Raw genomic sequence first — 57,243 nt, 5'->3', positions numbered from 1 at the left:
GACCCGTGGATCGGCGCGGCCGCGGTGTCGAAGTACGGCCACCCCGAGCGGGACCGCGCGCTGCTGGAGGAGATCTCCCCGCTGCGGGCCGCCGACGCCGTCGACGTCCCGCTGCTGGTCGTCCACGGCGAGCACGACACCAACGTGCCGATCGGCGAGGCGCACCAGATCGTCCTGGCGCTGCGCGAGCAGGACCGGACGGTGCAGTACCTGGAGCTCGAGGGCGAGGGCCACGACTTCCGGCGGGCGGACGCGCGCAAACGGCTGCTGGGGACGATGGTGCGCTTCCTGGCCCGGGCGCTGTCCCGGGCGCGCGAGGCCGACCGGGTGGGCGGCCGGGCCGAGTGATCGGGGACGTCGATCTCGAGCGGTTCGTCCGGGCGCAGGACGGCGGGGTGTACGACGGGGCGCTGCGCGAGCTGCGGGCCGGGGCCAAGCGCGGCCACTGGATGTGGTTCGTCTTCCCGCAGGTCGCAGGTCTGGGGCGCAGCTCGACCGCGCAGCACTACGCGCTCCCCGGGCTGGCGGAGGCGCGGGCGTACCTCGCGCACCCGGTGCTGGGGCCGCGGCTGGTCGAGTGCGCACAGGCGCTGCTGGAGCTGTCCGGCCGCGATCCGGTGCGGGTGCTCGGTTCCGTGGACGCGCTCAAGCTGCGCTCGTCGATGACGCTGTTCGAGGCGGCCGCGCCCGACGAGCGGGTGTTCGGCGAGGCGCTGGAGCGCTACTACGACGGCGAACGGGACGAGGCGACCCTCGCGCGGGTCTGACGAGCGGCCCGGCGCCGGGTCGACCAGGCTGGACGCCGTGAGCGAAGACAACAGCGGCTCCGGTTACGTCACCTCCGGGGAGTTCCGCCGGGACACCAACTACATCCCCGACCGGATCACCGCCGACGGGTCGGGCGGGTGGCCGGCGGAGGCCGGGCGTTACCGGCTGGTCATCGCGCGGGCGTGCCCGTGGGCCAACCGGGCGGCGATCGTGCGCCGGCTGCTCGGCCTGGAGGAGGCGATCTCCATGGGCATGTGCGGGCCGACCCACGACGAGCGGTCCTGGACGTTCGACCTGGACCCCGGCGGCCGCGACCCGGTGCTGGGCTACGAGCGGCTGCAGGAGGCCTTCCTCGCCCGCTTCCCCGACTACGACCGCGGCATCACGGTGCCGGCGATGGTGGACGTGCCCACCGGTCAGGTCGTCACCAACGACTTCCTGCAGATGACGCTCGACCTCTCCACCGAGTGGACGCAGTTCCACCGCGACGGCGCGCCCGACCTCTACCCCGAGGAGCTGCGGGACGAGATGGACGAGGTGATGCAGCGCGTCTACACCGAGGTCAACAACGGCGTGTACCGCTGCGGCTTCGCGGGTGACCAAAAGTCGTACGACGAGGCCTACGAGCGGCTGTGGACGGCGCTGGACTGGCTGGAGGAGCGGCTGTCCGGGCAGCGCTACCTGATGGGCGCCACGATCACCGAGGCCGACGTCCGGCTGTTCACCACGCTGGCCCGGTTCGACCCCGTCTACCACGGCCACTTCAAGGCCAACCGGCAGAAGCTGACCGGGCTGCCGGCGCTGTGGGCCTACGCGCGCGACCTGTTCCAGACCCCCGGGTTCGGCGACACGATCGACTTCCCGCAGATCAAGGAGCACTACTACGTCGTCCACGCCGACATCAACCCGACGCAGGTCGTCCCGCAGGGCCCGGACACGTCGAACTGGCTGACCCCGCACGGCCGCGAGGAGCTCGGCGGTTCGCCGTTCGGCGACGGCACGCCGCCCCCGCCTCCGCCCGCCGACGAGCGGGTGCCGGCCGACCACGGCCCCGGCGGGCTCGGCCACCGGTGACGGTCTCCCGCCGCGACGTGGAGGCGGCGGCCCGGCGGATCGCCCCGTTCGTCCGTCGCACCCCCGTCGTCGTCCTGGAGGGCGATCGCGGAGGCCTCCCGCGCGACGTGGTCCTCAAGCTCGAGGGGATGCAGCACTCCGGGTCCTTCAAGGTGCGGGGGGCGTTCAACGCCCTGCTGTCGTCGGCCGTCCCCGCCGCCGGGGTGATCGCCGCCTCCGGCGGCAACCACGGCGCGGCGGTGGCCCGCGCCGCGTCGGCGCTGGGGACGAGGGCCGAGGTGTTCGTGCCCGCGACCGCACCCGCGGCCAAGCAGGAGCGCATCCGTCGCTACGGCGCCACGGTCACGGCCGTGGGTGCCACCTACGCGGAGGCCCTGGCGGCCAGCGTGGAGCGGGGGGACCGCACCGGTGCGCTGCGGGTGCACGCCTACGACCAGCCGGAGGTCGTCGCCGGCCAGGGGACGGTCGCCGTCGAGCTCGCCCAGCAGTGTCCCGACCTGGACACCGTGCTGGTCGCCGTCGGCGGCGGAGGGCTCGTCGCGGGGTGTGCCGCCTGGTACACCGACAGCCTCGCGGTGGTGGGGGTGGAACCGGAGGCGGCACCGACCCTGCACGCGGCCCGTGCGGCCGGCGAGCCGGTCGACGTGGAGGTGGGCGGCATCGCCGCGGACGCGCTCGGCGCCCGGCGGCTCGGCACCATCGCCCACGAGGTGACGAGCCGGTACCTGGCCGGGTCCGTCCTGGTGCCCGACGACGCCATCCGGCAGGCCCAGCGGGTGCTGTGGGAGGAGCTCCGGGTGCTCGCCGAACCCGGTGGGGCGACGGCGCTCGCGGCACTGCTGTGCGGCGCGTACGTCCCCGGTCCCGGGTCCAGGGTGGGGGTCCTGGTGTGCGGGGCCAACCTCGACCCGGCGTCCTGGACCGTCCTGCCCGAGACGGGAGTGTGACCGCGTGACCGACGGCATCCACGTCGACGAGCAGCTGCTGGGTACCTACGTCACCGAGCTCGGCGCCATCGGGGAGACCCCCGACGGCATGTACCGGTTCGTGTACGACGACGCCTGGCAGCGGGCCCGGGACACCCTGCTGAGGTGGATCGACGAGGCGGGTCTGGAGGGTCGGGTCGACGCCGTCGGCAACGTGTTCGGCCGGCTGCCCGGCTCCGGGGACGGCGTCGTGCTCACCGGCTCGCACGTCGACACCGTGCCCTCGGGTGGGAAGTACGACGGCGCGCTCGGGGTCGTCGGGGGGCTGGCCGCGCTGGCGGCGCTGCGGGCGCACGGCACCCCCACCCGCACGCTCGAGGTGGTCGCCCTGTGCGAGGAGGAGAGCAGCCGCTTCCCGGCCGACTTCCTCGGCACCCGGGCGATGCTCGGGCTGGTCGCCGCGGACGAGCCCGATCGGCTGCGGGACCGCGACGGCACGACGCTGGCCGAGGCCATGCGCCGGGCCGGCCTGGACCCCGCCGCCGTGGCCACCGCCGAGCGGCACGACCTGCGGGCGTTCCTCGAGCTGCACATCGAGCAGGGCCGGGTGCTCGCCGACGAGGGCGTGGACGTGGGCCTGGTGGAGGTGATCCCCGGCATCGCCTGGGAGACGATCACCGTGCGCGGCCGGCAGGACCACGCCGGCGCCACCCCGATGGACCTGCGCGCCGACGCCCTGCAGGCCGCCGCGCAGATGGCCCGGGAGATCACCCTGGCGGTGGAGCGGGCGGGCCGGCCCGCGGTGGCCACCACCGGCCGCTGGACCGTCGAGCCCGGGCAGCCCAGCGTCGTCCCCGGCCTGGCGCGGTTCTCCCTGGACCTGCGCCATCCCGACCTCGCCGTCCGGGACCGGCTGCTGGACCAGGTGCACCGCATCTGCGCCGACGTCGCGCGGCGGCACGGGGTCGAGGTCGACGTCGTCCGGGACAAGGACGAGGAGCCGGCGACGATGGACAGCGGCCTGCTCGAGGTCTGCCGGGACGCCGCGGAGCGCTGCGGCGCGAGCTGGCGGCGGATGCCCAGCGGGGCCGGGCACGACAGCCAGCTGATGGCCTCCCGGGTGCCGACGGCGATGGTGTTCGTGCCCAGCGTGGACGGGCGCTCGCACACCCCGGCCGAGTACACCTCCCCGGCGGACTGCGCCCGCGGCGCCTCGGTCCTGGCCACCGCGCTGCACCGGCTCGCCTGGTGAAGAAGGACCCTCCTGCCCCCCACCGCTCGCAGGCTCGCGGCGGGCCCCTGCAGGAGGGCCGCCGGCTTCTCCAGGCGGCCGGGCGGGTCCTCCCTCAGCCCGCGGTGGGCACCGCCGGCCCGGTGCCGGACAGCTCGTCGCGGTGGACGACGCCGTCCTTGACCACGAGGGCGACCCGGCCCGTGGCGGTGACGTCCTCGACCGGGTCGCCGTCCACCAGCACCAGGTCGGCGAGCTTCCCGACCTCCAGCGTGCCGATGTCGTGCGCCAGGCCGAGGTTCTCGGCGGCCCCCCGGGTGGCCGCCACGAGCGCCTGCATCGCGGTCAGGCCGTGCCGCACCATCAGGGCGAGCTCGGCCGCCAGGTCGTCGTGCGGGTTGAAGGGGGTCCCGGCGTCGGTGCCCGCGGCGATCCGCATGCCCGACGACACCGCCTCGGCGAAGCTCTTCCGCTGCTGCTGGGCCTCGGCCTCGGCCTTGTCCACGACCCAGTCCGGGATGCCCCGCGCCCGGCCGTTCCGGATGATCCCGTCGACGGCGAGCATGGTGGGGACGAGGAAGGTGCCCCGGGCGACCGCCAGGTCGAGCAGCTCGTCGTCGAGGTAGAAGCCGTGCTCGATGGAGTCGATCCCGGCCAGCAGGGCGTTGTGGATCCCGGCTCGCCCGATGGCGTGCGTGGTCACCCGCCGACCGGAGTTGTGCGCCTCCTGCGCGACGACGGCGAGCTCCTCGGGCAGCAGCGCGGTCTGGGTGGGCGTGACGCCGGGGGTCAGCACCCCGCCGGTGGCCATGACCTTGATCACCGCGGCGCCGGCCTTGATCTCCGCGCGGGTGGCCTTGCGGACCTCGTCGGGACCGTCCGCCTCGCGGCCGATGAAGTGGCCGTGTCCTCCGGTCATGGTGATCACCCGGCCGGCGGCCTGCACCCTCGGCCCGGGCACCATCCCCTGCTCGATGGCCTTGGCCAGCTCCACCACGACGTCGTCGGCCGCGCCGCAGTCGCGCACGGTGGTCACCCCTGACCTCAGCGCGGTCAGCGCACTCTGCGCGGCCCGCAGCGTGGCCCGCGGCACCGTGTCCCCGGCGACCTGGGCGAACAGGTCCGGCGCGCCGTCGGCCGTCAGGTGCACGTGGCAGTTGATCAGGCCCGGCAGCACCGTGCGGCCGCCCCCGTCCACCACGGACTCCGGCGCGGTGGACGGGGCGGAGCCCTCCGGCCCGATCCAGCTGATCCGGCGGCCCTCCACCACCACCGCCTGTCCCGGGACCGGCGCCGAACCGGTGCCGTCGACGACGGTGACGTTGCGGAGCAGGAAACTGGTGGTCATGGAACCTCTCGTTCGTGGGAGGGGAGACGCCCGAACAGCGCCAGGTCGACGTTGCCGCCACTGGCGACGGAGACGACGCGGGTGCCCGGAGGCAGGTCCAGCACGCCGGTCATCAGCGCGGCCAGGGGTGCGGCGGCCGACGGCTCCAGGACGAGCTTGGTCCGCGTCACCGCCAGCGCCAGCGCGCGCAGGATGTCCTCGTCGCCGACCCGGACGACCCGCTCGACGTGGGCCAGCACGTGGTCGACGGTGACCTGGCCGCTCATCGGGGCGGCCAGCCCGTCGGCGACGCTGCGCGCCTCCGGCATGCGGATCGGCCCGCCGGCCCGCAGGCTGCGCGACATCACGTCGGCGGTCTCCGGCTCGACGCCGATCACCCGGGTCGCCGGGGACAGGGCCGCCAGGGCGGCCGCGACGCCGGAGACCAGTCCCCCGCCGCCGACCGGGACGAGGACGACCTCGGCGTCGGGGACGTCCTCGGCGATCTCGAGCCCGACGGTGCCCGTGCCGGCCACCACCGCCGGGTCGTCGAAGGGGTGCACCGGGACCCGGCCGGTACGGGCCACGGTGTCCAGGTAGGTGTCGACCAGGTCGCCGTCGGTGAGCACGACGTCGGCCCCGTACGCCCGGCAGGCGGCGACCTTGGCCGGCACCGCCGTCGTCGGCATGACCACCGTCCCGGGCACGCCGACGCTGGCCGCCGCGTACGCCACCGCGGCACCGGCGTTGCCGGCCGACAGGGTGATCACGCCCCGGGCGCGGTCGGCGCCGGGCAGGGTGAGCACCTTGTTGAGCGCGCCGCGCGGCTTGAAGCTGCCGGTCCGCTGGAACACCTCCGCCTTGAGGTCCAGCCGCACCCCCCAGGCCTCCCCGAGGCTGCGCGACCGCAGCACCGGCGTGCGGTGCACGCGGCCGGCGAGCCGGCGGGCCGCCGCCCGGACGTCGTCGAGGGTGACCAGTCCGGGGGCGACCGGGCCGGCCCCGACGGTCACCCGGCCGGCCCGTCGACGGTCCGCATCCGGGGGTCGAGCGCGTCCCGCAGGCCGTCGCCCAGCAGGTTGAAGGCGAGGATCGCCAGGAAGATCGCGACCCCGGGGAACGTGGTGAGGTGCGGGGCGCTGAAGATGAACTGCCGCCCCTCCCCCAGCATGGTGCCCCACTCGGCGGTGGGTGACTGGACGCCCAGCCCGAGGAAGCCGAGCCCGGCCGCGAGCAGGATGCTCACCCCGATGCTCAGCGTGCCGTGCACCAGCACGGGGGTCAGCGAGTTGCGGAACACGTGGCGCGTGATGATCCGGAAGTCGCCGGCGCCGAGCGCCCGCGCGGCCTCCACGTAGGGCTCCTCGCGCAGGCTCAGCACCGACGAGCGCACCAGCCGGATGATCACCGGGATCACGCTGATCCCGACGGCGATGATGACGTTCTGCAGGCTCACCCCGAGGACGGCGACGAGGGTGAGGGCCAGCAGGATGCTGGTGAAGGCGAACATCATGTCCGCGAACCGGGAGATGGCCAGATCGGCCCACCCGCCGTAGTACCCGGCGACGATCCCCAGCGGCACACCGACGACCAGTCCGATGAGCACCGCCAGCACGCCGATGAGCAGCGAGATCCGGGCGCCGTACATCAGCCGGGTGGCGATGTCCCGGCCCAGCTGGTCGGTGCCCAGCCAGTGCTCGGCCGAGGGCCCCTGGATGGCCGAGGCCAGGTCCTGGGCGTTCGGGTCGTAGGGGGACAGCACCGGGGCGAGGGCGGCCAGCGCGACGAACGTGACGATGATGCCGAGGCCGATCAGCCCCGGGGGGTGGGAACGGAAGCGTCGCCATGCCCTCATCGGGTGCCTGCTCTCATCGGGTTGTCTCCACGATCAGTAGCGGATCCGGGGGTCGACCACGACGTACAGCACGTCGACGATCACGTTGAGCAGGATGAACGCGGCGGCGTAGACGAGCACGATCCCCTGGACGACGGCGAAGTCGCGGGCGGCGATCGAGTCGACGAGCAGCCGCCCGATGCCGGGCCAGCCGAAGACGGTCTCGGTGAGCACCGCGCCGCCGAGCAGGGCACCGAACTGCAGGCTGATCACGGTGAGCACGGGGATGAAGGCGTTGCGCAGGCCGTGCTTGATGATCACCGTCCGCGGTGGCGCTCCCTTGGCCTCCGCCGTCCGGATGTAGTCCTGCCCCAGCACCTCCAGCATGCTGGCGCGGGTCATCCGGGAGATCAGGGCGGTGGAGAACGCCGCGAGGGTCGTCGCCGGCAGCACGATGCTGAGCGGCTCCGCGCTGCCCGCGGCCGGCAGCCACCCCAGCGTGACGGCGAACAGCAGGATGAGCAGCAGGCCCAGCCAGTAGACCGGCATGGACACGCCCATCATCGCCACGCTGGAGATGGCGTGGTCGACGAAGGAGTTGCGGCGCACGGCGGCGATGACCCCGGCCGCCACCCCGACCACCGAGCCGATGACCGTGGCGACGACCGCCAGGATCAGCGTCGCCGGGATCCGCACGGCGATCTCGGCCGTGACCGGCCGGGACGTGCGTGCCGACTCGCCGAGGTCGCCCTGCAGCACCCCGGTGATGAACCCCCAGTACTGCGTGAGCAGGGACTCGTCCAGACCGAGCTGCTCGCGGAGCCGGCTGACCTGTTCCTCGCTGGCGTTGAGCCCGGCCAGGACCCGGGCCGGGTCACCGGGCAGGACGCGCAGCATCAGGAAGATCAGGATCGACACCCCGAAGAGGGTGATCAGCGACAACAGCAGCGTCCGCACGATGTGCGCGGCGGTGCCCCTCACCTCTGACCTCTCATCGCAGGCCTCCCTCGTCCGGCGGGCGGAGTGCCGCTCCGCCCGCCGGCCCCGGTCGCCCCTGCGCGGTAGGGGCGACCCCGTGGTCGATGGTCAGTTCGCCGGCCGCGCGTAGATCGCGGAGAACTTCTCGGTCGGCGTGGCGCTGATGCCGGTGACGTCGTCCGACCACACGACGGGGAAGGACTGGGTCCACAGGAAGATCCAGGGCGCGTCGTCCCAGATGATCTGCGAGGCGTCGCAGTACAGCTGCTCACGCCGGCTCTCGTCGGTCTCCACGTCGGCCTGGGTCAGCAGCTCCTCGACCTGCGGGTTGGTGTAGAACGACGTCGCCAGGCCCGCCGGCGGGTGGGTCGCCTGCCGGAACATCTGCATCTGGAAGTCGGCGTCCAGGTACGGCGGCGCCCAGCCCAGCAGGTGCATGTCCACGGTGTTCTCCGACGGCGCCGCGTTCACCCGGGCCAGGAACGACGGGAAGTCGCTCGTCGAGACGCTGACGTCCAGACCGACCTCGCGCAGGTAACCGGCGATGGCCTCGGCGGACTGCTGGTCCTGGACGTACCGGCCGCTGGGGGTGAGCAGCTCCAGGCTGGCGTCCGCCGCCCCGGCGTCGGCGAGCATCTGCCGCGCGCGCTCGGGGTCGAAGTCGTAGGAGCCGGTCTGGCAGTAGCCGGCGAGGCTGGGCGCCATCGGGGCGTCCATGACCTCACCGGCGCCGAAGAGCACGTTGTCCACGATGGCCTGCTTGTCGACCGCGTAGTTGAGCGCCTGCCGCACCATGGGGTCGGACAGCAGCGGGTCGTTGGTGTCCAGGGCGATGAAGATCGTGCGGTCGCTCTCGGCGAGCAGGACCTCCACGTCCTCGTTGGCCTGCAGCGCCTGGATGTCGGAGACCGGCGGGAGGATCATCATGTCCACCTGGCCGGACAGCAGCAGGCTCTCGCGGGTGGCCGCTTCCGGAACGATCCGGAACACCACGGTGTCGTAGTGGGGCTCCTCGCCCCAGTAGTCGGCGAACTTCTCCACGGTGACGCTCTCGCCCGCGGTGTAGTCCCCGAAGGTGTAGGGACCGGTGCCGACCGGCCGCTGGTAGTTCTCGTTCGTGTTCCCGTCGGCGGTGACCGACTGCGGCGCGATCATGCCCGCTGTCGTCACCGACAGGGCGCTGACGAAGCCGGGCGACGGCCGGCTGAGCGCGACCTCGGCCGTGGTGTCGTCGACCGCGGTGACGGACTCGATGACCTCGAACGGGGAGCCCAGGGGCACGGTGAGGGCCGGGTCGATGATCCGCTCGAGGTTGAACTTCACGGCCTCGGCGTCGAACGGGGTCCCGTCGTGGAAGACCACGCCGTCGCGGAGCCCGAGGGTGACCGTCCGTCCGTCCTCGGACGTCTCGAAGGTCTCGGCGAGGTTGCCGACGAGCTCGCCCTCCTCGTCGAACACGACCAGGGTCTCGACGACGTAGTCGACCATGTTCTGCACGGTGGTCGTGGTCTGCCCCGCGGGGTCGAAGGTGTCCGGGTCGATGCCCACGGCGATGGAGAAGGTCCCGCCCCCGCCCTCGCCCCCGGTCGCCGGCGCCTCGGGGTCCTCGACGCTGCAGGCACTGAGCAGCAGGCCCAGCGCGGCAGCGGCGGCCAGCGACCTGGCCCGGGACGGACGGCGTCGTGCTGGTGTCGTGTTCATGGTCTCCCGCTCTGACGAGGTGGCACGGACTGGACCGGATCGGGCAGCTGGGACGCGGTGGTCGGTCGGCGGTGGGCGGTCACGGGATCACCGGCCGGACCTCGGCGAAGTGACAGGCACTGGGGTGGCCGTGGCCGAAGCGGTCGACGAGCGCCGGCTCCTCCTCGGCGCAGATCTGCTGGGCCTTGGGGCAGCGGGTGCGGAAGTTGCACCCCGAGGGCGGGTTGGCCGGGCTGGGCACGTCGCCGGTGAGGATGATCCGCTCCCGGGCGCCCCGCTTGGTGGGGTCGGGGATGGGCACCGCCGACAGCAGGGCCTGCGTGTAGGGGTGGGTGGGGTTGCGGTAGATGTCCGCCCGGTTCCCGATCTCCACGATCTTGCCGAGGTACATGACGGCGACGCGGGCCGAGATGTGCCGGACGACCGAGAGGTCGTGGGCGATGAACACGAACGCCAGACCCAGTCGCGCCTGCAGTTCCTGGAGCAGGTTGACGACCTGGGCCTGGATCGACACGTCCAGCGCGGAGACCGGCTCGTCGAGCACGAGGACCTGCGGGTCCAGGGCCAGTGCCCGGGCGATGCCGATGCGCTGACGCTGCCCACCCGAGAACTCGTGCGGGTAGCGGTCGGCCTGCTCGGTGCTGAGCCCGACGGCCGCCAGCAGGTCGTCGACCCGGGACTGCAGCTCACGGCCGGAGGCCAGGCCGTGGATCCGCAGCGGCTCGCCGACTATCGCGCGCACGGTCATCCGCGGGTTGAGGGAGGTGTAGGGGTCCTGGAAGACGAACTGCATGTCCCGGCGGACGGCCTTCATCTGCGACCGGCTCAACCCGGTGATGTCCCTGCCCTTGAACACGACCTTCCCGGCGGTGGGCTCGAGCAGCTTCACCAGGGTGCGGCCGGTGGTGGTCTTGCCGCAGCCGGACTCCCCCACCAGGCCGAGCGTCTCGCCGGCGGTCAGCGTGAAGCTCACGCCGTCCACCGCGTAGACGGTGCCGACCTCCCGCCTGGTCACCCCGCCGCGGATCGGGAAGTGGGTCTTCAGGTCCTCGACCCGCAGGATCTCCTCGCCACCGCCCTCCTCGTGCGGACCCGACGTCGGCGCGGTCGGCGCGGAGCCGTCCCGGGCACTCACGGCGCACCGTTCCCCGCGTCGGTGCCCATGGCCCGCGCCGCCACGGCCATCTCGGCGGGGACCTCCTCGGAGAAGTGGCAGGCAGCCCGCTGCCCGCCGCCGACCTCGTACAGCGGCGGCACCTGCGTGCGGCAGACGTCGCGGCCCTTCGACACCCGGCACCGGGGGTGGAAGGAGCACCCCGTCGGCAGGTCGATGAGGCTGGGCGGCGACCCGGGGATGGGATCGAGCCGCTCCAGCTCGACGTCCAGCCGGGGCAGGCTGGTCATCAGCCCGAGCGTGTAGGGGTGCCGGGGCGCAGCGAAGACCGACAGGACGTCGGCCACCTCCACGACCTTGCCGCCGTACATGACGATCACCCGGTCCGCGTGCTCGGCGATCAGGCCGAGGTCGTGGGTGATCAGGATGGTCGCCGCGTCGGTCCGCTCCTGCGCGGTCCGCAGCACGTCGAGCACCTGGGCCTGGATCGTCACGTCCAACGCGGTGGTCGGCTCGTCGGCGATGAGGACCTTCGGGTCGTTGGCGATGGCCATCGCGATCATCGCCCGCTGGCGCATGCCCCCCGAGTGCTCGTGCGGGTACTGGTCGTAGCGGCCTTCGGGGTTCGGGACGCCGACCATGGTGAGCAGCTCGATGCTGCGGGCCCGCGCCTGCTCCCGGCTCAGCCCGCGGTCGTGCAGCTGCAGCGCCTCGGCGATCTGCTGTCCGACGGTGAGCACGGGGTTCAGGCTGGTCATCGGGTCCTGGAAGATCATCCCGATCTGGCTGCCGCGCAGCTGCCGCAGGACCCGGGCCGACATGGTGAGCAGGTCCCGGCCGTCGAAGAGGATCTCCCCCGCCACGATCCGCCCGGGCGGGCTCTGGACCAGCCCCAGGATCGACATCGCGGTGACGCTCTTCCCCGACCCCGACTCGCCGACCACTCCCAGCGTCTCACCGGGGTAGAGGTCCCAGCTGACGTCGTTGACGGCCTTCACCACTCCGGCCGGGGTGACGAATTCCGTCGTCAGGCCCCGGATGGAGAGAACGGGACTGCTCACAAACAGCGCCTCCTCGACCGATCCGTGGCTGAAAGCTAGGCCACGGGGACGCCTTCTGGGAGACATCCGGACATCGGCGGCGGGTTGTCGCATCCTGTGGTCGGGATCACACCGATCGTGGATGGACGGCGCCGACCTCGGACGTCGCCGGTCAGGTCGCGGGCGGCACGGGCTCCCGCCAGACGTCCATCGGCACGGTCGCCACCGCCCGCCCCGCCAGGTCGAGCAGGCGCCCCATCCGCTTGACGGAGCGCAGCACGACCAACCGGTCGACCACGTCGACCTCCGGCACCTGGTGCAGCAGGTCCTGCTCGAAGCGGTGCACCTCCTCGAGCGAGGACAGCCACGCGGTGACCAGCATGCTCGGCGTACCGGCGAGAGTGGCGGACAGCCGCACCTGCCGCAGCCGACCCAGCCGCGCGGCGACGTCGTCCAGGCGGCTGGCCGGCGCGTCGGCCGACAGGACCACCATGACCGGGAGTCCAGCCAGCGGCGCGGCCACGTCGGTGCGGAGCAGGACCGCACCGGAGCTGATCAGGCGGTCGACCCGGCGCCGCGCGGTCGGCTGGCTGATGCCGGTCAGCTGGGCGAGCGTGGCGAAGGAGGCCCGGCCGTCCTCGCCGAGTGCCGACATCAGGTCCCGGTCCACCTCGTCCAGGACGGCCGGACGGATCGCCGGCATCGCGCCGTTGTGCCCGGTCGAGGGGAGGACCCCGAGCCGCCAGGTGCTGCCCTCGGCGTGGAGCCGGGTCGCGATCCGGGCCCGGGTCCCGGTCACACCGGGCACCCGGTCCAGCCGCTCGAGCAGGTAGCGCCCCAGGGTGGGCAGGTCGACGGCCGCCACGGTCAGCAGCAGGTCCCGCCCGCCCGCGGTGATGTCCACCGACAGGGCGTGTGCGTCGCCGGCCAGTTCCTGCGCGACCCGGGTCTTCTCGCTGGGCAGGCACGTCACGTCGACGTAGGCCAGCACCTGGGCGTGGTAGGACCCCGGTCCGGGGGTGCCGGTGATCCAGGCCGCGCCCGTGGACCGCAGCCGCTCCCAGCGCCGCGACGCGGTGACGGCATTGGTGCCGACCACGTCGGCCACCGAGGTCCACGGCGCCCGGGGATCGCGCTGCAGCGCCTCGACGAGGGCCAGGTCGTCCTCGCCCAGGTCAACCGATTCCAGCATCCGACGACCCTCCCATGACGGATGGTTGCAATTGGCCGACGAGATCGTGGCGGAGTTCTACCGTCCCGGAGAGGCGAGCTGGAGGAGGGTGCGTGACCCGGTCAGAGGCACTGCGCGAGGACGCCCGCGCCATGCAGGGCGATCTGGTGGAACTGCGGCACCAGTTGCACCGTCGTCCCGAGGTGGGGTTGCACCTGCCCCGGACACAGGAGGCCGTGCTCACCGCACTGGACGGCCTGGACCTGGAGGTGTCGACCGGCACGTCCACGACGTCGGTGACCGCGGTGCTGCGCGGCGGGCGGCCGGGACCGGCGGTCCTGCTGCGCGGGGACATGGACGCCCTCCCCGTCCAGGAGGAGACCGGGCTGGACTTCAGCAGCGAGATCGACGGGGTGATGCACGCGTGCGGGCACGACCTGCACACCGCGATGCTGGTGGGCGCGGCGCGACTGCTGCACGCGCACCGCGCCGGGCTGGCCGGGGACGTGGTGTTCATGTTCCAGCCCGGCGAGGAGGGATGGGACGGCGCCGGCCACATGCTCGCCGAGGGCGTCCTGGACGCGGCCGGGTCGCGGGTGTCGTCGGCCTACGGCATGCACGTGATGTCGGCGATGAACCCCCTGGGGCAGTTCACCACCCGGCCGGGCACGCTGATGGCCGCCAGCGACGAGCTCCGGGTGACCGTGCGGGGGGCGGGCGGCCACGGCTCCGCGCCACACCTGGCGAAGGACCCGATCACGGTGGCCGCGCAGCTGGTCGGCGACCTGCAGACGATGGTGACCCGCACGTTCGACGTCTTCGACCCGGTGATCCTGACCGTGGGCGTGTTCCAGGCCGGGACCAAGCGCAACATCATCCCGGACGAGGCGACCTTCCAGGCGACGGTCCGCACCTTCTCCCCCCAGGCCAGGGACAGGATGCGCGAGGCGTCGGTGCAGCTGTGCGAGTCGGTGGCCGCCGGCTACGGCGTGGAGGCCGACGTGCAGTACCTCGCCGAGTACCCGCTGACCGTCAACGACCCCGTCCACACCGCGTTCGCCGCGGAGGTGGCGGCCGAGGTCTTCGGCGAGGACCGGTACGCCCCGAAGGTCTACCCGCAGTCGGGCTCCGAGGACTTCTCCCGGGTGCTGGAGGAGGTGCCCGGCTGCTACCTGTTCCTCGGCGCCGCGGTGGGCGAGGACTTCGCGAGCGCACCCAACAACCACAGCCCGCGGGCGCAGTTCAGCGACGACGTGCTGTCCGACGGAGTGCTCCTGCACGCGGAGCTGGCCGCACGCGCCCTGGATCGGGACGCCGCCGCGGCGGGCTGAGCCGGGATCTCCCGGCCCCGGTGCACCACCGGGGCCGGGACGAGCCTGACTACTCGCAGCCGACACCGTCGCCGTCGCGGTCCAGGTGGCGACCGTAGCCGGGGTCGCCCGAGCGGACCGGGGCCGCGCCGGCGGCACGTGCCGCGGAGCAGTTGGCGTAGGAGACGCTGCTCGACACCTGCGGCTCGCGCTCGACCAGCGGCGCGCTGCCGGTGCCGGACGAGGCGGAGCCGGACGACGAGGACGACGAGCCGCCGGAGCTGGTGCGGCTGGTGGCCGCCTGCTCGGCCGCGCGCAGCGCGCTCTCGCGGGCGATGAGGCCCTGCTCCCGCTGGTCGAGCGCCGTGGCGCGCTGGCTGATCGCCGCGGTCTGCTCCTCGATCCGGGCCTGCGCCGCCGCGGCCGCAGCCCGGACCTGCTCCTCGGCCGCGGCCACCTCGTCGCCCAGCGCGCCGGCCTCGGTCTGGGCGGTGTCGAGTTCTGCCCGCAGGGACTGGTACTGCGGGGTGGTGGTCGGGTCGGCCTGGCCACCGGCCCCGCCGACGCCGATGCCGAGCAGGAAGGCCAGCAGCGGGACGGCCCACCGCAGCCACCTGCGAGGCTTCCGCGCGCGCCCGTCGCCGGGCGGCTGCGCGGGCAGCTGCATCGTCCGGGTCGTCGGCACGGGCCTCGGGCCCCGGGTGCCCGGGTCGGTCGGCATCATCGGTGGTCCCCCGTTCTGAGAAGTGCAACGGCACGGTACGTGCGCGTCGGCTCCCCGGTGTGCCGGCCGACCGGAGCCGCGACGGCTGGGTCGGGTGGTGCGGCTGAGCCGGTAGCAGAACCGGGCGGACGGCGGCGTCGGCCGTGTGGACGGGCGCCCTCCTGTGGACGGCGGCTCCTCCCGACGGAGGCCGCGGCCAGGGTCCCGGGCATGACGACTCCCCCGCTCGCCCAGGTCCCCGTCCGCTCGGCCGCCGAGCTGACCCGGCGCTGGGCCGACCTGCTCGACCCGCCGGTCTTCGCCGCCCGCAGCCTCTGGCTGTCGTGGCTGCACGAGGACGGCACCGCGCTGCCGGTGGTCATGCCGGTGGACGACGTGCCACGGGTGCCGGACCTGCCCACCCTGCGCGGGCTGGCGCACCTGCACGAGGCCGTGGCCGAGCACTCCCCCGACCTCACCCACCTCGCGATGGCGCTCTGCCGCCCCGGGCGCGCCGTGGTCACCGCCGCGGACGACGAGTGGGCCGAGGGGCTGCACACCGTCCTCGACGACGCCATCGGGAGCAGCTGGAGCCTGCACCTGGCCGCGGGCGGCCAGGTGGTCCCGGTCGTCGAGCCCCCGACGTGGCGGCCGCCGGCCGGGTGAGCCGGAGGTCGAGGACTGCCGGCGCACGGTGGACCCGGCCGCCGCGTCGTCCACCCGACCGCGCAGCACGCCACGCCGGCGCAGGGCCCTCGACGGCGCGGCTCGGGCCGGCGTCGAGCAGGCTGGGGAGGTGGCTGCCGGTCCGCCCCTGTCCCTGCCCAGCGCCGGACCGGACCCGGTGCCCTGGGACACCGCGCTCGCAGCGGTGCTCGGGTACGCGCGGGGACGGCGGGCGCTGTGGTTCCGCTCTCCGGGCCACCCGGAGGGTCGGTGGGTGCGGGTCCCGGCCTTCGGCTACGAGCGCTTCGACTGCCGCCCGCCGGTCGCCGGACCGCTGGGCGACGACGACGTCCTCGTCGCCGAGGGGCTGCACGGCCGCCTCGACCCGGCGGGCTGGGCCGCGGTCCGCTCCGCGCTCGACGAGGTCGGCTCGCTGGCCGACGCCGTGGCCGTGCGGGCGGACGGGCGGACGTTCTGGGAGCTCCCGACCGGGGAGCTGTCGGTGCTGGAGGAGCCGGGCACGGTCGGCGCCGGTCTGCGGGCGGTCGGCCGGCACGGTCCCGGGCAGCACCGGGCCCACCTCCTCGCGGCGCTGCACCACCGGCGCCCGGACCTCGTGCCGCTGAGCGGCAGCGCCACCCGCCGCCAGTTGCTGCCCCACGTCGAGGAGGGCGACAGCGGGGTCGAGGCGGTCGTGCACCGGGAACTGCTGGTCAACGCCGAGGCCTTCGGCGCGCTCGAGGCCGCGGCGTCCGGAGCGCTGACCGCGACCGGGGGCGTCCGGCTCACCCGGCTGCGGCTGCACGACGTCCTGGTCTGGCTCAGCGGCAGCCTCCGGCTGGCGCACGCCGTCGCCCTCGGCAGGCAGACCCCGGAGTGGGCGGCGCGCCGGGCCTGACCGCTCAGACGACGCGGATGCGCAGCCGGCGGAACCCGCGGCCCTTGTTCTCCATCTTGGTCACCTCGATCCGGCCGACCATCGCCGTCGAGGCGACGTGCGTGCCGCCGTCGGCCTGCAGGTCCAGGCCGACGATGTCGACGATCCGGACCTCCTCGATGTCGGGCGGCAACAGGTCGGTCGCCGTCCGGATCAGGTCGGGGATGGCGTAGGCCTCCGCACGCGGCAGCGTCCGCACCTCGATGCGCCGGTCCGCGGCGATCTCGGCGTTGACCGCCTCGGCCACGCGGTCCTTGAAGTCGGCCGGCACCTCGGCCAGGTCGAAGTCCATGCGCGCGGTCAGCGGCTCCATGTTGCCGCCGGTGACCTTCGCGCCGAAGTCGCGCAGGACGACGCCGGTGAGCACGTGCAGGCCCGAGTGCGTCCGCATCAGCGCCGTCCGCCGCTCGTCGTCGAGCGCCCCGCGGACGGCGGTGCCCGGCGGCGGCACCGGATCGCCCTCCACCGGGATCAGGTACAGCTCGTCGCCCTTGCGGGTGCCGGCGATGCGCGTGCGGACACCGCCCCACAGCAGCACCCCCTCGTCGGGCGGCTGCCCGCCGCCGCCCGGGTAGAAGGCGCTGCGGTCCAGGACGATGCCCTGCTCGGGATCGGCCGCGACGACCGTCGCGTCCCACTCCCGGACGCTGGCGTCGGTCAGGTCGAGGCGATGGGTGTGCCCGTGGGAGTCGCCGGCGGTGGTCATCCCGGCATGCTGCCGGGTCCGGGCGGGCGGCGGCCACCGTCGGGCCGCCCTCGGTACCGGACGGGACGACGAGGGACCTGCGCCCTCCCCGGGGGGAGCGGCTCGAGCCCGGGCGGCGGCCGGGGGGCGAGCGGCCGTCGGGAGGACCGTGCAGGTGCACGCGGAGACCGTGGTGTTGCCGGTCCTGGGTGCGGTCGCGGTGATCGTCGGGGTGCCCAGCAGCACGACGACGTGGACGGCCAGGTGATCGCGAGCCTCCGTGCGCGGCTGACCACCCGGCTCGACCGCTACCGACGGCGGCTGGACCTCCTGCAGAGCGCCGAGGGCGGGGAGATCCCCATGTCCCCGCAGTACGAGGAGATCGTCGTCCCGGCGCGGGCGCACCGGGACATTGCCTGCCGGCCCGGGCGCGAGGACGCTGGGGGCCGCGGCGATGCTGCCGGAACACCGTTGTCCGGGACCCCATCGCCCTGGAGGAATCGCCCTGGAGAGGAGCGGGAACGTGTACGCACGCTCGACCACCATCCGCGGCAACCCGCGATCCGTCGACCGTGGGATCGACTACGTCCGCGACGAGGTGATGCCCGCCGTCCGGGGCATGGACGGCTGCGTCGGCCTGTCCATGCTCGCCGACCACGAGTCCGGGATGTGCATCGTGACGACGTCCTGGCGGGACCGGGAGGCGATGCAGGCCAGTGCCGAGGGGGTCCGGCCGCTGCGCGACCGGGCGAGGGAGGTCTTCGGCGGCGAGGTCGAGGCGCACGAGTGGGAGGTGTCGGCCATGCACCGCCGGCACGAGGCCCACCACGGCGCCTGCACACGGGTGACCTGGCTGCGCGGCGACCCCGACGACATGGACGGCAGCATCGACGCCTTCCGCATGAGCCTCATGCCGCGGCTGGACGACCTCGCCGGCTTCTGCAGCGTCAGCCTCATGACCTCCGCCGCGGAGGGCATGGCCGTCTCCGCGGTCACCTACGACAGCCTGGAGGACATGGTCGAGACCCGGGAGAACGCCCGCGCGCTGCGCGACGAGTTCGCGCCGGCGCTCGGCCTGGCCGTCGAGGACGTCCGGGAGTTCGACCTCGTCCTCGCCCACCTACGGGTCCCCGAGACCGCGTGAGCGCCGCAGAACGGGCCGGGGTCGCCCCCGCCGGCCCCCGCGCGGAGAGGAGGCAGCCCGTGCACGCCCGCACCGTCACCGTCCGCGGCGACCCGAAGGCGGTCGAGGACGGCGTCGCCTTCCTGCGGGACAGGGTCATGCCGGCCGTCGAGGGCCTCCCCGGCTACGTGGGGCTGTCGATGCTCGCCGACCGCGACTCGGGCCGCTGCATCGCCACCACGTCGTGGGCCGACGAGGCCGCGATGTCCGCGACCGGCGAGCAGCTGCGGCCGCTGCGGGCCCGGTTCGCCCAGATCCTGGGCGGGCCACCGGAGCTGCAGTCGTGGGAGATCGCCGTCCTGCACCGGGTGCACGAGGCGCCGGACGGTGCCTGCACCCGGGTCACCTGGCTGCGCACCGACCCCGACCGGGTGGAGCAGGTCCTCGACGCCTACCGGCTGAGCCTGCTGCCCCGGCTGGAGGAGATGGACGGCTTCTGCAGCGCCAGCCTGCTCGTCGACCGATGGGAGGGGCGGGGCGCCGGATCGGTCACCTACGCCGACCGGGAGAGCCTGGAGCGCTCCCGCACCGACGCCACCGCCGTCCGGGAGGAGTTCGCCGCCGCGATGGGCAGCCGGATCCTCGAGGTCGCCGAGTTCGACCTGGTGCTCGCCCACCTGCGGGTGCCCGAGACCGCGTGACCGCCAGGGGCCGGCCGGGTCGCCCCGGCCGGCCCCTGGCGGCCTCCTGCAGGGGGCCCGCCGCCGGCCCCGTCCAGGGCACCGCCCCGAGCGCGCCAAGAGCGGGGAGGACGGGGTCCTGCGGCGGTGGGGGCAGGGAGGTCCTTCTTCAGACCACCCGGGTCAGGGCCGGCCAGAGGTCGTCGCCGCCTCGGGCGAGCAGCCCCACGCCGAGCACCTGCGACCAGGTCAGCTCCGACCCGGCCTCGTCGCGCCAGGACCACAGCCGCCGCGTCAGGTGGTGCAGCTTGTGCTCGTGGGTGAACCCGATCGCGCCGTGCACCTGGTGCGCCAGCCGGGCCACCACCTCGACCGCCGCCCCGGCACGCACCTTCGCCGCCGCCGCGGCCAGGACGACGTCGTCCCCCCGGTCGAGGGCCTGCACGGCGGCGTCGGTCAGCGCGGTCACCGCGGTGACCTCGCCGGCCATCTCCGCCAGCTCCATCTGCACCGCCTGGAACCTGCCCAGCGGCCGGCCGAACTGGTGCCGCTCCCCGGCGTACTGCACGGTCCAGGCCAGCACCCGCTCCAGCGCCGCGGCCAGCTGCACCGCCCGCGTCAGCGCGAACCGAGCCCGCACCTCCCCGGTCCTCGCCGGGGTCAGCAGCGCTCCGGCCGCCGGCGCACCGCCGAGCACCAGCGAGCCGCGCGGCTCCCCCGCCAGGTTGCGCGCGTCGCTGGTCGCCAGCCCCTCGGCGTCGACCAGCGCCAGCACCGCGCCCTCGATGCCCTCGGGCGCCGCCGCGAGGACCGCGACGTGCCGCGCCACCCCGGCCCAGGCGACGTCGGTCGCGGTGCCGGTGAGCTGCCAGCGCCCCGGCCCGTCGCCGTCGTCCACCGGCTCGGCGGTGACCGCGCCGGCGACCGCGAGGGTCAGCGGCTCGGCCGGGTCGGGCAGGTCCAGGCCGGCGGCCAGCAGCGCCGGCCCGGCGGCCAGCAGCTGCTCGGCCACCGGCACCGCCCCGGCACCGGCGGCCAGCGTACGGACGACAGCCACCGCGTCGGCCAGCTCGCCACCCGACCCGCCGGCCTCCTCGGGCAGCCCGACGCCGGTCAGCCCGGCCTCGGCCAGGTCGGCCCACAGCCCGGCGTCCCACGCGGTGTCCGCGGTGAGCGCGAACGGCTCGTGCGCCGACAGGATGTCGCGGACGGTCTCGACCACCAGGTCCTGGTCCGATGCCATCAGCGCAGCACCCCCCGCTCCACTCCGGCCCCGTTCCGCTTCTCGGTCCATGCCCCGGTCGCCCCGGCGGTCGCTCCGCTCCTCGACGGGCTCCGGGTATCTCCCCGCGATGCTCGCTCGGCTGTCGTCATCGCAGCCCCAGCCCGCGCGCCACGATCCCCCGCAGGATCTCGTTGGTCCCGCCCCGCAGCGTGTAGCCCGGCGCGTGCAGCTGCGCCTCGGCGAGCGCCCGCCCCAGTGGATCGGGCGAGTCGAGGGACGGCGTCACCTCGACCACCCGGCGGATCTCGTCGACGACGTCGGCCTCGAACGTCGTCCCCACGTCCTTGACCAGCGCCGCGGGGATGTCGGGCAGCTCGCCGCGGTCCAGCGCCGCGGCGATCCGCAGCGAGAGCTGGCGCAGCGCCAGCAGCCGCGCCGAGAGCCGGCCGAGGGCGCCCAGCTGCGCCGCGTCCCCGGTGTCACAGGCGCGCCGGGCGAACTCGGCGAGCAGCGGGTAGGTCGACAGGAACCGCTCCGGGCCGGACCGCTCGAACGCCAGCTCCGCGGTGACCTGGTGCCAGCCGGCGCCCTCCTCCCCGAGCAGCATGTCGCCGGGGACGACGACGTCCTCGAAGACCACCTCGTTGAAGTGGTGGCCGCCGTCGAGGATGCGGATCGGGTTGATGGTGATGCCGGGCAGCGACAGGTCCACCAGCAGCTGGGACAGCCCCGCGTGCCGGTTCGCCGGATCGGCCGGTGAGGTGCGCACCAGGACGATCCCGTAGTGCGAGAAGTGGGCGTTCGACGTCCACACCTTGGCGCCGTTGACCACCCAGTCGCCGTCACCGTTGCGCGCGGCGCGGGTGCGGATGGAGGCCAGGTCCGAGCCGGAGTCCGGCTCGCTCATGCCGATGACGAAGTAGCACTCCCCCGCGGCGATCCTCGGCAGGATCTCCTGCCGCTGCTCCTCGGTGCCGTAGCGCAGCAGGTTCGGGCCGGACTGCCGGTCGGCGATCCAGTGCGCCGCCACCGGGGCGCCGGCGGCCAGCAGCTCCTCGGTCACCGCGTAGCGCTCCATCGCCGAGCGCTCGTGCCCGCCGTACTGCTTCGGCCAGGTCATCCCCAGCCAGCCGCGCCGGCCCAGCTTCCGCGAGAACTCCGGGTCGACGCCGGACAGCCAGGTGTCGACGTGGGTGGTGAAGGTGCCGGCGGCCAGCTCCTCGGCCAGGAACTCCCGCACCTGGGTGCGGACCTCCTCGGCGGCCTGGGACGGCGGCGCGGGCGCCAGGGTCAGCGGGCTGCTCATGCGGTGCGACTCCCCACGTCGGTGTGGCTGTGCCCTCTGGTTGTACAGGGCGACGCCGTGGGCAGCACGGCAGACTCCGGTCGGGATCACGGGGGCGTTGCCGGGACCGGCGGGGCGTCGTCGCGGATCGCGGCAACGACCCCGTGATCAACTCGGGGACGGCGGCGGCGGCGACGGCGGGGATGACGACGGCGGGTCGGGCGGCGCCTGCTCCTCGTCGTCGTCGGCCGTGTCGTCGTCGGCCGTGTCGTCGTCCTCGGTACCGCGGGTGAGCTGGCGCAGCTCGGCGACGACGTCCCCGGCCACCGTCGCCAGCGAGGTGACCGCGCCGGTGACCAGCCGGCGCACCCCGAGGGCGTCCAGGCCGAGCAGCGCGCCGAACCCGGCGGCGACGTCCACCCCGGGGAGAGCGCCGGGCGAGCCGACCGCCCGCGCCTGTCCGTCGGCCAGCTCCGGTGACCACCGCATCGCGTCGCCGGACATCGTGATGTCGCCGGTGGCCCCGTCGATCGACTCGGTCACCGGGTTGGGTGGACGCTCCATGGCCGCCTCCCGCGCCGCACGTGCCCCTGCGCCGATGGTGGCCCTCGCAGGCCCGGGGGTCTAGGGGGACCGGGTGATCGCCAGCAGGGCCACGTCGTCGGCGCGCAGCCCGCTCGCCAGCTCGGCCAGCAGCCGGTCGCACAGCTCGTCGGGGTCGTTCGTGCCGGCCCGCACCGCGGCGTCCATCAGCGTCGCCAGGCCCCGGTCGAGGTCGGCGTCCCGGCTCTCCACCAGCCCGTCGGTGTAGAGCAGCAGCGTCGCACCGGGGGCGAGCACCCCGGCCCACTCCACCGCGGGACCCGGCGCCGGCGGTGCGCCCAGCATCCGGCTGGGCCGCACGTCGAGCAGCTCCGCCTTCCCACCGGCGACCAGCAGCGGTGCCAGGTGCCCTGCGGAGGCAATCCGCAGCCGGCCGGTCTCCGGGTCGAGCACCGCGAACAGGGCGGTGGCCATCAGCTGCAGACCCAGCAGCGACCACCCCGCCTGCAGCCGGTCGATGACCGCGCTCGGCGGCGGCCGGTCGGCCAGCAGCGCCCGGTAGACGCTGCGCAGCTGGCCCATCACCGCCGCGGCGCGGATGTCGTGCCCGACGACGTCCCCGACCGCCAGCGCCACCTGCCCGCCCGGCAGCGGGACGACGTCGTAGAAGTCGCCGCCCACGTCCGCGCCGCGGCTGGCCGGCAGGTACCGGACGGCGACCGCCAGCCCGGGCACCGGTGGTGGGGCCGGGGGCAGCAGGTTGGCCTGCAGCGTGTGCGACGTCCGGGTCTCCAGCTCCAGGCGCTGCGCCTTGTCCACCACCTGCGACACCTGCAGCGCCAACTGCTCGGCCACCTCCACGTCGGCCGGCGTGAACGCCCCGCGCCGCCGGTCGCTGCCCAGGCTGAGGACGCCGAGGACGCGCCCGTCGGCCACCAACGGCACGCAGACGAGGTTGACCAGCTCGAGGGCGCGGGCGACCGCCAGGTGGTCCTCGTCCACGGTGATCTGCGCGAGCCAGCGGTCGGTCACCTCGCGGATCCACACCGTCCGGCCCAGGTCCAGGGCCTGCACGGCCGGGTGCGGCGACTCGCGACTCGGCAGCTGCCGCTCCCGCAGCGCGGCGGCCAGGTCCTGCCGCGACGGGTCGCCGTGCCGGGCGGCCGCCCGCACCAGGCCGTGCTCGCCGGCCAGGTCGATGACGCAGACGTCGGCCAGCCGCGGCACCGCCAGCTCGGCCAGCCGCTCCGCGGTCTCGGTGACGTCCCCGGCCGAGGCCATGAGGCGGGCCGCGTCGAGCAGGAACGCCGAGCGCTCCGCCTGCCGCGCGGTCTCCTCGTACAGCCGCACCCGCTCGACGGCCTGTCCCGCCTGGCGGCCGACGGTGGCCAGCAGGTCGGCGTCGGCCTGCACCAGCTGCCCCCGCTCGCCCGGCGGGGTGAGGTCGATCAGGCCGGTGTCCCCGGTCACCCCGAGCATCAGCACGAGCGCGCCCAGGTGGCGGGAGTCGGCGTCCACCGGGACGACGACCAGTGCCTCCTGCCCGTGCTCCTCCATCGTGGCGGCCAGTCCCGGCCACACCGACCGCAGCCCCGCCCCTCGTGGCACGGTGTGCACGCCGCCGTCGCGTACCAGCTCCGCGCCGCCGAACGCCGCGGCCTCCATCGCCTCCAGCAGCTCGGGGGCGATCCCGTCGGCGGCGGCGAGCTCCAGCGGCGGCATCGACGGCTCGGCCCGCCGGTCGGCCCGCCGCTCGGTGGCCAGCCACAGTGCCGCGCCGCTGGCCCCGACCGCCTCCCGGCTGCGCCGCACGATCACCTCGGCCACGTCGCGCGCCGAGGACGCCGCCGACAGCTCCGAGACGACCTGCTGCAGCGTGTGCGCCCGGCGCTCGGACTCCGCCGCCGCGCGCTGTGCCGCCAGCAGCGCCCGCTCGTACCGGCGCCGGGACGTCGCCTCGAACACCGTCGCCCGCACCAGCAGCGGCGCGCCGCTGTCGTCGCGCACCTCGACCGCGTTGAGCAGACACGGCAGCAGCGAGCCGTCGGCGCGGACGACGTCGAGCGCGACCTCCCGCACCATGCCCTGCATCCGCAGCAGCGGCGCCAGGTGGGTCTCGTAGAACACCCGGCCGCCGATGCTGAGCAACTCCTGGAAGCGCAGTCCGACCAGGTCGCCGACCGGCCGCCCGGTCCACTCGCAGAAGGTGCGGTTGGCCTTGACGAGCTGCCCGTCGGGGAGCGCGGAGAAGTAGCCGCAGGGGGCGTTCTCGTACAGGTCGGCCGGGTCGTCCTCCAGCAGCCGGCGCAGCCCGGCAGGACCCTCGCGGGGGTCCGGTCGCCGCGGCTCGTCCATGACCGCGCTATCCCAGGAAGGCGCGGATCGCGGCGGTCGTCTCCTCCGGCGCCGACAGGTGCGGGCAGTGCCCGGTGGCCGCCAGCCGGGTGAGGACGCTGTCCGGGACCTGCTCGTGCACGTACCGGCCGACCACCTCGGGGGCGATGGCATCGTCGCTGCACTGCAGCACCAGCGTCGGCACCCGGACGCCGGGCAGGTCGGCGCGGTTGTCGGAGAGGAAGGTGACGCGGGCGAACTGCCGCGCGATCTCGGGGTCGGTGCGGCAGAAGCTGTTGGTCAGCTCGGCGGTGAGCTCGGGCCGGTCGGGGTTGCCCATGATCACCGGCGCCATCTCGGCCGACCAGCCCAGGTGGTTGCTGTCGAGGGACTCCAGCAGCGCGGCGATGTCCTCCCGCGAGAAACCGCCGGTGTAGTCCCCGTCGTCGACGTAGCGCGGGTTGGGCCCCACCATGACCAGCGCACCGAACAGGTTCGGGGCGCGGGCCGCGGCCAGGACGCCCATCATCGCGCTCACCGAGTGCCCGACGAAGACCACGTCGTCCAGCCCCAGCTCGCGGCAGATCTCCACGACGTCGGCGGCGTACCCGTCGAGCGACGCATACTTGACCGGGTCGTAGGCCGACAGGTCCGACCGGCCCGACCCGACGTGGTCGAAGAGGACGACGCGGTGGTCGACCGCGAAGTGCGGGGCGACGAGCCGCCACATCTCCTGATCGCACCCGAGACCGTGCGCGAAGACCATCGGCCGCCCGTCGTCCACCCCGCTCACGCGGACCCGGTTCCGGGCGATCACGCTCACCGCCGCAAGGTAGCCGCCCCGGAGCCCTCCTGTCCCTCCCCGCACCGCGCGGCGTGGCCGGCGGCGTCCCGCTGCCCGACAGGGACCGAGAGCCCTGTCGCGCACGGGGACGCCGTCCCTACGCTCGGCACTCGTCCGGATCCGCCGACCGCACCGAGGTGCTCCATGCCCGCCGCCGCGGCGCTCCGCCGTCCCCCCGCCCTGCGGACACCCGCTGACGACCCCCCGGCCGACGTGCCGGCCCCCCGCGCGGTCGCCTCCGAGCTGCTGCTGCACCGGCTCGTGCGCCGCGAGTTGCGGCTGCTGGCCGAGCTGTCCGCGTGGGCCTCCGCCGACGACGCCGAGCGCACCCGGGAACTGACCCGGCACGCCGACCTGCTCGGCCGGCTGCTGCTGCACCACCACGCCACCGAGCGCGAGCTGGTCTGGCCGGCGCTGCTGCGTGCGGCGCCGTCCGCCCGGCCGCTGCTGGCGCGGTGGACCGTCCGCGTCGCCGGCCTCGACGACCGGCTGCGCGCCCTCTCCACCGCCGCACGACAGTGGGCGGTCGCCTGCTCGGACAGGGCGCGCGACGCCTTCACGCTGGCCTGCCTCGACCTGGTGGACGCCGTGGACGAGCAGACCGCCGAGGAGGAGCGCGACCTGCTGCCGCTGCTGGCCGCGCACCTCTCCCCCGCGGCGTGGGCGGAGATCACCCGGGCGGCGCGCTGCCCGCTGTCACGGCGCGAGCGCTCGCTGGTGCTCGGCCTGGCCCTCGAGGACGCGAGCGCCGGCGACCGGGCCCGGCTGCTGGCCGGGCTGCCGGTGACCACCCGGCTGGCCTGGCGGCTGGCCGGACGGCGCCGGTACCGCACCGCCGTCGTGCGGCTGCGCGGCGCACCGCCCGCCCAGTGAGGACCCCCTCCCCCCGCCCCTCGCGAGCTCGCGGCGAGACCCTGCAGGGAGGCCGTCCTCAGTAGCGGGAGGTGCCGCAGTCCGCGCAGCGCTTGCGCGGCGGCAGGGTCTCCCGCTGGCAGTTGGCACAGGTCCAGGCGCCGCGGTCCGGACGCGGCCGGGTGCGCGTGCGCGCACTGCGCCGGAGCCGGGGGTCGGTCCGGGTCTCGTCGGTGGTCGGGCTCATGGGACACCTCCTGGGTCGCCCGCCCGACGCTAGACGGCCGACGTGTCGAGGAGGTGACCTCCGGGTTGCCGTCGCCGTCGGTCCGCGTGCCGCCCTCCTGCGTGTCGCAGGAGCGCCGCACCGGGCGGTGAGCCGGCGATGAGTTCCGCCTCGACCACCGGTCAGCACGACGTGCGCGCGACGTTCCTCCTCGTCCCGGGAGCCGGTGGCCGGGCCTGGTACTGGCACCGGCTGGTCCCCGAACTGCGGGCACGCGGCTCCGGGGCGATCGCCGTCGACCTGCCCGCCGGGGACGACGACGCCGGCCTGGAGCAGTACACGCAGACGGTGCTGGACGCGGCCGCGAGCTGCTCCGGCGGACCGCTCGTGGTCGTCGGCCAGTCGATGGGCGGGCTCACCGCGCCGCTGGTCTGCACCCGGGTGCAGGTCGACCTGCTCGTCCTGCTGAACGCGATGGTGCCGCGGCCGGGCGAGACCGGCGGCGAGTGGTGGACCGCCACCGGACACGAGCAGGCGCGGACGGAGGCGGCGCGCGCGCACGGCTGGCCGCTGGACGACGACGACGCGTTCCTGCACGACGTGCCACCCGAGGTGGTGGCCACCGCACCGGTGCCGTTCGCCCAGTCGGGGACGCCGTTCGCCGAACCGTGGCCACTGCGCGCCTGGCCGGGCACGCCGACACGCGTGCTCGCCGGCCGGGACGACCGCTTCTTCCCCGTGGCCTTCCAGCGGCGGGTGGTCGGCGAGCGGCTCGGCCTGCCGGTCGAGGAGCTGCCCGGCGGCCACCTGGTGGCGCTGAGCCGCCCCGCCGAGCTCGCCGACCGGCTCGTCGGTTCGCTGTCCGCGCTGTCCGTCGCCGATCGGTGACGCCGCGTCCGTGGCCGACCGCACGGCGGCGCCTCACCCCCGCCCGGGGAATGCGTGGGCACCATGGACGTTCGTCTGTTGCCGCAGACGAGTACCGACGGAGAGACGCGCAGTGCCGACGACGCAGCCCGAGGTCGTACCCCACCCCGAGATCGACGCCGAACAGCAGTACGTCAAGGAGCTCTACGCCCGCCTCGACGCCGCCCGCGACCTGGCCGAGCGACGGCTGAAGCAGACCATCTCCTGGCCCGCGGTCGACCCGCAGGCGCTGCAGGAGCGCGACGCCACCGTCCGCTTCCAGACCGAGCGGGTCACCGCCCTCGACGCCGCCGAGGCCGGCCTGTGCGTCGGCCGGATCGACCGCACCGACGACGGCCCGCTCTACATCGGCCGCATCGGGCTGCCCGCCGACGACGCCGGCGGCGACCCCGCGCTGGTCGACTGGCGGGCGCCGGCCGCGCGGCCGTTCTACACCGCCACCCCGGTGCACCCGCTGGGTGTCGCGCGCCGCCGGCACATCCGCACCCGCGGGCGCACCGTCGTCCGGCTGGACGACGAGGTGCTGACCGAGGGCGTGGCGGGGTCGGGGCTGACCGGTGAGGCCGCGCTGATGGCCGCGCTCGACACCGCCCGCACCGGCCGGATGACCGACATCGTGCGCACCATCCAGGCCGAGCAGGACCGGATCATCCGCGCCGACGACCGCGGCGTCCTCGTCGTGCAGGGCGGGCCGGGCACCGGCAAGACCGCCGTCGCGCTGCACCGCGCGGCGTACCTGCTCTACACGTACCGCGAGCGGCTGGCCCGCCGCGGCCTGCTCGTCGTCGGCCCCACGCCGACGTTCCTGCGCTACATCGCCGACGTGCTGCCCTCCCTCGGCGAGACCGGCGTGCTGCTGGCCGGCCTCGGCCAGCTGCGCCCCGGCCTGGACGCACGCGGCACCGAGTCGCCGCAGACCGCCGCGGTCAAGGGCCGGCTGGAGATGGTGCAGGTGCTCGAGCGCGCCGTCGCCGACCGGCAGGTCGTGCCCGACGCACCGCGCGAGGTGACGGTCGACGGCTTCGTGCTGCGGCTGCGGCCGATCGACGTCCGGCGCGCGCAGAACGCCGCGCGCAGGGCCGAGCGGCTGCACAACCTGGCCCGGCCGGTCTTCGCCCGCCGCATCGTCGACCTGCTCACCCGGCGCTACGCCGAGCGGATCGGCCTGGGCATCGACGGCGGGGCCGACCTGCTCGACCGCGAGGACACCGCCGCGCTGCGCCGCGAGGTCGCCGAGGAGCCGGCCGTCCGGCTGCTGGTCGACGACCTGTGGCCGGTGCTCACCCCCGAGCGGCTGCTCGGCGACCTGTTCGCCGACCCGGCCCGCGTCGCCGCCGCCACCCCGGGGTGGGACGACGCGACCCGCGCGCTGCTGCACCGCCCTCGCGGGTCGGCCACGTCGTCCCGGCAGTGGACGCCGGCGGACGTCCCGCTGCTGGAGGAGGCCGAGGAGCTGCTCGGCTTCGACGACAGCGCGCAGCGGGCCCGCGCCGAGCGGGACCGCCGCCGCCGGCTGGCCGAGGCGCAGGAGACCCTGGATGTGCTGCACGGCTCGCGCTCCATCGACCTGGAGGACGAGCACCTGGAGGCCGAGGTGCTCAGCGCCGGCGACCTGATCGGCGCCGAGGAGCTGGCCGAGCGGCAGCGGGCGCTCGACACCCGCACCACCGCCGAGCGGGCCGCCGCCGACCGCACCTGGACCTTCGGGCACGTCGTCGTCGACGAGGCCCAGGAGCTCTCCCCCATGGCCTGGCGGCTGCTGGTGCGCCGCTGCCCGACCCGGTCGATGACCGCCGTCGGCGACCTCGCCCAGACCGGCACGCTGGCCGGCGCGGCCGCCTGGGACGAGACGCTGCGCCCGCACGTCGGCGACACCTGGCGGCTGGAGGAGCTGACGGTCAACTACCGGACCCCGGCCGAGATCATGGCCGTCGCCGCCGACGTCCTCGCCGCGGGCGGCACCGGCGCGAGGGCACCGCGCTCGGTCCGGCCGGGTACCGCGCCGCCGTGGGCGGAGGTCACCGGGGAGGACGGGCTGGCCGCCCGCGCCGCGGAGGTGGTCGCCGAGTGGGCCGGCCACGAGGGCACGACGGCCGTCGTCGCGCCGGCCGGCCGCGTCGCCGAGCTCACCGCCGCGGTCGCGGCCCGGGTGGACGGCGTCTCGGCCGGCCCGGACGCCGACTCGTCGCAGGGGCCGGTGGTGCTCACGCCGACCGAGGCCAAGGGCCTGGAGTTCGACGCGGTGCTCGTCGTCGACCCGCAGCGGGTGCTCGACGAGGGGGTGCGCGGGCACAACGACCTCTACGTGGCGCTCACCCGGGCCACGCAGCGGCTCGGCGTGCTCTCCCCCGGCGACCTGCCCGCCGAACTCGCCCGCCTGTAGAAGGACCCTCCTGCCCCACCGTGGAAGGACCCCGTCCTACCCACCCCTCGCTCCGCTCGGGGCGGTGCCCTGGACGGGGCCGGCGGCGGGACCCTGCAGAAGGGCCGCCAGGAGGGTCCTCTCTCAGCGGGGCACCGGGTTCCGGTGGCGGGTCAGCCCCTCCACGACGGCGGCCAGCACGGTGGCGGTCAGCACGAGGACGGCGCCGGCACCGGCCAGCGGCACGCCGGCCATGGTGCTCATGTCGAGCTCGGCCCAGACCACGCCGACGACGAGCGCCAGCAGACCGACCACGCCCAGCAGCGGCGCGAACCACCTGCCCATGTCCCGTCCTCCTCGTCCGCACGGCCCTGCGATGACACCACGCGGTACCGACACCCGGCGCCACCCCCCGCGCGTTCGCGACGGAGCGCGACGGGGCCGGTTCAGCCGGTGCCGCGGACCCGCAGCACCACGCCGCTGGCGGGCTTGGCCGGGATCCGGCGCAGCGAGATCGACAGGTCCTGCCCCGGGACGTCGGCCTGCAGCCGGGCGAGCCGGACGGCGAGCGCGGCCAGGACGGCGACGGTGAGCTGCTCACCCGGGCAGCGGTGGCCGGTGCGCGGGTCCCCGGCCCCCTGGGGCACCAGCTCGAAGGCGCCGATCTCGCGGTCGAGGAAGCGCTCGGGCCGGAACGCGTACGGGTCGCCCCACAGCTCGGGGTCGTGGTTCTGGCCGTAGAGGTCGAGCAGGACCATCGAGTGCTCGGGCACCCGCTCGCCGTCCCACTCCACCTCGCGCGGCGCGCGGCCGCCGATGAAGGGCGCGAACGGGTAGAAGCGCCGCACCTCGTGCGCCCAGGCCGCCGCGAACGCGGGCTCGCCCGCGGCCAGCCGCTCGCGGTACTGCGGCCAGCGGGCCAGGGCGTGCCCGGAGAAGGCGAGGAACCAGCTGATGGCCACGGTCGGCCGGATCACGTTGAGCACCTCGACCGCGGCGGTGTGCGGGTCCAGTCGCTCGCCGTCGGCGTCGCGGTGCCGGGCGACGACGTCGACGACCGAGCCGTCGGGGACCGTTCCCGCACCGTTGCGCACGTCCTCCACCAGCCGGGACAGCTGCGCCTCCCGGCGGCCTCGGGCCCGGCGGGCGCGCCAGTGCCGGGGTCCTCCGGTGGCGAAGCCGTCGACCATCGCGGTGAGGTCCCGGGCGACGGAGGGGGTCTCGCCGTCGGTCAGGGGGACGCCGGCCCACTCGCAGACCGCGCGGGTGAGCACCTGGGCCGCCTCGTCGAAGAGCACGACCTCACCGCGGCGCACCCAGCCGGGGACCGCGGCGTCCCAGGAGGCGGTCGCGGAGGCGACGAGCGGGGCGATCCGGTCGCCGTCCATGAGCAGCGACACGAACATCGCCTTGCGGGTGCGGTGCTGCCGGCCGTCGAGGGTGTGCACCGCGCCCTTGCCGAACAGCGTGCCCTGCACCGGCTCGGGGATGGCGTGCGACCGGTGCACGTGCTCCTCGTCGTACAGGAAGCGGGCGGCGTCCGGGCCCTGGATCCCCAGCGCCGGCAGGCCACCGAGCCGGACGGCGACGGTCCGGCGACCGCGTGCCCGCCGGGCGTCGGGCAGCCAGCCGTAGCCCTTGGCGAACAGGAGAGCACTGTTCTCGAGTCTGGATCGGCGCACCCGGGTCCCGGTGCCCAGCCCCGTTCCGGCTCACACGGCGGCCCCTCTGGTGCGGTGCTGAAACGGCCACCCTTCAGCGAAAGGACCCCGTCCTCCTCACCCCTCGCAGGCTCGGGGTGAGCCTCGGGACGGGGCCGCGGCGGTGCCCGGGAGGGGCCAAGAGGCGGGGAAGGGTGGTCCTCCACTTCAGCCGGGGCGCTGCTCCTGCAGGCGGTCGTCGCGCGGGGCGCTGGCCTCGTCCGGCGGCGGTCCAGCGGGCGTGCACACCCGCGAGCCCAGCCGGCGCAGCAACGCGGTGACCTCGCCCACCGCCGAGGACGACGCCCCCTCGGGCACCGTGCGCTCCACCTGCCGCAGCGCTTCGGCCAGGGCCCGTTCCTCGGCGGAGAGCATCCCCCGGTAGGCCGGGTCGAGCAGGTAGCCGGTCGGCGGGGTGGACAGGCAGCCGATGCAGTCCAGCAGCACCTCCAGCAGGCGGGCGGCCTCGGCCGGTGGGGTGTCGGCCGGCGCGATCGCCACCGTCTGCACGTCCTGTTCCCACAGCCGGGCGCGGGCCGGGTCGTCCAGCAGCGCCAGCACCGTGCCGCTGCGCTGCCGCGGTGCCGCGCCGGGAGCCCGGGTGGCGCTGCGCACCTGGTGGGCGATGCGGATCAGGTCGTCGTCCTGCATCGAGGTGCCGACGAAGAGGACGTGCCGGGTGAGCAGCAGGGAGTGCAGCACCCCGGCGAGGGCCGCGCGGGTGTCGCCGAACTGCAGGTACTCCTCGCGGGTGAGCACGACGCTCTCCGGGTGCGCGGCGTCCCCGTGCAGCTTGAGCAGCCACGGCCGTCCGGGGACGGCGTCGTCGAAGGGCAGCACCGAGAGGTCGCGGCCGATGTCGGCGGCGGCGAGCTCGACCAGCGGGTCGTAGTTGGTGGTGACGAACTCCTGCACCGGCAGGTCGGCGAGCAGCGCGTGCGCCAGCGCGTAGTGCCCGGGCCCGAACCGCTCCTTGACGAAGCCCTCCAGCTGCTCGCGGCCGAGCTCCCGGGCCAGCAGCGCGGCGGCGTCCTGGGCCGGCAGCCCGGACAGCCCGGCGCGCAGTGCGTCGTCCAGCCCGGACCGCTCGGCCAGCTCGTCGAGCAGCTGCTCCCAGGTGGGCAGCCCGGCCGCGGCGCTCACCCCCGCGCCGACGAAGGCGGCCAGCTGCCCGCGGCGGGCCCGCTCGCCGAGGTCCTCGGCCAGCTCCCGCAGGTGCGCGGGCAGGTCCCAGCAGCTGCCCGCCTCGGCCCGGCGGACCCGTTGCGCCGCGGCCAGGTCGCTGGGCCCGCGCAGCACCAGCGCGACGTCGAAGCCGTGCTCGGCGGCGCCTTCCCGCAGCACGGGCAGCAGCCGCTGCAGCAGGGTGCCCCGCTGTCCGGCAGCCCCGCCCCAGCCGGTGCCGAGGGCCGGCAACGCGACCAGCCGGCGGGCCCGCCCCTGCACCGGGTCGGGCACCTCCCGCCGGGCGACGGCGGCCAGGGCCTCCCGCGCGCCGTCGACCAGCCAGCGCAGCGCGTCGTCGGGGTCGCGCTCGTCCTCGTGGACGGTGTCGACCAGCCACAGCGACCGCCCCGGGTCCCCGGCCCGCCGACCGGGCAGCTCCAGCACCCGCTCGTACCCGCGCCAGCGCAGGTCGAGGCAGACGCCGCCGTGGTCCTCGCTGGTCACGACGTCGTCGGGCAGCAGACCACGCCACGAGGGGGTGACCCGCAGCGACCGGTCGGTGGGCACCAGGACGTCGTCGCACACCAGCCGGCGGAGGTCCGCCCCGACGACGAAGACGTGTCCGGTCACGGCCGGAGGGGTGCCCCGCCGGGCGGACGGTGAACCGGCACGCACCCCGCGTTGCCCGGCCGGGTCGGGTGGGTCGGAGCGGTCAGCGCGGGATGCCGCAGCCGCCGGCGCCGCACGCACACCCGGCGCAGGCCGCGGGCCGGGCCGGCGCCGGCTGTGCGGCGATGGTCCGCAGGCTCGAGGCGCCGACCAGCAGGACGACGCCCAGCAGGCCCAGACCCAGCGCCCCGATGAGGGTGGCGCCGTCGGCGGCGCGCTCCCAGTCGGCCAGCACCCCGGTGACGACCAGCAGGCCGGTGACCAGCGCCCACCAGACGAGGGCGGCCTGACCGCTGCGGCGCACCGCACCGCCACGGCCGAGCAGCGTCAGCGCCCCGACGAGCAGCCCGGCCGGAACGGCCACCAGGAGCACCCAGCCCGCGACGCCCGCAGGGCCGAACGCGAGCGTCAGGGCGACCACGCCGGCCGCGGCCACCGCCCAGCCCGCCGGCCGGCCCCGGCCGGCGGGCTGGGCAGCCAGTTGCCCGCCGCGCCCGGCCAGCAGCGCGCCGCCCACCCCCAGGAGCAACCGCGCGCCGCCGTCGGCCCAGGAGACCGCGACCGCGGCGACCACCAGCAGCGCGATCCCGCCGGCCAGCCACCGGGGCCACGCCCGCCGGGCCTGCTCCGGACCCGTCCGGTCCCCCGCCGTTCCCACTGCACCGCTCGCCACGACACAGAGTGTCCCTCACCGGCCGACGTGGCCCGCCGCAGCCGGGTCCACCGTCGCGGAGCGGGCCGTGCAGCGCGGCCGGCGGAGCGGGGTGGCCGCCGAGCCGCACGGCGGCTGGGTGCGGACCGTGGTCGCGGTCCGGACCGGCCGCGTCCACGGTGCACTGCCCGGCCCGCGCGCGTCTCCCGTGGGGTGAGACAGGGCGGCCGGCTCCGCGCTGTGCCACGCTCATCAATCCGCGGCACAGGGTGCGGCGGTCTGGGAGGAGTCGGCCATGGGCGGGATGTCAGGGCGGGCCGCGGGCGCCGCGGACCGCGCGGGGAACAGCGACGCCCTCGAGCACCTGGCGCGCATCGGCCTGATCGCCTACGGCGTGGTCCACCTGCTGATCGCCTGGCTGGCGGTCCAGCTGGCCTGGGGCGTCGGCGGTGGTGCTGCTCAGGCCGACCAGGGCGGCGCGCTGACGACCCTGGCCCAGCAGCCGTTCGGCGAGGTGCTGCTGTGGGTGGTCGCGGTCGGCATGGTGGCGCTCGCCGTGTGGCAGGCGGCCGAGGCGCTGCGCTGGCGCGGCAACCTGTCGGGGTCGGGGGACGCCCGCAAGAAGGCGGCCGTCAAGGTCGTCAAGTCGGTGGCCAAGGCCGTCGTCTACGCCGTGCTGGCGGTGCTGGCCATCCGGTACGCCACCGGTGGCGGGCAGTCCGGCGGTCAGGAGCAGCAGGCCGCCGCCGGCATCTTCGGCTGGCCCGCCGGGCGCTGGCTGGTGGCGCTGATCGGCCTGGTCGTCGTCGGCATCGGGGTGTACCTCGTCCACAAGGGCGTCTCGAAGCGCTTCCTCCAGGAGATCGACCTCAGCGAGGCCCCGGCACAGGCCAACCGCCTGGTCACCCGTCTCGGCCAGGCCGGCTACCCCGCCAAGGGCGTGTCCTTCGGCCTGGTGGGCGCGCTGCTGGTCTGGGCCGCGATCACGTTCGACCCGGCCAGGGCGAGCGGCCTGGACGGCGCGCTGCGGAGCATCCTGGCCGTGCCGCTCGGCCAGGTGCTGCTGACGCTGGTCGCCGTCGGCATCGCCGCTTTCGGAGCGTTCTGCTTCGTCCGGGCCCGCTACCCCGAGCGCACCTAGGCCGGGTCGCGCACGATCGTCCGCGTGCCTTCCGCCCGCCTCCTCCTGGACCGCGTCCACCGGCTGGTCGAGTCCGCCCGTGAGGTCACCGACCACCCGGTGCTCGAGGCGGTCGCCCGGGTCGGCCTGGTCGCCTACGGCGTCCTGCACCTGCTCATCGGCTGGCTGGCGGTGCAGCTGGCCCGCGGCAGCGCCCGGACCGACGCCGACCAGACCGGCGCCCTGCAGGCGGTCGCGGTCACCCCCGGGGGCACGGTGCTGCTCTGGCTGATCGGCCTGGGCATGCTGTCCCTGGCGCTGTGGCAGGCCGGCGAGGTGCTGCTGTGGTGGCACGGCCTGCTCGACCCGGAGCACCGCTGGCGGACGGCGTTCGTCTGCGCGAGGTGCCTGGCCAAGGCCGCCGTCTACGCCGTCCTCGGGCTCACCGCCCTGCTGTTCGCCCTCGGCCTGGAGTACCAGGCCGACGAGCGGCTGCGCGAGCTCACCGGCGAGACGCTGGAGGTGCCGGGTGGGGTCGCGCTGGTCCTCGTCGCCGCGGCCGGCGTGGTCGCCGTCGGGCTGTACACGCTGGTGCGCGGGCTGACCGGCGGGTTCATGAAGGACATCGACCTGCCCACCGCCCCCGACCGCTGGGAGCCGGTGATCGAGGCGATCGGGCGGGTCGGCTACGTCGCCAAGGGCGTCGCGTTCGGTCTGGTGGGAGTGCTGCTGTGGCAGGCGGCCGCCACCGCCGACGTCTCCACCGCCACCGGCCTGGCCGGCGCGATGACCGCGATCGCCTCGGTCGACGCCGGCCCCTGGCTGCTGGGGGCGGTCGCCGCCGGTTTCATCGCGTTCGGCGGGTACGCGCTGGCCCGCGCCCGCTATCCCGACCGGGACCCGTCGTCGTGAGGACTGCCCGGTGACGTCATCGGCCCAGTTGCGGGGCGGCCGGCTGCAGGCGGTGTGGAACAGCGCCACCGGCGCGCTCTGGCCGTTGCCCGCGGTGGCGATCGTCCTCGCGGTCGGACTGGGCATCGGGCTCACCGAACTCGACCGGGCGCTCGCCTTCGGCGACAACCCGATCCGGTGGGTGTTCACCGGTGGCCCATCGGCTGCCCGCACGATCCTGTCGGCGATCGCCTCGTCGTTGATCTCGGTGACCACGCTGCTGTTCTCGCTGACGATCGTGACCCTGCAACTGGCCAGCAGCCAGTACTCCCCCCGGCTGCTGCAGACGTTCGTCCGCGACCGGGTGGTCCAGACCTGTCTCGGCGTGCTGCTCGGGACGTTCGTCTACGCCCTCGTCGTGCTGCGCAGCGTGCGCTCGGCCGACGAGGCCGAGGGCAGCTCGTTCGTGCCGCGGATCTCGGTGACCGTCGCGTTCCTGCTCCTGCTGGGCTCGGTCGCGGCGCTGGTGACGTTCCTCAGTCACCAGACCCGGCAGCTACGGGTGGAGACGATGATGCGCGACGTCCACGCCGAGTCCTCGCGCACCTGGGCACGGATCAGCCGCCAGCAGGAGGAGGACGAGCAGGTCGACCGCCCGCTCCCCGCGGTGCCGGCCACGGCTCGGCCACTGTGCGCCCGCGACAGCGGCTTCCTCGTCCAGGTGTCGGAGAAGCCGCTGCTGGAGGCCGTCAGCCGCTGTGGTGCCATCGTGCGGCTGGAGCGGCGGCCCGGTGACCAGGTCATCGCCGGCGCACCGTTGGCGTGGGGCTGGGGTCTCCGGCCCGGCGACGACCTCCGGGCCGGCGACCTCGAGAAGGCGCTGCACGGATCGGTCGACCTCGGGTACGAGCGCGCCGACGTCATCGACCCCAGCTACGGCCTGCGCAAGCTGGTCGACATCGCCGCCCGGGCCCTCTCCCCCGGGATCAACGACCCGACGACTGCCACCCATGCGTTGGCACACGTCTCGGCCCTGCTCGGACGGGCGGCCGAGCGCGACGCCTGGCACCGCCGGCTGGCCGACGAGAGCGGCGTCGAACGGGTCCTGCTCCGGTCGTGGACGTTCGCCGAGCTGCTCGACCTCGCCGTCACCCAGGTCCGCAACTACGGCCGGGAGGACCCCCTGGTCGTCGACCGGCTCCTCACCATGCTGGCCGAGGTGGCCTGGCGGGCCCGCACACCCACCCAGCAGGAGGCCGTCCGGCAGCAGCGCGACGCCCTGGTGGAGATGAGCCTGGCCTCCCCGCCGGCGGGCCTGGCGCCCGAGGACATCCGGCGTCGGGCCGACGCCGTGGACGACGCCCTCGCGCGCCGCTGGACACGTCCGTCGTCCTGATGCCTCGTGCCGGCTCCCCGGGGGTCCTCAGGTACGAGGACCGCCGGCGACGTAGACGACCTGCCCGGAGACGAAGCCGGCGCCCTCGCTGACGAAGAACGAGACGGTGTGCGCGATGTCCGCGGGCACGCCGCCGCGCTGCACCGGGATGGCGGCGGCCCGCTCGGCCACGTACTCCTCCCAGTTGCGGCCGATGCGCTCGGCGGTCGCCCTGGTCATCTCGGTCTGGATGAACCCGGGCGCGATCGCGTTGGCGGTGATGCCGAACCTGCCCAGCTCGATCGCCAGCGTCTTGGTGAACCCCTGCAGCCCGGCCTTGGCGGTGGCGTAGTTGGCCTGGCCCCGGTTGCCCAGCGCCGAGGTGCTCGACAGGTTGACCACCCGGCCCCAGCCGGCCTGGACCATGTGCTGCTGCACGGCTCGGGTCATGAGGAACGAGCCGCGCAGGTGCACGTGCATGACCAGGTCCCAGTCGGCGTCGGTCATCTTGAACAGCAGGTTGTCGCGCGTGACGCCGGCGTTGTTCACCAGCACCAGCGGCGGGCCGAGCTCCGTGGCGACCCGGTCGACGGCGGCCTGCACCTGGTCGGCGTCCCCGACGTCGGCGCCCACCCCGAGGGCGCGGCCGCCGGCGGCCTCGATCGCCTGGACCGTGGCGGCCGTGGAGGACTCGTCGAGGTCGACCACCGCCACCGCGAAGCCGTCCTCGGCCAGCCGCTGCGCGGTGGCGGCGCCGATGCCGCGGGCCGCGCCGGTGACGATCGCGACGCGCTGCTGGTCGGTGGGGTCGGACATGCGGCAACTCCCATACTCGAAGGGGACGGCGGCCCCCTGCCGGGTCCCGCCGCGAGCTCGCGAGCGGCGGGGCAGGGGTCCTCGTTCAGACCCGCTCGAACAGCGCGGCGAGGCCCTGGCCGCCGCCGATGCACATCGTCTCCAGCCCGTAGCGGGCGTCGCGACGGGCCATCTCCCGGGTCAGGGTGGCGAGGATGCGGCCGCCGGTGGCACCGACCGGGTGCCCCAGCGAGATGCCCGAGCCGTTGACGTTGGTCCGCTCGAAGTCGGCGTCGGTGAAGCCCCACTCGCGGGTCACCGCCAGCACCTGGCTGGCGAAGGCCTCGTTGAGCTCGATGAGGTCGACCTCGGCGAGCTTGACGTCGGCCAGCGCGAGCGCCTTGGCGGTGGCCGGCACCGGCCCGATGCCCATGGTCTTCGGCGGGACGCCGGCCACCGCCCAGGACACCAGCCGCGCCAGCGGCCGCAGGCCCAGCTCGGCGGCCTTCTCCGGGGTGGTGACCACGCAGACCGCGGCGCCGTCGTTCTGCCCGCTGGCGTTGCCCGCGGTGACGGTGGCCTCCGGGTCGTCGCGGCCCATGATCGGGCGCAGCTTGGCGAGCGTCTCGACGTTGGAGTCGGGGCGGATGTGCTCGTCGCGGTCGACGACGACCTCGCTCTTCCGCTGCTTGACCGTCACCGGCACGATCTCCTCGGCGAACCGGCCCGCCTCGGCGGCCGCAGCGGCCCGCTGGTGGCTGCGGACGGCGTACTCGTCCTGCTCCTCGCGGCTGATCCGGTACTCCCGGCGCAGGTTCTCCGCGGTCTCCAGCATCCCGCCGGGCACCGGGTGGTTGTGGCCACCGGCGGTCACCCGGCCGCGGGCCAGGCCGTCCTGCAGCAGCACGCCCGGCCCGGCCTTGACGCCCCAGCGCATGGCGATGGAGTAGAATGGCGCGTTGCTCATCGACTCCGCGCCACCGGCCAGGACGACGTCCGAGCTGCCGGACTGCACCTGCATCGCTCCGTACAGCACCGCCTGCAGGCCCGAGCCGCAGCGGCGGTCCAGCTGGATGCCCGCGGCGGTCACCGGCAGCCCGGCGTCCAGCGCGGCGACCCGGCCGATCGCCGGGGCCTCCATCGTGGGATAGCAGTGCCCGAGCAGGACGTCGTCCACCGACTCCGGTGGCAGCCCGGTGCGCTCCATCACCGCACGGATCACCGTGGCCGCGAGATCCTGCACCGGCACGTCACGCAGGGAGCCGCCGAAGCCACCCACCGGGGTCCGCAGGGGCTCGCAGATGACCGCATCGCGCACGGGGTCCTCCTCTGGTCGTCACCGTCGGGCACCCGTGAGTCTGCCCCTGTTCGACCGGTCGTGTCGCAGCGACCTCTCCGCACGTCGCGCGCGGAGTCGGCGCCGCCTCCGTAGGGTGCCGCGGTGGCCTGGAGGCGAGCGGTGTTCACGTTGTTCGCGGTGGCGGCCGGCACGAACGTCCCCACGCCGCTGCTGCTGGTCTACCAGGAGCGGCTCGGCCTCTCCGCCGAGGTGCTGACCGCGCTGTTCGGCTGCTACGCCGCCGGCCTGGTCCCCGCGCTGTTCCTGGCCGGCCCGCTGTCGGACCGGCTGGGCCGTCGCCGCGTGGCGATCCCCGGCGTGGTCCTCGCCGGGGTGGCGTCGCTGGCCTTCGCCGCGGCCGGTGACTCGCTGACCCTGCTCTTCGGCGCCCGCTTCCTGCAGGGCGTGGTCAGCGGCGTCGTGTTCAGCGTCGCCAGCGCCTGGGTCGCCGAGCTGTCCGTCGCCTCCGGGGATGGCGCGGGGGGACGGCGGGCCGCGGTCGCCATGACGGCGGGGTTCTCCCTCGGGCCGCTCACCAGCGGGCTGCTGGGCCAGTTCGCGCCGGCGCCCACGGTCCTGCCCTACCTCCTGCACACGGTGCTGGTCGGTGTGGGACTGGTGTTGGCGCTGCCGGTGCCGGAGACCGTCGTGCTGTCCCCCGGCGGACGGCGCACCACCGGCAGCTCCGCCGTCCCGCTGCTGCCCCCGAGCAGCGCGCTGCTCGCCGCGACCGTGCTGGCCCCGGTCGCGGTCTGCGTCTACGCGTTCCCCTCGTCGATCATCTCGGCGGTGCCGCTGCTGGGGGAGTTGCCCGCCGGCGGGGTCGCGTTCACCGGCGTCCTCGCCGGGGTGACGCTCGGCGCGGGGACGCTCGTGGCCGGCCTGCAGCGCCGGCTGGGGTCGTGGACCGCCGTCACCGGCGCGGCCCTCGGCGCGGCCGGGTTCGGCGCGGCGGCGGCCTTCGTGGCCACCGGCGCCTGGCCCTGGCTGCTGGCCGCCGCCCCCCTGCTCGGGTCCGGCGGCGGGCTGTGCCTGGCGGCCGGGCTCACCGTCACCGGCCGGCTGGCCGCACCCACCCGCCGGGGCGAGCTGACGTCGGTGTTCCTGGCCTGCGCCTACCTCGGCTTCGCCGTGCCGTTCCTCATGGCGACCGCGGCCCGGTCGACACCGGCCTGGGTGCCGCTGCAGGTCGCCGCGGTGCTGACGGCGCTGCTCGCCCTCCGGCTCGTGCCGGTCGCCCGCCTCGGGCGGCTGTGAGCCCTCCCTCGTGCCGGACGACGGCGCAGCCGGCCGCGGCGACCAGACGCACGGCGCGTCCGCCGCGGGTGCAGGCCCCGAACGCGCGACGGCGCCCCCTCCCGTCGGGAGGGGGCGCCGCCAGCGGTCACCCGAGGGTCAGCGCAGGCCCTCCGCGAACTCGCCCTCGAACGCGTCCTGGACGACGGTGGCGCCGCCCGGGACGTCGGCCGGCCGCAGGATGAAGCTCTGCAGGCTGGGCGAGCGGCCGGTCTCGAAGCCCTGGATCGGGACGACGAGGCCGCCGGTGTCCACGTCCTGCAGCTCGTTGAAGGCGTTGACCACGCCCGCGCGGGTGAGGTCGCCGTTCTCGCAGGCCGCGTCGAGGACCTGCTTCATGATCGCGCTCATGCCGTAGCCGACGAGCACGCCGAGGCTCGGCTGCACGTTCGGGTAGGCCTGCTGGTACTGCTCGAGCAGCTCGGGCTGGGCGTCGAACGCCGACACCGGGCTGGCGACGTACAGGTTGTCCTTGAGCGCCTGCGCGGCCGGCCCCTGCAGCAGGCCCGGCGCGAACACCGGGTTGCTGCCGATGATCGGCACGTTGAGCCCCTGGGCCGCCGCCACGCCGGCCGCGGACGCGGTCTGCGTCGGCGCGACGGTCAGGGCGATGGCGTCGACCCCGGCCGCGGCGAACTGGGTGATCTGCGCGGTCATGTCCTGGTCGGTCGACTTGATCTGCGCGGGGATGATCGTCAGCCCGCGCTCCTCGGCCACCGCCTCACTACCCGCGAGGCCGTTCTCGCCGTACTCGCCCTCGAAGTAGATGTGCCCGACGGTCGCGCCGTCCTGCAGCAGGCCCTGCTCGAAGAGGTAGGAGTAGCCGTTGGCCAGCTCGACGTCGTAGGTGGCGCCGACGACGCCGGTGCCGGGGATCTCGGTCAGCGTGCGCGCCCAGGCCGACGGGAAGTTGACGATCTGGTCGGACTCGTACTCCGGCGCGAGCGCGGTGTTGATCGGCGAGCCGATCGTCTGCTGCATCGCCAGGATGTTGGGCTCCATGCCGCTGTAGAGCTGCACACCGTTCTGCGGGACGTAGTTGGTGTCCTGGACGTCGAGCTCGACGGTGTAGGTGTCGCAGACCTGGTTGTCCTGCCAGAACAGCGTGTTGGCGTTGGTGATGTCCTGGCCGAGCGCGGCGAACACGCCGGTCAGGTCGGTGAGGACGCCGAGGGTGATCGTCGTCCCCTCGATGCCGACGTCGGTCGCGACCTCGCCGGCCGAGCCGCCCTCTCCCCCTCCGCCGCCGCCGCTGGACTCCGGTGCCCTCGTGCTGCAGCCGGCCGTCGCCACGACGACGGCCGCGGCGACCGCGGTGGTCGTGCGCAGTGCCTTGCCTGTTCTCATCTGGTGTCGCTCCCTTGTGCTGGTCGGTCGGAGGGGGTCGGTGCGGAGCCGGGTTGCTCCGGGGGTGGTGCGGCGACTCCGCCGCGGGCGGGCGCACGGCCCCGGCGGAAGCGTTGGGTGAGGCGCTGCGCGATGCCGGCCAGCCCGGCGGGCTCGAACAGGACGATGAGGATGATCGCGGCGCCGTAGAGGAACCGGGCGGCGAAGCCTGCGGAGATGCCGCCCTGGCCGGGGGCGCTCACCAGCGGCAGCACGTCGGCGTACTGCTGGAACAGCAGCGGGAGCGCGGTGACGAACAGCGCGCCCAGCGCCGCACCGCCCACCGACCCGAGACCGCCCAGCACGATCATCGCCAGGTACTGGATGGAGACGACCAGCGTGAAGGACTCCGGCGCGATGCTCCCGATGGACAGCGCGTAGAGGACCCCGGACAGGCCGGCGTACATGGAGCTGACCAGGAACACCCGGGCCTTGTAGGCCTGCACGTTGACGCCCATGACCGACGCGGCGACCTCGCTGTCCCGCAGCGTCTGCAGCGCCCGGCCGGGCCGGCTGCGCAGCAGGTTGCGGGCGAACACGTAGGCGGCCAGCGCCAGGACCAGGCCCAGGTACCAGAGCCGCTCGGCCTCCCGGAACGGCACGCCCAGCACCCACAGCTGCGGGTCGCTGTTGCCGAACGTGAAGCCGAACAGCGAGAACTCCGGCGCCGCGCGGCCGTTGAACCCACCGGTCACCGGCGTCCAGGTGTTGATCACGTGGACGCCGATGAAGACCAGGCCCAGCGAGGCGACACCGAGGTAGATGCCCCGCAGCCGCGCCGCGATCGGGCTGAAGACCAGCCCGGCCAGCCCGGCGAGCAGCACGCCGACGACCATGCCGACGATCGGCGGCAGGCCCAGCCCGTCCAACGAGGCCCGGGTGCCGAGCCCGCCGGACTCGCCGGAGATGTAGGTGTAGCTGACCGCCCCGACGGCGAGGAAGAACGCGTGCGCCAGGGACAGCTGGCCGGTGGTGCCCACGAGCAGGTTCAGGCCGATGGCGCCGATGGCAGCGCCGAACACCGCGAAGCCGGTGCGCAGCCAGAACTCGTCGAAGTACAGCGGGAAGACCAGCAGGAAGACCAGCAGCGCGGCGAGCAGCACCCACTTGACCACGGTGCCGGGGCTGCGCCCGGCCCGGCCCGACCGGGCAGGCGTGGCGGATCCCGCGCGGGAGGCCCCCGCCGGGCGCGAGACGGTCTGCTCAGACACGGGTCAGCTCCTTGGTGCCGAAGAGCCCCGACGGCCGGACGAGCAGGACGGCGATCATCACCACGTAGGGGACGACCTCGCCGAAGCCACGGCCGAGGAAGAGCAGCTGCTCCTGGTAGCCGGCGGCCAGGGACTCGGCGAGCCCGATGAGCAGGCCGCCCACCAGCGCGCCACCGGTGGAGTCCAGGCCGCCCAGGATGGCCGCCGGGAAGGCGCGCAGCGCCGTGGCGTAGACGGCCGAGCTCACCCCGGGTGTCGGGCTGCCGACCAGGAACAGCGCGGCCACCCCTGCGAGGACGCCGGCGACGACCCAGGCCAGCGCGGAGACCCGGCCCTGCCGGATGCCCATCAGCGCCGCGGTCTCGCCGTCCTCCGCGGAGGCGCGCATGGCCACGCCCCAGCTGGAGTACTTGAACGCGACGAAGAAGACGGCGATGAGCACGCCGGCGACGATCATGGCGATCAGCCGGTTCTGGGTGATCCCGATGCCGCCGATGCGGACCGACTCCCCGCCCCACGGGTGCGGCACGTTCAGGATGTCCGGGCCGATCCGCCGGATCAGCTCGGTCAGCAGGATGATGTCGACGCCGATGGTGACGATCGCCAGGCTGATCACGGGAGCGCCGCGGAGGCGGTTGATGATGAACCGCTCGATGACCAGCGCGGCCAGCGCGGTGATCGCCAGTCCGGCGAGCACGGCGAGCAGGAAGCCCAGCGGCTCGGACAGCCGCGCGATGGCGTAGGCGCCCAGCAGCAGCAGCGAGCCGTGGGTGAAGCTCACCACTTCGCTGGCCTTGAAGATGATCACGAAGCCGAGCGCGATCAGCGCGTAGATGGCGCCGAGCGACAACCCGTTGAGCAGGAGCGAGAGGAACTGGGTCACGAGGTCGTCCCTGGCGTGTCGGTGGTGTGGTGTGCGACGGCCTCGGCCGGCGTCTCGTCATCGCCCGAGCCGAGGTAGGCGCGGATGACCTCGGGGTCGGCCTGCACCTCGGCGGGGGTGCCGTCGGCGATCCGGCGGCCGAAGTCCAGGACGGTGACCCGGTCGGCCAGCGACATGACCATCCCCATGTCGTGCTCGACCAGGACGATCGAGATGCCGAGCGCCGAGCGGATCTCGCGGATGGCCTCGGCCATCCGGCCGGTCTCCTCGGCGTTCATCCCGGCCACCGGCTCGTCGAGCAGCAGCAGCCGCGGCTCGGTGCACAGCGCCCGGGCCACCTCGACCCGCTTCTGGTCGCCGTAGGACAGCACGCCGACCGGGGTGTGCAGCTTGTCGCCGAGGTCGAGGAACTCGGCGATCTCCCGGATCCGCTCGCCGTGCACCCTGCCCTCGCGGGTGGCGCGGGGCAGCCGCAGCCCGGAGGCGAGGAACCCGGCCTTGGTCAGGTGGTGCCGGCCGAGCATGAGGTTCTCGGCCACCGACTGGGTGCCGGAGAGCGCGATGTTCTGGAACGCCCGCGCCACGCCGAAGCCGGCGATCTGGAACGGCCGCATCTGGTCCAGTCGCGCGTCGCCGAAGCGGACCTCGCCCTCGGCGGCCCGGTAGACCCCCGACAGGACGTTGAACATCGTCGACTTGCCGGCGCCGTTGGGGCCGATGACGGCGTGGATGGCCCCGGGTGCGACGGTGAAGGAGACGTCGTTGAGCGCCCGGATGGCCCCGAAGCGGACGCTGACGTGCTCGACCTCCACGGGCGGGACGTCCGCCCGGATCTGCACGTCGCCGGCCGCGGTCACGCCGTCCACCGCGACAGCGTGCGGCGCGGGCCGCGGGCGACCGGCCCGGCGGCGGTCGGGTCGCCGTGGCCCAGGTACAGCCGCTGCACCTCGTCGGTGCGGGCGAGTTCCGCGGCCGGCCCGAACAGGGAGACCTTGCCGACGTCGAGGACGTAGGCCAGGTCGGCGACCCCCAGCGCCATCGTGGCGTTCTGCTCGACGAGCAGCACGGAGGTGCCCTGCCGGTTGATCTCGGCCACCACCTCGCCGATCTGGCCGATGACGCGGGGCGCCAGCCCCAGCGAGGGCTCGTCGAGCAGCAGCAGCTTGGGGCTGGCCATGAGGGCCCGGCCGATCGCGAGCATCTGCTGCTCACCCCCGGAGAGCAGCCCGGCCCGCTGGCCGCTGCGCTCGGCCAGCACGGGGAACAGGTCGTGCACCCGGGCGTGCGCGCGGGTCTTGGCGGCGCGGTCCCGGTTGCCCATGCCGCCGGCCCGCAGGTTCTCCTCGACGGTGAGCCGGCCGAAGATCCGCCGTCCCTCCGGCACCTGGACGACGCCCCGGCGGACGATCTGCCCCGGGTCGCGAGCGGTGAGGACGTCGCCGTCGAAGCGCACCGCCCCCTCGTCGACGCGTCCCCGGTGCAGCCTCAGGGTGCCGGAGATGGTCCGCAGCAGCGTGCTCTTACCGGCACCGTTGCTGCCGAGGACGGCGACGACCTTGCCGTCGGGCACCTCCATGGTCACGCCGCGCACCGCCTCGACGGCGCCGCCGTACGTCACCCGCAGCGAGTCGATGCTCAGCATGCGGGCCGCACCGCGGCCGTCCCCGGCGAGCCGGCCGGCATCCGTGGGTCACCGTGCCGCGGAACGACATCGGCCTGTGAGTCAGGGCACATGGCCGGAGACTGTAAAGCCACGTCGCGCCGATCCGTCCAGTCAGCACGCGTTTCGTGACCAGCAGGTGACCTGATCCAGCGACAGGCGCGTCACCTGGGCTTATGGGTTGCACAGCCCAACCAGTGGCAGCACGACGGACTCACCGTCGGCGGGTCCGTCGGGGGAACGAGCCAGGAGGTCGGGACGGCCCACCCTCCAGGGACCCCGCCGTGGCCCGTCCCGGGCACCGCCCTGAGCTCTGACAACCCCCGTGCGGGGTTCCGCCGCCGGCCGCCTCCCGAGGCTCCGGCCCCGTCTTGGGTCCCGCCCGAGCTCGCGAGGGATGAGGAGGACGGGGTCCTTCTCTGGCGGGGGGCGAGGCGGCCCGTCAAGGGGAGGACGGGTCCTGCCACGGTACGGGCACGGGCCTTCTCAGGCAGCGCCGGTGCCGGGTCCGACGTGCTCGACGGCGAGCAGGTCGTAGAGGCCGGTGATCTGCAGCGGCCGGATCACCGCCCGGGACGAGGCGACCACGCGCAGCCGGACGCCGACCTCGGCGGCCCGGCGGTGGGCGAAGGCCAGCACGCACAGCCCGGCGGAGTCCAGGAAGGTCACGCGGTCGAGGTCGACGGTGAGCGCCGGGACGCGGTCGGCGAAGGCCGACTCCACGACCTCGCGCAGCCGGGGAGCGGTGGAGGAGTCGACCTCGCCGCTGACGGTGAGCAGGACGCCGGTGGCGGAGCCGGTCACGTCGATCGAGACGAGGTCGGAGGTGGAGACAGCGGTCACGGTGCGCCTCTCTCGAGGAAGCGAACCCGTACGGACGACCACGGGACCAGCCGTGGCACGACGCGGAGTCCGGCAACTGGTGCCGCGGCTGACTGTTGAACCGCTACCCCTTGACCGTAGGGACCTCCGTCCCGATGTTCAAGGGGCGACCGCGGACGTGATCACGGCCGTGGTGCACCGGAACGGGGTGCGGCGACCGGCCGCCTCTCGCGCGGGGATACTGGACCGCGTGTCGAGGCGGCTGGCGGTGTGGGGCGGGGTCTGGCTGGCCGGCTCGGTCGCGGCGTTCCTGGTGCTCGACCCCATCCTCGCCGCGTTCGTCGCCATCTTCGGCCTCTGTCTCTGGGGCGTCGCGGTGCTGGCCAGCAACTGGGAGCAGCACTCCTCCTTCGAGCAGCGCGAGCTCGACCGGGCCCGCCGACGCGCCGAGCGCCGGGAGCGGACCAAGGACGTCCGCGCCCGCGACCGCGCCCGCTGGGAGGCCCACCAGCAGCGCAAGGCCGGCCGCTCGTCCGGTCGGTAATCCGCTCGACGCCCTCCGGCGCGGTCCGTAGCGTCACCGCCGTGCGCTCCTGATCCGTCCACTGCGTGACGTGCCCGCGGGTCGAGTCCTGCTCCCCGCCGTCCGCGCCCCGCTCCGGCCGGGCGCACCTGTCTCCTCGCTGACCGGCTGCCGGCCGCGCAGCCCTGCCCTCCTCCGGAGGTCGCCTTGTCCCGCCCGCACCGCACCCTCGACGGCGCACCCGCCACCGCCCGCGCCGCCCTCCCCGAGACGGAGGCGGCCGCCTTCGACCGCCTGGCGCACGCCGTCCTCGCCCGGCCCGGCGCCGCCCTCGGCGCCACGCTGCGCGCCGTCCTGCCCGGCCCGGCCGGCGCCCGGTGGCTGCGCTCGGCAGGCCTGCCACCCACCACCCGCGCCGCCGACCTGACCGCCGAGCAGTGGCGGTCGCTGTACCGCTGCTGCGCCGAGGCCGGGCGCGCCCCGGTGCCCGGCGCACCGGCCGGGCGGAGCGGACGGCCCACCTCCGCCCACGGTCATGCCTCGGGCGCGCACGCCATTCCGCGCTGGGGTCAGTGAAAGAGGACCCCCTTGCCCCCCGCCACTCGCGAGCTCGCGGCGGGACCCTGCAAGGGGGCCGACGGGGGGCGCCGTCGGCTCCGGCTCACGGGCCGACGGCGTCCTCGGCGGCGAGCACGTCGGCGTGCTCCGGATCGGCGAAGGCCTCGGCCAGCGCCTGGCGCAGCGGCCACGCCCCCGTCCGCCAGGCCAGCGCCCGCCCGAGCGCGTCCGGTGTCCCGTCGACGTGGTCGACCCCGTTCCCCGGCCACCACGGCACCACCCGGCCACCGGCCCGCAGCGGCTCATGGACGGCGACCTCGCCGGGCAGCTCCGCCAGCCCCAGCCGGGCGGCGGCCAGGTCGGCCCCCGGGACGTCGGCCCAGCGCACCGTGCGCGCCGGGTGGCTCTCCACCCGGGCGCGCACCACCTCACCGGCCAGCGGCAGGTCCAGCAGGTCGGCGACCGGTCCTGGCGCCCCGCCCGCGGGCACGAGTGCGGAGTCGACCAGGGGCAGGAACCACGGAGCGTCGAGGACGACGGCCTCCGCGGCGGGCACCACGCGGTCCGGGGCCACGCGCACCCGGTCCGGCGGGTCCACGTCGACACCGTCGAGTGCCGCGGCGAGCCGGGCGTGCACGGTGCGCAGCACCGCGGCCGAGACGGTGCGGCGGTCGTCGCCGAGCCGGTCGAGCAGGTCGAGCGCGCCGTCGACGTCGGCCAGGACGCCGTCCACCGAGGCCGGGGGCTGCAGCAGGTCGAGCAGGGCCGGAGCGGTGTCGGCCGGTTCGTACAGTCCCTGCAACTCGGCTGCCTCCGGGTGCCGCAGCCGGTCCGGGCGCCGTCCGCCGAGCACCGGGTGGGTCCCCAGCCACCAGCGCAGGTAGCCCGGCACCGGCACGCCGCCGAGGACGACGTCGGCCCACGCCTCCGGCGGCAGCGCGGCCAGCAGCGGCAGCGCGCCGGCCCAGTCGGCGACCAGCTCGAGGTCCCGGACGGCGGTCAGCGGCGGCCAGGACGGAGCCGGCGCGTCGGCGGGCAGCCGGTCGAGGACGGCGTCGGCCCAGTCCAGCGCCGCGTCGACGTCGAGCTCGTCGGGGTCCTCGGCGTGCACCAGCGCGAAGCCGTCGAGCACGCCCACCGCCCGCAGCACGTCCGGGTCGGCGTCCAGCTCGGGCGCCAGGGTGCCCAGCGCGCCGTCGAGCAGCACGCCGGCGAAGCGGGACCCGGGCAGCACCAGCTCCCCGGCCGGCGCCCAGCCCCCGCCGGCGTCGGGCAGCGCCAGCTCGGCGAGCCAGGGCAGCTCCCCCGGCCCGGTCCCGGCCGCGTCGACCAGGGCCAGGACGGCGTCGGCGAACGCGGCCGGGTCCCGGTCGGGATCCCAGCCGTCGTCGGCCGCGTCGACCGAGGCCTCGACCGCCGCGCGCACCTCCGGGTCGGCGAGCACCGCGGCGGCAGTGGCCGGGCGCGCCCCGAGCCGTTCCAGCAGCCGGCGGGCGGCGGCGGGGGCGACCGCGTCCGGGTCGGCCACCCGCAACCCGAGCGGACCCAGCCGCGCCACCGGCAGTTCCGCGTCGGGCAGCAGCACCCCCGCCGGGCCGTGCGCGGTGCGGCCGTCGGCGAGCGGGACCGGCAGCGCGGCCAGCTCCTCGCGCTCGGCGCCGTCGAGGGCCGCGTACAGCTGCGCCCACCACGACGGCGGCCGGGCGACGCCGCGGACCGCCTCCACGGCCTCGGCGGTGCCGACCCGGCGCACGCCGAGGGCGGCCAGCGCGGGGAGGTCGGTCCGGGCGGACCAGCCCGCCGGCAGCAGGCCGGGGAGCACGCCGGTCAGCGCGGCCACCCGCTCCTCGGTCGGCTCGGCGAGCACCGCGGCCCGGCCGGGCGGTTGCCGGTCGCGCTCGGTCCCGGCCACCGGCAGCCACGCGGCCTCACGCAGCCGCTCCAGCGCAGCGGTGCACAGCTCGGCGTCCAGCTCGGCGCCGGCCAGCCCGGTGCGCGGCACCAGCGCCAGCACCGCGCCGTCCCTCCCCGCCCCCTCGGTCAGCTCCGCGAGGAGGTCGGCGTAGGCACCGGCCGCCTCGGCCACCAGCGCGTCGGTGACCGGCCCGGGCAGCACGTGCCGCCGGTCGGGGCCCAGCGGAAAGGGCGCGACCAGGCGGGCGGGCAGGGTGAGCGGCTCGTCGCTGGGCGTCGGTGCGTGCACCCGCTGCGGCAGCGGCAGGGGCGCCGGCCGCCCGTCGTCGTCCAGCGGCACCGCCCAGGTCAGCGTCCAGGCGCGGCGTCCTCGCTCCTCGACCGGCCGCCCGGCGAGCAGCGCCTCGGGCAGCTCGCCGTCGCGCCGCTCCACCCGCCAGACCGTCGTCCGCTCGCCGTCGGTCAGCTCGGCCTCCGTGCCACGCCGGCGCACCGACAGCGACCGCACCGTTCCGTCGAGGACGACGTCGACCGCGGCGAGCCCGGGCAGCGCCAGCAGCAACTCGGGCGTCAGCTCCTCCAGGGCGGTGCGCACGGCAGCCCGCGACCCGGCGCGCAGCGGCAGCACGACCTCGGTGGCGAAGCCCTCGGGTGGCGTCCCCCCGGCCGGCCAGGGCAGCCGCAGCACCGGCACCGCGCCGTCCCGGCGGGCCACCTCCTCGGTCAGCGCGGGGACGGCGGCGACCTCGGCGCGGGTGCGGCCGGCGCTGAACGCGACCCCGCCGGTGGTCGAGTGCACCGCCGGCTCGTCGGTGACCGCGAGGACGGCCGCGAAACCGACCCCGAACCTGCCGACCGGCTCGATCCGCGGTCCGCCCGCGACCCCGGACCTGCCGACCGACCCCGGCTCGTCGCGCTTGGCCGAGGCGCGCAGGGAGGCCAGGCCCTGCACCCCGGCGGCGTCGAGCGGCGCGCCGGTGTTCGCCGCCCGCAGCACCTCTCCCCCGGTGCCGTCGCCGGTCAGCTCCAGCCGCAGCCGTCCTGCCACCCCCGCCCGGGCGGCGGCGTCGGCGGCGTTCTGCGCCAGCTCCACCACCGACCGGTCGCGGTAGCCGCCGCGGACGAGGTCCTCCTCGGCGTTGGCGTCCTCGCGGAAGCGGGCCGGGGAGTCGGCCCAGGCGGCGAGCACCCGCCGTCGCAGCTCCGCGGTGTCGAAGGGGTCGGCTCCCGCGGTGTCGAAGGGGTCGGCTCCCGCGGTGTCGAAGAGGTCGGCTCCCGAGGCATCGAAGGGGTCGGCCACGCCGTCAGCATGGCAGCGGCGCGGAGGGGTACCCCCGGTGCGTGTCCGAGATCGACGTCTCCCAGTACCGGTTGCAGGCCCTCCCCGCCGACGACTCCGACGAGGACTGGGACGACGACGGCGAGCTCTTCGGCCCGGACGGCAAGCGGATCGAGACCTGGCGGGAGGGCTATCCCTACGACCAGCGGCTGCCGCGGTCGGAGTACGAGCGGGAGAAGCGCCGGCTGCAGATCCAGCTGCTGCGGCTGCAGGGCTGGGTCAAGGACACCGGCCAGCAGCTGGTCGTCCTCTTCGAGGGGCGCGACGCCGCCGGCAAGGGCGGCACCATCAAGCGCTTCACCGAACACCTGAACCCCCGGGGCGCCCGGGTCGTCGCGCTGGACAAGCCCTCGGAGCGCGAGCAGACCCAGTGGTACTTCCAGCGCTACGTGGCCCACCTGCCCGCCGCCGGCGAGATCGTGCTGTTCGACCGGTCCTGGTACAACCGCGCCGGCGTCGAGCGGGTGATGGGCTACTGCACCGACGAGCAGTACGAGCGCTTCGTGCGCCAGGCACCGGACTTCGAGCGGATGCTCGTCGACAGCGGCATCCGGCTGGTCAAGTTCTGGTTCTCGGTGTCCCGGCGCGAGCAGCGGACCCGCTTCATCGTGCGGCGCATCGACCCGGTGCGGCAGTGGAAGCTCTCCCCCACCGACCTCGCCTCGCTGGACCGCTGGGACGACTACACCGCGGCCAAGGAGGCGATGTTCACGGCGACCGACACCGAGCACGCGCCGTGGACGGTCATCAAGAGCAACGACAAGAAGCGGGCCCGGCTCGAGGCGCTGCGCCACGTGCTGTGGTCGCTGCCCTACGAGGGCAAGGACGAGGCGGTCGTCGGCCGGCCGGACCCGAACATCGTCGTGGCCGCGGCCGACGTGCTGGAGTCCGACCGCGAGGCGCTCGAGCGGGCGGAACTGGCTGCGGCCGGCTGAGCGGCTCACCGCCGATGGTTGCTACCCACGGGTAACCTGCGCTCCCATGTCGCTCGCCGAGCAGAGGGACGGCGCCGGGAGCGGCGCCGCCGAGACGTTCGAGTCGACCGCGCCCGCCTCGGGCGCGGTCGTGGGGGTGTTCCCCGTGCAGGACGCCGAGGACGTCCGCGCGGCCGTGGACCGCGCCCGCGTCGCCGCCGCGGCGTGGGCCGACCTCGGCTTCGACGGCCGCCGGGAGCGGCTGGCGGCATACCAGGGCTACCTGGCCCGCCGCGTGCACGAGCTGGCCGATCTGGTGCACCGGGAGAACGGCAAGCCGCACGCCGACGCGATCTTCGAGATCACCCTCACCATCGACCACCTGGCCTGGGCCGGTGCGCACGCCCGCAAGGTGCTGGGTCCGCGGCGGGTGAGCCCGGGGCTGCTGGCGGCCAACCACGCGGCGTGGCTGGAGTACCAGCCGCTCGGCGTCGTCGGCGTGATCGGCCCGTGGAACTACCCGGTGTTCACGCCGATGGGCTCGATCGCCTACGCGCTGGCTGCCGGCAACGCCGTCGTCTTCAAGCCCTCGGAGCACACGCCTGCCGTGGGCGTGTGGCTGGCCGAGGCCTGGCGGGCCGCCGTGCCGGACGCCGGCGCCTTCTCGGTCGTCACCGGCCTCGGCGCGACGGGCGCGGCGCTGTGCCGCGCGGGCGTGGGCAAGCTGGCCTTCACCGGCTCGGCACCCACCGGCCGGAGGGTCATGGCGGCCTGCGCGGAGACCCTCACGCCGGTGCTCATGGAGCTCGGCGGCAAGGACGCGATGATCGTCGACGACGACGCCGACGTGGCCGCCGCGGCCGACGCCGCGGTGTGGGGCGCGATGAGCAACGGAGGGCAGACCTGCATCGGCATCGAGCGGGTCTACGCCACCGAGCGGGTCTACGACGCCTTCGTCGCCGAGGTGACCGAGAAGGTCCGCGGGCTGCGGCCGGGCACCGACGACGCCGCCGCCTACGGTCCGATGACGATGGCCGCCCAGACCGACGTCGTCCGCCGGCACCTGGACGACGCGGTCGCCGCCGGTGGCCGGATCGCGGTCGGCGGGACCGTCGAGGGCCGCGTGGTCGCGCCGACCGTGCTGCTCGACGTCCCCGAGACCTCGGCTGCCGTGTGCGAGGAGACCTTCGGCCCGACGTTGACCATCACGCGGGTGCGCGACGCCGAGGAGGCGCTGCGGCGCACCAACGCGAACGGGCACGGCCTGGCCGGCGCGGTCTTCTCCCGGTCGAAGGCCCGCGCCATGGACCTCGCCCGCCGGATGAAGAGCGGCATGACGTCGGTGAACTCGGTGCTCACCTTCGCCTCGGTGCCGGCCCTGCCCTTCGGCGGCGTGGGCGAGAGCGGCTTCGGCCGGATCCACGGCGCGGACGGGCTGCGCGAGTTCACCCGCGCCAAGGCCATCACCCGCCAGCGCTTCAGGCTGCCGGTCGACCTGATGAGCTTCACCCGGCCGGCCGCGGCCGCCGACGCGCTGGCCCGTGTCATGGGCCTGGTCCACGGGCGGCACCGGTGACCGTCCAGGTCCCGGCAGACGTGGGCACCGAGGAGTTCGACGTCGTCGTCGTCGGCGCGGGCTCGGCCGGCTGCGCGCTGGCCGGGCGGTTGAGCGAGGACCCGTCGCTGCGGGTGCTGGTGCTGGAAGCGGGCGGCTCGGACGACGTCCTGGAGGTGCAGATCCCGGCGGCGCTGCACAAGACGTGGCGCACCCGGCGGGACTGGAACTACACGACCGAGCCGCAGCCGGCCCTGGGCGGGCGGCGGCTGTTCTGGCCGCGGGGCAAGCTGCTGGGCGGGTCGTCGTCGATCAACGCGATGATCTACGTCCGCGGCGCCGCGGCCGACTACGACGAGTGGGCCGAGCTCACCGGCGACCGCTCGTGGTCCTACGAGCACGTGCTGCCGCTGTTCCGCCGGATGGAGGACAACGCCCGCGGCGCGGACCGCTTCCACGGCGTCGGCGGCCCGCTGCGGGTCGAGGACCCGCGCTCCCCCCACCCCTGGTCGCGGGCGGCCGTGGAGGCCGCGGTGGCGGCCGGGTACCCGCGCAACGACGACTTCAACGGCGCCGGCCAGGAGGGCGTGGGCCTCTACCAGCTCACCCAGCGTCGCGGCCGCCGCTGGTCGGCCGCCGACGCCTACCTGCACCCCGCGACGGCCCGGTCCAACCTGACCGTGCGCACCGGCGCGCTGACCACCCGGGTGCTGGTGTCCGGCGGGCGGGCCACCGGCGTCGAGTACCGGTCGGGCGGGCAGACGCGCACCGCGCACGCCGCGGCCGAGGTCGTGCTGGCCGGCGGCGCGGTGAACTCGCCGCAGCTGCTGATGCTCTCCGGCATCGGCCCGGGAGCGCACCTGCGCGAGGTCGGCGTCGACGTCGTCTGCGACCTGCCCGGCGTCGGCGGCGGGCTGCAGGACCACCCGCTGGTGCCGGTCGTCTGGCACACCCGGTCGGGGAAGTCGCTGTTCCGGGCGGAGTCGCCGTCGGGCTACGCGCGCTGGTTCGGTGCCCGCCGCGGCCCGCTGACCTCCAACCTGGCCGAGGCGGGGCTGTTCACCCGCTCCCGGCCGGACCTGCCCCAGCCCGACCTGCAGTACCATTTCCTGCCGGTGAAGTTCTGGCAGCAGGCGCGGGTCGACCCCGACGTCGACGCGTTCACCGCCGCCGCCGTCGTCGTCCGGGTGCACTCCCGCGGCTCGGTGCGGCTGCGCTCGGCCGACCCGACGTGGGCACCGGCGATCGACGCCGGCTACCTCACCGACGAGCGCGACCTCGACGCGCTGGTGTGCGGCGTGGAGAAGGCGCGGGAGATCGCCGGCTGCGGCCCGCTGGCCGACGTCCTGGTCGAGGAGTGGTCCCCCGGCGGCACGGTGCGCACCCGCGACGGCCTGCGGCGGGCGGTGCGGGACAGCCTCGAGTCGCTGTACCACCCGGTCTCCTCGTGCCGGATGGGCACCGACGACCACGCGGTGGTCGACGCGCACCTGCGGGTGCACGGCGTCGACGGGCTGCGGGTGGTCGACGCCTCGGTCATGCCGACGCTCGTGCGCGGCAACACCAACGCGCCGACGATCATGATCGCCGAGCGGGCGGCCGACCTGATCACCGGTCGCACCGTCGACCCGACCCTCACCAGCACCACCTGACCGAGGACCCTGCGCCCGCACCCACGTGCTCGGGGCGGACCGGCTCGGGGCCGCCCAGCCGCACCCGGGAACTCCCCGCCCGGTGTATCCGTCGGCCCGCCTCGGTGCTCCGACTGGCGTGAACACCGGACACCTGCGCGAGCCGCCGTACTGGGCCCTGCTCGAGACCGCCTCCGCCTTCGGCCGCAGGGACGGCCACGCCGCCGCGCGGTTCGAGCCGCACGGCGCGCTCGACCCGCCCTCGACGTACTGCCGGGGCCGCGACCCCGCGGCCTTCGCGCGCCTGCTCTGGGGATCCCGGCCGGGCGACCCGCCGAGCGGCCTGGAGGCCAACGCTCCCCTCTGGTACGCCCGTGGCTTCGCCGAGGGCCTGGCCGCCGAGCGGCGCTGGGCCGAGCGCCGGCAGAGGGTCGGTTCCTTGCAGGGCCCCGCCGCGAGCTCGTGAGTGGGAGCAGGGGGTCCTCCTCTCAGCCGTGGGCCTGGGCGGCCGCGGCCTCCTCGGGGTCCGGCGGCAGCGCCGGCGTCCCCACCTCGGCCGGCCGGCGGGGGATCAGGAACGACATGGCCGCCGCGGCGATGCAGAGCGCCCCGGCCACCAGCCACGCGGGGTCGTAGGAACCGGTCACGTCGCGGATCACGCCGCCCCCGAAGGCCGCGAACGCCGAGCCCACCTGGTGCGAGGCGAAGACCCACCCGAACACCACCGGCGCCCGCGGGCCGAAGAACTCGCGACACAGCGCCAGCGTCGGCGGCACGGTGGCCACCCAGTCCAGGCCGTAGAACACGATGAACGCCACCATGCTGACGTGCAGGTCGGGCCCGAACAGGGTCGGCAGCAGGAACAGCGACAGGCCGCGCAGCCCGTAGTAGGCCAGCAGCAGCAGCCGCGGGTCGACGCGGTCGGTCAGCCAGCCCGAGAGCACCGTGCCGGCGATGTCGAAGACCCCGACGACGGCGAGCAGCCCGGCCGCGGTGGTGATCGGCATGCCGTGGTCGTGCGCGGCCGGGATGAAGTGCGGCTGGACCAGCCCGTTGGTCGACAGCCCGCAGATGAAGAAACCCCCGGCCAGCAGCCAGAACGGCGTCGTGCGCACGGCCGACACCAGCCCGCGCACCGCCGTCCGGGCCGCGCCGGTGCGGACCGGGTCGACGTCGTCGGCCGCCGTTCCGCCGTAGGGGACGGCGCCGACGTCGCGCGGCCGGTCGCGCAGCAGCCACAGCACCAGCGGGACCACGGCCAGCGCGGCCGCGGTCGTGCCCAGCGACGCCGACCGCCAGCCCCAGGTCGCGTCGGCCCAGGCGACCAGCGGGAGGAACACCAGCTGCCCGGTCGCCCCGCCGGCAGTGAGGATCCCGGACACCAGGCCGCGGCGGGCCACGAACCAGCGGCCGGTCACCGTCGCGACCAGCGACAGCGCCATCGACCCGGTGCCGAGGCCCACGAGGAAGCCCCACAGCAGCACCAGCTGCCAGCTCGCGGTCATGAAGACGGTGAGCCCGCTGCCGGTCGCGGTCAGCAGCAGCGCCGCCACGACGACCCGGCGGATGCCGAAGCGCTCCATCAGCGCGGCGGCGAACGGCGCGGTCAGCCCGTAGAGCGCCATGTTGACCGCGACCGCGGCGGAGATCGTCGTGACCGACCAGCCGAACTCCGCGCGCAACGGCTCGATGAGCACCCCGGGCACCGCCCGGAACGCCGCGGCGCCGACCAGGGCCAGGAAGGTCACCCCGGCGACCCACCAGGCGGGGTGGACCCGGTGCGTGCGCGGCGCGGCGGTGCTCGTCACGACGGAGAGCATGGCGGACGCCGCGCGCGGGCGGACAGTGGCCCGGCGGCCAACACGTGCAAGGATCCGGCCATGACATCAGGCCCGAGTCCGGCCGGGACATCAGGCCCGAGTCCGGCCGGGACATCAGGCCCGAGTCCGGCCGGGACATCAGGCCCGAGTCCGGCCG

At 75.2% G+C, this 57,243-nt stretch carries 53 protein-coding genes (1 of these 53 only partly in view); 23 read left to right on the top strand and 30 right to left on the bottom strand.

From position 1 onward, the window contains the following. The 5 genes in view from BUB17_RS08170 to BUB17_RS08150 are tightly spaced (at most 37 nt apart) and all read left to right on the top strand, a layout consistent with a single transcriptional unit that may run on beyond the window. Positions 1–348, top strand: the final stretch of a protein-coding gene (locus BUB17_RS08170; RefSeq protein WP_072916176.1) for a S9 family peptidase. 1,557 nt of this gene lie to the left of the window's left edge; the window shows 348 of its 1,905 coding nt (coding positions 1,558–1,905); its start codon lies beyond the left edge, outside the window; the stop codon is at positions 346–348. Next, positions 345–767, top strand: coding sequence for a DUF1810 domain-containing protein (locus tag BUB17_RS08165; protein WP_072916173.1), 423 nt, complete (start codon positions 345–347; stop codon positions 765–767). Before BUB17_RS08170 ends, BUB17_RS08165 begins: the two co-directional genes overlap by 4 nt. A gap of 37 nt (positions 768–804) precedes the next feature. Next, complete coding sequence (locus tag BUB17_RS08160) at positions 805–1,842, top strand: glutathione S-transferase family protein (protein ID WP_072916169.1); 1,038 nt, start codon at positions 805–807, stop codon at positions 1,840–1,842. Then, positions 1,839–2,789: a threonine/serine dehydratase gene (locus tag BUB17_RS08155; RefSeq protein ID WP_072916165.1), complete on the top strand. Its 951-nt coding sequence runs from the start codon at positions 1,839–1,841 to the stop codon at positions 2,787–2,789. The genes BUB17_RS08160 and BUB17_RS08155 overlap by 4 nt, the downstream gene beginning before the upstream one ends. Positions 2,790–2,793: 4 nt before the next feature. Continuing rightward, positions 2,794–4,020 (top strand): M20 family metallo-hydrolase, encoded by a 1,227-nt coding sequence (locus BUB17_RS08150; protein WP_083606166.1) that lies wholly within the window; start codon positions 2,794–2,796, stop codon positions 4,018–4,020. Between the two features lie 94 nt (positions 4,021–4,114). Here the strand turns inward: BUB17_RS08150 and BUB17_RS08145 are convergent, their stop codons facing one another. The 8 genes from BUB17_RS08145 to BUB17_RS08110 all read right to left on the bottom strand — a co-directional run bounded on the left by BUB17_RS08145 (position 4,115) and on the right by BUB17_RS08110 (position 13,185). Beyond that, positions 4,115–5,347 carry a metal-dependent hydrolase family protein gene (locus BUB17_RS08145; protein WP_072916162.1) on the bottom strand — a complete coding sequence of 411 codons (1,233 nt, stop codon included), beginning with the start codon at positions 5,345–5,347 and terminating at the stop codon, positions 4,115–4,117. Then, positions 5,344–6,339, bottom strand: a complete 996-nt coding sequence (locus BUB17_RS08140) for a threonine ammonia-lyase (protein ID WP_208983343.1) — start codon at positions 6,337–6,339, stop codon at positions 5,344–5,346. The genes BUB17_RS08145 and BUB17_RS08140 overlap by 4 nt, the downstream gene beginning before the upstream one ends. After that, on the bottom strand, positions 6,336–7,181 hold the full coding sequence (locus tag BUB17_RS08135) for an ABC transporter permease (protein WP_072916158.1): 846 nt from the start codon (positions 7,179–7,181) through the stop codon (positions 6,336–6,338). Before BUB17_RS08135 ends, BUB17_RS08140 begins: the two co-directional genes overlap by 4 nt. 33 nt (positions 7,182–7,214) lie before the next feature. After that, positions 7,215–8,141, bottom strand: coding sequence for an ABC transporter permease (locus BUB17_RS08130; protein ID WP_072916154.1), 927 nt, complete (start codon positions 8,139–8,141; stop codon positions 7,215–7,217). Positions 8,142–8,246: 105 nt separating this feature from the next. Beyond that, positions 8,247–9,839 (bottom strand): ABC transporter substrate-binding protein, encoded by a 1,593-nt coding sequence (locus tag BUB17_RS08125; RefSeq protein ID WP_083606165.1) that lies wholly within the window; start codon positions 9,837–9,839, stop codon positions 8,247–8,249. 79 nt (positions 9,840–9,918) lie between these two features. Then, a complete protein-coding gene (locus BUB17_RS08120) occupies positions 9,919–10,974 on the bottom strand; it encodes an ABC transporter ATP-binding protein (protein WP_083606164.1) in 1,056 nt (351 codons plus the stop codon). Further along, positions 10,971–12,014, bottom strand: coding sequence for an ABC transporter ATP-binding protein (locus tag BUB17_RS08115; RefSeq protein WP_244277047.1), 1,044 nt, complete (start codon positions 12,012–12,014; stop codon positions 10,971–10,973). The genes BUB17_RS08120 and BUB17_RS08115 overlap by 4 nt, the downstream gene beginning before the upstream one ends. Positions 12,015–12,165: 151 nt before the next feature. Beyond that, a complete protein-coding gene (locus BUB17_RS08110) occupies positions 12,166–13,185 on the bottom strand; it encodes an Lrp/AsnC family transcriptional regulator (RefSeq protein WP_072916150.1) in 1,020 nt (339 codons plus the stop codon). A gap of 92 nt (positions 13,186–13,277) precedes the next feature. On the opposite strand from BUB17_RS08110, the gene BUB17_RS08105 reads away from it, so the two are divergent. Then, entirely contained in the window at positions 13,278–14,495 is a 1,218-nt protein-coding gene (locus BUB17_RS08105; RefSeq protein WP_244277045.1) for a M20 metallopeptidase family protein, read from the top strand. 49 nt (positions 14,496–14,544) lie between these two features. On the opposite strand, the gene BUB17_RS27400 is transcribed toward BUB17_RS08105, so the two are convergent. After that, positions 14,545–15,141, bottom strand: a complete 597-nt coding sequence (locus tag BUB17_RS27400; RefSeq protein ID WP_244277043.1) for an excalibur calcium-binding domain-containing protein — start codon at positions 15,139–15,141, stop codon at positions 14,545–14,547. A 267-nt stretch (positions 15,142–15,408) separates the two neighbouring features. Here BUB17_RS27400 and BUB17_RS08095 point away from each other — a divergent pair, with 267 nt between their 5' ends. Further along, positions 15,409–15,843 carry a hypothetical protein gene (locus BUB17_RS08095; RefSeq protein ID WP_072916149.1) on the top strand — a complete coding sequence of 145 codons (435 nt, stop codon included), beginning with the start codon at positions 15,409–15,411 and terminating at the stop codon, positions 15,841–15,843. Between the two features lie 130 nt (positions 15,844–15,973). Further along, positions 15,974–16,741 carry a hypothetical protein gene (locus tag BUB17_RS08090; protein ID WP_072916578.1) on the top strand — a complete coding sequence of 256 codons (768 nt, stop codon included), beginning with the start codon at positions 15,974–15,976 and terminating at the stop codon, positions 16,739–16,741. Between the two features lie 4 nt (positions 16,742–16,745). On the opposite strand, the gene BUB17_RS08085 is transcribed toward BUB17_RS08090, so the two are convergent. After that, entirely contained in the window at positions 16,746–17,486 is a 741-nt protein-coding gene (locus BUB17_RS08085; RefSeq protein WP_072916146.1) for an alanyl-tRNA editing protein, read from the bottom strand. 502 nt (positions 17,487–17,988) lie between these two features. On the opposite strand from BUB17_RS08085, the gene BUB17_RS08080 reads away from it, so the two are divergent. Beyond that, a complete protein-coding gene (locus BUB17_RS08080) occupies positions 17,989–18,609 on the top strand; it encodes a hypothetical protein (RefSeq protein WP_072916144.1) in 621 nt (206 codons plus the stop codon). Between the two features lie 59 nt (positions 18,610–18,668). Next, on the top strand, positions 18,669–19,289 hold the full coding sequence (locus BUB17_RS08075; protein WP_072916141.1) for a hypothetical protein: 621 nt from the start codon (positions 18,669–18,671) through the stop codon (positions 19,287–19,289). A 148-nt stretch (positions 19,290–19,437) separates the two neighbouring features. On the opposite strand, the gene BUB17_RS08070 is transcribed toward BUB17_RS08075, so the two are convergent. From BUB17_RS08070 to BUB17_RS08050, 5 genes are all read right to left on the bottom strand, one after another. Continuing rightward, positions 19,438–20,511 (bottom strand): acyl-CoA dehydrogenase family protein, encoded by a 1,074-nt coding sequence (locus tag BUB17_RS08070; RefSeq protein ID WP_072916139.1) that lies wholly within the window; start codon positions 20,509–20,511, stop codon positions 19,438–19,440. A gap of 127 nt (positions 20,512–20,638) precedes the next feature. Then, the gene (locus BUB17_RS08065) at positions 20,639–21,799 is read right to left on the bottom strand and encodes an acyl-CoA dehydrogenase family protein (RefSeq protein ID WP_072916136.1); all 1,161 of its coding nucleotides are present in this window, start codon (positions 21,797–21,799) and stop codon (positions 20,639–20,641) included. 147 nt (positions 21,800–21,946) lie between these two features. Next, positions 21,947–22,342, bottom strand: coding sequence for a hypothetical protein (locus BUB17_RS08060; protein ID WP_072916134.1), 396 nt, complete (start codon positions 22,340–22,342; stop codon positions 21,947–21,949). 60 nt (positions 22,343–22,402) lie between these two features. Then, positions 22,403–24,676, bottom strand: coding sequence for a SpoIIE family protein phosphatase (locus BUB17_RS08055; RefSeq protein WP_072916131.1), 2,274 nt, complete (start codon positions 24,674–24,676; stop codon positions 22,403–22,405). A 7-nt stretch (positions 24,677–24,683) separates the two neighbouring features. Further along, positions 24,684–25,478 carry an alpha/beta fold hydrolase gene (locus BUB17_RS08050; protein WP_072916129.1) on the bottom strand — a complete coding sequence of 265 codons (795 nt, stop codon included), beginning with the start codon at positions 25,476–25,478 and terminating at the stop codon, positions 24,684–24,686. Positions 25,479–25,643: 165 nt separating this feature from the next. Here BUB17_RS08050 and BUB17_RS08045 point away from each other — a divergent pair, with 165 nt between their 5' ends. Continuing rightward, positions 25,644–26,372, top strand: a complete 729-nt coding sequence (locus BUB17_RS08045; protein WP_072916126.1) for a hemerythrin domain-containing protein — start codon at positions 25,644–25,646, stop codon at positions 26,370–26,372. A 58-nt stretch (positions 26,373–26,430) separates the two neighbouring features. Here BUB17_RS08045 and BUB17_RS26715 read toward each other — a convergent pair whose 3' ends face one another. Beyond that, complete coding sequence (locus BUB17_RS26715; RefSeq protein ID WP_175561316.1) at positions 26,431–26,598, bottom strand: hypothetical protein; 168 nt, start codon at positions 26,596–26,598, stop codon at positions 26,431–26,433. Between the two features lie 138 nt (positions 26,599–26,736). Here BUB17_RS26715 and BUB17_RS08040 point away from each other — a divergent pair, with 138 nt between their 5' ends. Together BUB17_RS08040 and BUB17_RS08035 are read left to right on the top strand one after the other, a co-directional pair. Then, positions 26,737–27,465 (top strand): alpha/beta fold hydrolase, encoded by a 729-nt coding sequence (locus tag BUB17_RS08040; RefSeq protein ID WP_072916123.1) that lies wholly within the window; start codon positions 26,737–26,739, stop codon positions 27,463–27,465. A gap of 112 nt (positions 27,466–27,577) precedes the next feature. Continuing rightward, positions 27,578–29,887 (top strand): HelD family protein, encoded by a 2,310-nt coding sequence (locus BUB17_RS08035; RefSeq protein ID WP_072916121.1) that lies wholly within the window; start codon positions 27,578–27,580, stop codon positions 29,885–29,887. A gap of 123 nt (positions 29,888–30,010) precedes the next feature. Here the strand turns inward: BUB17_RS08035 and BUB17_RS08030 are convergent, their stop codons facing one another. The 4 genes from BUB17_RS08030 to BUB17_RS27395 form a co-directional block, all read right to left on the bottom strand. Then, a complete protein-coding gene (locus BUB17_RS08030; RefSeq protein WP_072916118.1) occupies positions 30,011–30,211 on the bottom strand; it encodes a hypothetical protein in 201 nt (66 codons plus the stop codon). Between the two features lie 101 nt (positions 30,212–30,312). Continuing rightward, positions 30,313–31,548, bottom strand: coding sequence for a cytochrome P450 (locus BUB17_RS08025; RefSeq protein ID WP_072916114.1), 1,236 nt, complete (start codon positions 31,546–31,548; stop codon positions 30,313–30,315). 186 nt (positions 31,549–31,734) lie between these two features. Further along, positions 31,735–33,363, bottom strand: coding sequence for an SIR2 family NAD-dependent protein deacylase (locus tag BUB17_RS08020; RefSeq protein WP_072916111.1), 1,629 nt, complete (start codon positions 33,361–33,363; stop codon positions 31,735–31,737). A gap of 82 nt (positions 33,364–33,445) precedes the next feature. Beyond that, positions 33,446–34,075: a hypothetical protein gene (locus BUB17_RS27395; RefSeq protein ID WP_208983341.1), complete on the bottom strand. Its 630-nt coding sequence runs from the start codon at positions 34,073–34,075 to the stop codon at positions 33,446–33,448. A gap of 274 nt (positions 34,076–34,349) precedes the next feature. Here BUB17_RS27395 and BUB17_RS08010 point away from each other — a divergent pair, with 274 nt between their 5' ends. The 3 genes from BUB17_RS08010 to BUB17_RS08000 are packed head-to-tail and all read left to right on the top strand — an operon-like array spanning position 34,350 to position 37,461. After that, the gene (locus BUB17_RS08010) at positions 34,350–35,195 is read left to right on the top strand and encodes a DUF1206 domain-containing protein (RefSeq protein WP_072916107.1); all 846 of its coding nucleotides are present in this window, start codon (positions 34,350–34,352) and stop codon (positions 35,193–35,195) included. A 24-nt stretch (positions 35,196–35,219) separates the two neighbouring features. Beyond that, the gene (locus BUB17_RS08005) at positions 35,220–36,086 is read left to right on the top strand and encodes a DUF1206 domain-containing protein (protein WP_072916105.1); all 867 of its coding nucleotides are present in this window, start codon (positions 35,220–35,222) and stop codon (positions 36,084–36,086) included. Between the two features lie 10 nt (positions 36,087–36,096). Then, positions 36,097–37,461, top strand: a complete 1,365-nt coding sequence (locus tag BUB17_RS08000; protein WP_083606157.1) for a DUF2254 domain-containing protein — start codon at positions 36,097–36,099, stop codon at positions 37,459–37,461. Positions 37,462–37,488: 27 nt separating this feature from the next. Here BUB17_RS08000 and fabG read toward each other — a convergent pair whose 3' ends face one another. Beyond that, positions 37,489–38,256 carry a 3-oxoacyl-ACP reductase FabG gene (gene fabG / locus BUB17_RS07995; protein ID WP_072916098.1) on the bottom strand — a complete coding sequence of 256 codons (768 nt, stop codon included), beginning with the start codon at positions 38,254–38,256 and terminating at the stop codon, positions 37,489–37,491. 85 nt (positions 38,257–38,341) lie between these two features. Further along, complete coding sequence (locus BUB17_RS07990; RefSeq protein ID WP_072916095.1) at positions 38,342–39,553, bottom strand: acetyl-CoA C-acetyltransferase; 1,212 nt, start codon at positions 39,551–39,553, stop codon at positions 38,342–38,344. Between the two features lie 123 nt (positions 39,554–39,676). Between BUB17_RS07990 and BUB17_RS07985 the strand changes: the two genes are divergently transcribed. After that, positions 39,677–40,831, top strand: coding sequence for an MFS transporter (locus BUB17_RS07985; protein WP_072916093.1), 1,155 nt, complete (start codon positions 39,677–39,679; stop codon positions 40,829–40,831). Between the two features lie 138 nt (positions 40,832–40,969). Here the strand turns inward: BUB17_RS07985 and BUB17_RS07980 are convergent, their stop codons facing one another. The 6 genes from BUB17_RS07980 to BUB17_RS07955 form a co-directional block, all read right to left on the bottom strand. Beyond that, positions 40,970–42,217: an ABC transporter substrate-binding protein gene (locus BUB17_RS07980; RefSeq protein ID WP_072916090.1), complete on the bottom strand. Its 1,248-nt coding sequence runs from the start codon at positions 42,215–42,217 to the stop codon at positions 40,970–40,972. Next, on the bottom strand, positions 42,214–43,467 hold the full coding sequence (locus tag BUB17_RS07975; RefSeq protein WP_072916088.1) for a branched-chain amino acid ABC transporter permease: 1,254 nt from the start codon (positions 43,465–43,467) through the stop codon (positions 42,214–42,216). Before BUB17_RS07975 ends, BUB17_RS07980 begins: the two co-directional genes overlap by 4 nt. Further along, positions 43,460–44,350, bottom strand: coding sequence for a branched-chain amino acid ABC transporter permease (locus BUB17_RS07970; RefSeq protein WP_072916085.1), 891 nt, complete (start codon positions 44,348–44,350; stop codon positions 43,460–43,462). The genes BUB17_RS07975 and BUB17_RS07970 overlap by 8 nt, the downstream gene beginning before the upstream one ends. Continuing rightward, positions 44,347–45,216 (bottom strand): ABC transporter ATP-binding protein, encoded by an 870-nt coding sequence (locus BUB17_RS07965; protein ID WP_244277041.1) that lies wholly within the window; start codon positions 45,214–45,216, stop codon positions 44,347–44,349. Before BUB17_RS07965 ends, BUB17_RS07970 begins: the two co-directional genes overlap by 4 nt. Beyond that, complete coding sequence (locus tag BUB17_RS07960) at positions 45,204–45,992, bottom strand: ABC transporter ATP-binding protein (protein WP_072916083.1); 789 nt, start codon at positions 45,990–45,992, stop codon at positions 45,204–45,206. The genes BUB17_RS07965 and BUB17_RS07960 overlap by 13 nt, the downstream gene beginning before the upstream one ends. A gap of 504 nt (positions 45,993–46,496) precedes the next feature. Continuing rightward, positions 46,497–46,853 (bottom strand): STAS domain-containing protein, encoded by a 357-nt coding sequence (locus BUB17_RS07955; RefSeq protein ID WP_072916080.1) that lies wholly within the window; start codon positions 46,851–46,853, stop codon positions 46,497–46,499. Between the two features lie 229 nt (positions 46,854–47,082). Here BUB17_RS07955 and BUB17_RS07950 point away from each other — a divergent pair, with 229 nt between their 5' ends. After that, on the top strand, positions 47,083–47,376 hold the full coding sequence (locus BUB17_RS07950; RefSeq protein ID WP_141242949.1) for a hypothetical protein: 294 nt from the start codon (positions 47,083–47,085) through the stop codon (positions 47,374–47,376). A gap of 186 nt (positions 47,377–47,562) precedes the next feature. Next, the gene (locus BUB17_RS07945) at positions 47,563–47,931 is read left to right on the top strand and encodes a hypothetical protein (RefSeq protein ID WP_072916076.1); all 369 of its coding nucleotides are present in this window, start codon (positions 47,563–47,565) and stop codon (positions 47,929–47,931) included. 85 nt (positions 47,932–48,016) lie between these two features. Here BUB17_RS07945 and BUB17_RS07940 read toward each other — a convergent pair whose 3' ends face one another. Continuing rightward, a complete protein-coding gene (locus BUB17_RS07940) occupies positions 48,017–51,127 on the bottom strand; it encodes a sacsin N-terminal ATP-binding-like domain-containing protein (protein ID WP_072916074.1) in 3,111 nt (1,036 codons plus the stop codon). A gap of 41 nt (positions 51,128–51,168) precedes the next feature. Here BUB17_RS07940 and ppk2 point away from each other — a divergent pair, with 41 nt between their 5' ends. The 4 genes from ppk2 (at position 51,169) to BUB17_RS07920 (ending at position 55,732) form a co-directional block, all read left to right on the top strand. Then, a complete protein-coding gene (ppk2, locus tag BUB17_RS07935; RefSeq protein WP_072916072.1) occupies positions 51,169–52,101 on the top strand; it encodes a polyphosphate kinase 2 in 933 nt (310 codons plus the stop codon). A 46-nt stretch (positions 52,102–52,147) separates the two neighbouring features. After that, a complete protein-coding gene (locus tag BUB17_RS07930) occupies positions 52,148–53,656 on the top strand; it encodes an aldehyde dehydrogenase family protein (RefSeq protein WP_072916070.1) in 1,509 nt (502 codons plus the stop codon). Further along, a complete protein-coding gene (locus BUB17_RS07925) occupies positions 53,653–55,287 on the top strand; it encodes a GMC family oxidoreductase (RefSeq protein ID WP_072916067.1) in 1,635 nt (544 codons plus the stop codon). Before BUB17_RS07930 ends, BUB17_RS07925 begins: the two co-directional genes overlap by 4 nt. A gap of 118 nt (positions 55,288–55,405) precedes the next feature. Next, on the top strand, positions 55,406–55,732 hold the full coding sequence (locus tag BUB17_RS07920) for a hypothetical protein (protein WP_072916065.1): 327 nt from the start codon (positions 55,406–55,408) through the stop codon (positions 55,730–55,732). A 22-nt stretch (positions 55,733–55,754) separates the two neighbouring features. Here the strand turns inward: BUB17_RS07920 and BUB17_RS07915 are convergent, their stop codons facing one another. Continuing rightward, positions 55,755–57,074, bottom strand: coding sequence for an MFS transporter (locus BUB17_RS07915; protein WP_280173861.1), 1,320 nt, complete (start codon positions 57,072–57,074; stop codon positions 55,755–55,757). Positions 57,075–57,243 lie beyond the last annotated feature (169 nt).

The organism is Geodermatophilus obscurus (assembly GCF_900143215.1).
Taxonomy (GTDB): domain Bacteria; phylum Actinomycetota; class Actinomycetes; order Mycobacteriales; family Geodermatophilaceae; genus Geodermatophilus; species Geodermatophilus obscurus_A.
Note: the sequence above shows the minus strand (reverse complement) of the source record. Positions and strands in the feature narration are given on the sequence as shown.

Coding starts and splice junctions, on each gene's coding strand:
- BUB17_RS08145 (WP_072916162.1), bottom strand. CDS start 5,347: ATGACCACCAGTTTCCTGCTCCGCAACGTCACCGTCGTCGACGGCACC.
- BUB17_RS08135 (WP_072916158.1), bottom strand. CDS start 7,181: ATGAGGGCATGGCGACGCTTCCGTTCCCACCCCCCGGGGCTGATCGGC.
- BUB17_RS08125 (WP_083606165.1), bottom strand. CDS start 9,839: ATGAACACGACACCAGCACGACGCCGTCCGTCCCGGGCCAGGTCGCTG.
- BUB17_RS08110 (WP_072916150.1), bottom strand. CDS start 13,185: ATGCTGGAATCGGTTGACCTGGGCGAGGACGACCTGGCCCTCGTCGAG.
- BUB17_RS27400 (WP_244277043.1), bottom strand. CDS start 15,141: ATGCAGCTGCCCGCGCAGCCGCCCGGCGACGGGCGCGCGCGGAAGCCT.
- BUB17_RS08095 (WP_072916149.1), top strand. CDS start 15,409: ATGACGACTCCCCCGCTCGCCCAGGTCCCCGTCCGCTCGGCCGCCGAG.
- BUB17_RS08085 (WP_072916146.1), bottom strand. CDS start 17,486: ATGACCACCGCCGGCGACTCCCACGGGCACACCCATCGCCTCGACCTG.
- BUB17_RS08070 (WP_072916139.1), bottom strand. CDS start 20,511: ATGGCATCGGACCAGGACCTGGTGGTCGAGACCGTCCGCGACATCCTG.
- BUB17_RS08065 (WP_072916136.1), bottom strand. CDS start 21,799: ATGAGCAGCCCGCTGACCCTGGCGCCCGCGCCGCCGTCCCAGGCCGCC.
- BUB17_RS08060 (WP_072916134.1), bottom strand. CDS start 22,342: ATGGAGCGTCCACCCAACCCGGTGACCGAGTCGATCGACGGGGCCACC.
- BUB17_RS08055 (WP_072916131.1), bottom strand. CDS start 24,676: ATGGACGAGCCGCGGCGACCGGACCCCCGCGAGGGTCCTGCCGGGCTG.
- BUB17_RS08045 (WP_072916126.1), top strand. CDS start 25,644: ATGCCCGCCGCCGCGGCGCTCCGCCGTCCCCCCGCCCTGCGGACACCC.
- BUB17_RS26715 (WP_175561316.1), bottom strand. CDS start 26,598: ATGAGCCCGACCACCGACGAGACCCGGACCGACCCCCGGCTCCGGCGC.
- BUB17_RS08040 (WP_072916123.1), top strand. CDS start 26,737: ATGAGTTCCGCCTCGACCACCGGTCAGCACGACGTGCGCGCGACGTTC.
- BUB17_RS08030 (WP_072916118.1), bottom strand. CDS start 30,211: ATGGGCAGGTGGTTCGCGCCGCTGCTGGGCGTGGTCGGTCTGCTGGCG.
- BUB17_RS08010 (WP_072916107.1), top strand. CDS start 34,350: ATGGGCGGGATGTCAGGGCGGGCCGCGGGCGCCGCGGACCGCGCGGGG.
- fabG (WP_072916098.1), bottom strand. CDS start 38,256: ATGTCCGACCCCACCGACCAGCAGCGCGTCGCGATCGTCACCGGCGCG.
- BUB17_RS07980 (WP_072916090.1), bottom strand. CDS start 42,217: ATGAGAACAGGCAAGGCACTGCGCACGACCACCGCGGTCGCCGCGGCC.
- BUB17_RS07960 (WP_072916083.1), bottom strand. CDS start 45,992: ATGCTGAGCATCGACTCGCTGCGGGTGACGTACGGCGGCGCCGTCGAG.
- BUB17_RS07930 (WP_072916070.1), top strand. CDS start 52,148: ATGTCGCTCGCCGAGCAGAGGGACGGCGCCGGGAGCGGCGCCGCCGAG.